Origin of the sequence: Pseudoruegeria aquimaris, from assembly GCF_900172235.1 — a bacterium.
Classification (GTDB): Bacteria; Pseudomonadota; Alphaproteobacteria; order Rhodobacterales; family Rhodobacteraceae; genus Pseudoruegeria; species Pseudoruegeria aquimaris.
Window position 1 is genome coordinate 1 of record NZ_FWFQ01000026.1, and the last position, 46,042, is coordinate 46,042.

Annotated in this window: 52 protein-coding genes and 2 pseudogenes; 38 read left to right on the forward strand and 16 right to left on the reverse strand. The window is 60.9% G+C overall.

Going from position 1 to position 46,042, the window contains the following annotated elements; genetic code table 11:
• Window positions 1-268: 268 nt before the first annotated feature.
• Both PSA7680_RS15275 and PSA7680_RS15280 read right to left on the reverse strand, forming a co-directional pair.
• On the reverse strand, window positions 269-781 hold the full coding sequence (locus PSA7680_RS15275) for an RES family NAD+ phosphorylase (RefSeq protein WP_043754138.1): 513 nt from the start codon (window positions 779-781) through the stop codon (window positions 269-271).
• Window positions 781-1,131 carry an MbcA/ParS/Xre antitoxin family protein gene (locus tag PSA7680_RS15280; RefSeq protein ID WP_027264271.1) on the reverse strand — a complete coding sequence of 117 codons (351 nt, stop codon included), beginning with the start codon at window positions 1,129-1,131 and terminating at the stop codon, window positions 781-783. Before PSA7680_RS15280 ends, PSA7680_RS15275 begins: the two co-directional genes overlap by 1 nt.
• A 444-nt stretch (window positions 1,132-1,575) precedes the next feature.
• Between PSA7680_RS15280 and PSA7680_RS15285 the strand changes: the two genes are divergently transcribed.
• The 16 genes from PSA7680_RS15285 to PSA7680_RS15355 all read left to right on the forward strand — a co-directional run bounded on the left by PSA7680_RS15285 (window position 1,576) and on the right by PSA7680_RS15355 (window position 15,170).
• Entirely contained in the window at window positions 1,576-2,061 is a 486-nt protein-coding gene (locus tag PSA7680_RS15285) for a hypothetical protein (RefSeq protein WP_043754136.1), read from the forward strand.
• Window positions 2,062-2,101: 40 nt separating this feature from the next.
• Window positions 2,102-3,040, forward strand: coding sequence for an ArdC family protein (locus PSA7680_RS15290; RefSeq protein ID WP_043754134.1), 939 nt, complete (start codon window positions 2,102-2,104; stop codon window positions 3,038-3,040).
• A 23-nt stretch (window positions 3,041-3,063) separates the two neighbouring features.
• Window positions 3,064-3,273: a DUF6330 family protein gene (locus PSA7680_RS15295; RefSeq protein ID WP_043754132.1), complete on the forward strand. Its 210-nt coding sequence runs from the start codon at window positions 3,064-3,066 to the stop codon at window positions 3,271-3,273.
• Window positions 3,274-3,361: 88 nt separating this feature from the next.
• Window positions 3,362-3,751: a DUF3768 domain-containing protein gene (locus tag PSA7680_RS15300; RefSeq protein WP_043754131.1), complete on the forward strand. Its 390-nt coding sequence runs from the start codon at window positions 3,362-3,364 to the stop codon at window positions 3,749-3,751.
• A 154-nt stretch (window positions 3,752-3,905) separates the two neighbouring features.
• Complete coding sequence (locus PSA7680_RS15305; RefSeq protein WP_043754129.1) at window positions 3,906-5,888, forward strand: ParB/RepB/Spo0J family partition protein; 1,983 nt, start codon at window positions 3,906-3,908, stop codon at window positions 5,886-5,888.
• Window positions 5,889-5,964: 76 nt separating this feature from the next.
• Window positions 5,965-6,558 (forward strand): hypothetical protein, encoded by a 594-nt coding sequence (locus PSA7680_RS15310; protein ID WP_058243472.1) that lies wholly within the window; start codon window positions 5,965-5,967, stop codon window positions 6,556-6,558.
• Window positions 6,558-7,211, forward strand: a complete 654-nt coding sequence (locus PSA7680_RS15315) for a DUF6927 domain-containing protein (RefSeq protein ID WP_085869591.1) — start codon at window positions 6,558-6,560, stop codon at window positions 7,209-7,211. The genes PSA7680_RS15310 and PSA7680_RS15315 overlap by 1 nt, the downstream gene beginning before the upstream one ends.
• Window positions 7,212-7,335: 124 nt before the next feature.
• On the forward strand, window positions 7,336-7,662 hold the full coding sequence (locus tag PSA7680_RS15320) for a type II toxin-antitoxin system PrlF family antitoxin (RefSeq protein ID WP_005668772.1): 327 nt from the start codon (window positions 7,336-7,338) through the stop codon (window positions 7,660-7,662).
• Window positions 7,659-8,177, forward strand: coding sequence for a type II toxin-antitoxin system YhaV family toxin (locus tag PSA7680_RS15325; RefSeq protein WP_085869592.1), 519 nt, complete (start codon window positions 7,659-7,661; stop codon window positions 8,175-8,177). The genes PSA7680_RS15320 and PSA7680_RS15325 overlap by 4 nt, the downstream gene beginning before the upstream one ends.
• Window positions 8,178-8,271: 94 nt before the next feature.
• Window positions 8,272-8,436, forward strand: coding sequence for a hypothetical protein (locus PSA7680_RS18760; protein ID WP_176244158.1), 165 nt, complete (start codon window positions 8,272-8,274; stop codon window positions 8,434-8,436).
• Complete coding sequence (locus PSA7680_RS15330) at window positions 8,426-8,578, forward strand: antitoxin PaaA2 family protein (protein WP_009820264.1); 153 nt, start codon at window positions 8,426-8,428, stop codon at window positions 8,576-8,578. The genes PSA7680_RS18760 and PSA7680_RS15330 overlap by 11 nt, the downstream gene beginning before the upstream one ends.
• 102 nt (window positions 8,579-8,680) lie before the next feature.
• Window positions 8,681-12,943: a strawberry notch-like NTP hydrolase domain-containing protein gene (locus tag PSA7680_RS15335; RefSeq protein WP_085869593.1), complete on the forward strand. Its 4,263-nt coding sequence runs from the start codon at window positions 8,681-8,683 to the stop codon at window positions 12,941-12,943.
• A 121-nt stretch (window positions 12,944-13,064) separates the two neighbouring features.
• Complete coding sequence (locus PSA7680_RS15340; RefSeq protein WP_028288608.1) at window positions 13,065-13,451, forward strand: DUF6878 family protein; 387 nt, start codon at window positions 13,065-13,067, stop codon at window positions 13,449-13,451.
• A 1-nt stretch (window position 13,452) separates the two neighbouring features.
• Window positions 13,453-13,914: a DUF6915 family protein gene (locus tag PSA7680_RS15345; RefSeq protein ID WP_028288607.1), complete on the forward strand. Its 462-nt coding sequence runs from the start codon at window positions 13,453-13,455 to the stop codon at window positions 13,912-13,914.
• 100 nt (window positions 13,915-14,014) lie between these two features.
• The gene (locus tag PSA7680_RS15350; RefSeq protein WP_028288606.1) at window positions 14,015-14,317 is read left to right on the forward strand and encodes a hypothetical protein; all 303 of its coding nucleotides are present in this window, start codon (window positions 14,015-14,017) and stop codon (window positions 14,315-14,317) included.
• 124 nt (window positions 14,318-14,441) lie between these two features.
• Window positions 14,442-15,170, forward strand: a complete 729-nt coding sequence (locus PSA7680_RS15355) for a DUF736 family protein (RefSeq protein WP_043754112.1) — start codon at window positions 14,442-14,444, stop codon at window positions 15,168-15,170.
• Window positions 15,171-15,375: 205 nt separating this feature from the next.
• Here PSA7680_RS15355 and PSA7680_RS15360 read toward each other — a convergent pair whose 3' ends face one another.
• The 5 genes and pseudogenes from PSA7680_RS15360 to PSA7680_RS15380 form a co-directional block, all read right to left on the reverse strand.
• The gene (locus PSA7680_RS15360) at window positions 15,376-16,056 is read right to left on the reverse strand and encodes an argonaute/piwi family protein (protein WP_217808353.1); all 681 of its coding nucleotides are present in this window, start codon (window positions 16,054-16,056) and stop codon (window positions 15,376-15,378) included.
• A gap of 31 nt (window positions 16,057-16,087) precedes the next feature.
• Window positions 16,088-16,591, reverse strand: a pseudogene (locus tag PSA7680_RS15365) (cation diffusion facilitator family transporter); the annotation flags it as partial.
• Entirely contained in the window at window positions 16,581-17,144 is a 564-nt protein-coding gene (locus PSA7680_RS15370; RefSeq protein ID WP_007803479.1) for a transglutaminase-like domain-containing protein, read from the reverse strand. The pseudogene PSA7680_RS15365 and the gene PSA7680_RS15370, both read right to left, overlap by 11 nt.
• A gap of 69 nt (window positions 17,145-17,213) precedes the next feature.
• Window positions 17,214-17,834 carry a cation efflux transmembrane domain-containing protein gene (locus tag PSA7680_RS15375; RefSeq protein ID WP_008327361.1) on the reverse strand — a complete coding sequence of 207 codons (621 nt, stop codon included), beginning with the start codon at window positions 17,832-17,834 and terminating at the stop codon, window positions 17,214-17,216.
• Window positions 17,835-17,916: 82 nt separating this feature from the next.
• Window positions 17,917-18,345 carry a MerR family transcriptional regulator gene (locus PSA7680_RS15380; protein WP_007803476.1) on the reverse strand — a complete coding sequence of 143 codons (429 nt, stop codon included), beginning with the start codon at window positions 18,343-18,345 and terminating at the stop codon, window positions 17,917-17,919.
• Window positions 18,346-18,558: 213 nt separating this feature from the next.
• Between PSA7680_RS15380 and PSA7680_RS15385 the strand changes: the two genes are divergently transcribed.
• The 13 genes from PSA7680_RS15385 to PSA7680_RS15440 are packed head-to-tail and all read left to right on the forward strand — an operon-like array spanning window position 18,559 to window position 29,114.
• Window positions 18,559-19,125: an SCO family protein gene (locus PSA7680_RS15385; RefSeq protein WP_007803475.1), complete on the forward strand. Its 567-nt coding sequence runs from the start codon at window positions 18,559-18,561 to the stop codon at window positions 19,123-19,125.
• A gap of 5 nt (window positions 19,126-19,130) precedes the next feature.
• Complete coding sequence (locus PSA7680_RS15390; protein ID WP_007803474.1) at window positions 19,131-19,553, forward strand: disulfide bond formation protein B; 423 nt, start codon at window positions 19,131-19,133, stop codon at window positions 19,551-19,553.
• Window positions 19,550-20,209, forward strand: a complete 660-nt coding sequence (locus tag PSA7680_RS15395; RefSeq protein WP_085869594.1) for a DsbA family protein — start codon at window positions 19,550-19,552, stop codon at window positions 20,207-20,209. The genes PSA7680_RS15390 and PSA7680_RS15395 overlap by 4 nt, the downstream gene beginning before the upstream one ends.
• A gap of 28 nt (window positions 20,210-20,237) precedes the next feature.
• On the forward strand, window positions 20,238-20,705 hold the full coding sequence (locus tag PSA7680_RS15400) for a copper chaperone PCu(A)C (protein ID WP_085869595.1): 468 nt from the start codon (window positions 20,238-20,240) through the stop codon (window positions 20,703-20,705).
• Window positions 20,705-21,331, forward strand: a complete 627-nt coding sequence (locus tag PSA7680_RS15405) for an SCO family protein (protein WP_085869596.1) — start codon at window positions 20,705-20,707, stop codon at window positions 21,329-21,331. Before PSA7680_RS15400 ends, PSA7680_RS15405 begins: the two co-directional genes overlap by 1 nt.
• A complete protein-coding gene (locus PSA7680_RS15410; protein WP_085869597.1) occupies window positions 21,328-22,701 on the forward strand; it encodes a M23 family metallopeptidase in 1,374 nt (457 codons plus the stop codon). The genes PSA7680_RS15405 and PSA7680_RS15410 overlap by 4 nt, the downstream gene beginning before the upstream one ends.
• Window positions 22,702-22,704: 3 nt before the next feature.
• Complete coding sequence (locus PSA7680_RS15415) at window positions 22,705-23,163, forward strand: DUF411 domain-containing protein (protein ID WP_009820119.1); 459 nt, start codon at window positions 22,705-22,707, stop codon at window positions 23,161-23,163.
• Between the two features lie 22 nt (window positions 23,164-23,185).
• Window positions 23,186-23,968 carry a ZIP family metal transporter gene (locus PSA7680_RS15420; RefSeq protein WP_085869598.1) on the forward strand — a complete coding sequence of 261 codons (783 nt, stop codon included), beginning with the start codon at window positions 23,186-23,188 and terminating at the stop codon, window positions 23,966-23,968.
• A gap of 4 nt (window positions 23,969-23,972) precedes the next feature.
• The gene (lspA, locus tag PSA7680_RS15425; protein WP_085869599.1) at window positions 23,973-24,446 is read left to right on the forward strand and encodes a signal peptidase II; all 474 of its coding nucleotides are present in this window, start codon (window positions 23,973-23,975) and stop codon (window positions 24,444-24,446) included.
• A complete protein-coding gene (lnt, locus tag PSA7680_RS15430; protein WP_085869600.1) occupies window positions 24,443-26,014 on the forward strand; it encodes an apolipoprotein N-acyltransferase in 1,572 nt (523 codons plus the stop codon). Before lspA ends, lnt begins: the two co-directional genes overlap by 4 nt.
• Complete coding sequence (locus tag PSA7680_RS18765) at window positions 26,014-26,181, forward strand: hypothetical protein (protein WP_043872279.1); 168 nt, start codon at window positions 26,014-26,016, stop codon at window positions 26,179-26,181. The genes lnt and PSA7680_RS18765 overlap by 1 nt, the downstream gene beginning before the upstream one ends.
• A 24-nt stretch (window positions 26,182-26,205) precedes the next feature.
• The gene (locus PSA7680_RS15435; protein WP_043872280.1) at window positions 26,206-28,125 is read left to right on the forward strand and encodes a penicillin acylase family protein; all 1,920 of its coding nucleotides are present in this window, start codon (window positions 26,206-26,208) and stop codon (window positions 28,123-28,125) included.
• A complete protein-coding gene (locus tag PSA7680_RS15440; protein WP_040652273.1) occupies window positions 28,122-29,114 on the forward strand; it encodes a cytochrome c oxidase assembly protein in 993 nt (330 codons plus the stop codon). The genes PSA7680_RS15435 and PSA7680_RS15440 overlap by 4 nt, the downstream gene beginning before the upstream one ends.
• A 243-nt stretch (window positions 29,115-29,357) precedes the next feature.
• Here PSA7680_RS15440 and mntR read toward each other — a convergent pair whose 3' ends face one another.
• Window positions 29,358-29,828, reverse strand: a complete 471-nt coding sequence (gene mntR, locus PSA7680_RS15445; protein WP_009820125.1) for a manganese-binding transcriptional regulator MntR — start codon at window positions 29,826-29,828, stop codon at window positions 29,358-29,360.
• Window positions 29,829-29,922: 94 nt separating this feature from the next.
• Here mntR and PSA7680_RS15450 point away from each other — a divergent pair, with 94 nt between their 5' ends.
• Genes PSA7680_RS15450 through phnE form a run of 4 tightly spaced genes read left to right on the forward strand, consistent with a single transcriptional unit; the run spans window position 29,923 to window position 34,215 of the window.
• The gene (locus PSA7680_RS15450) at window positions 29,923-31,803 is read left to right on the forward strand and encodes a cytochrome c peroxidase (RefSeq protein WP_085869601.1); all 1,881 of its coding nucleotides are present in this window, start codon (window positions 29,923-29,925) and stop codon (window positions 31,801-31,803) included.
• The gene (locus tag PSA7680_RS15455) at window positions 31,803-32,678 is read left to right on the forward strand and encodes a phosphate/phosphite/phosphonate ABC transporter substrate-binding protein (protein WP_043872281.1); all 876 of its coding nucleotides are present in this window, start codon (window positions 31,803-31,805) and stop codon (window positions 32,676-32,678) included. The genes PSA7680_RS15450 and PSA7680_RS15455 overlap by 1 nt, the downstream gene beginning before the upstream one ends.
• The gene (locus tag PSA7680_RS15460; RefSeq protein WP_052453653.1) at window positions 32,675-33,457 is read left to right on the forward strand and encodes a phosphonate ABC transporter ATP-binding protein; all 783 of its coding nucleotides are present in this window, start codon (window positions 32,675-32,677) and stop codon (window positions 33,455-33,457) included. Before PSA7680_RS15455 ends, PSA7680_RS15460 begins: the two co-directional genes overlap by 4 nt.
• Entirely contained in the window at window positions 33,457-34,215 is a 759-nt protein-coding gene (phnE, locus tag PSA7680_RS15465) for a phosphonate ABC transporter, permease protein PhnE (RefSeq protein WP_009820129.1), read from the forward strand. The genes PSA7680_RS15460 and phnE overlap by 1 nt, the downstream gene beginning before the upstream one ends.
• A gap of 3 nt (window positions 34,216-34,218) precedes the next feature.
• On the opposite strand, the gene PSA7680_RS15470 is transcribed toward phnE, so the two are convergent.
• Together PSA7680_RS15470 and PSA7680_RS15475 are read right to left on the reverse strand one after the other, a co-directional pair.
• Entirely contained in the window at window positions 34,219-34,695 is a 477-nt protein-coding gene (locus PSA7680_RS15470; protein WP_043872282.1) for a L,D-transpeptidase family protein, read from the reverse strand.
• Window positions 34,696-34,794: 99 nt separating this feature from the next.
• Window positions 34,795-37,191, reverse strand: coding sequence for a heavy metal translocating P-type ATPase (locus tag PSA7680_RS15475; protein WP_234994810.1), 2,397 nt, complete (start codon window positions 37,189-37,191; stop codon window positions 34,795-34,797).
• A gap of 194 nt (window positions 37,192-37,385) precedes the next feature.
• Between PSA7680_RS15475 and PSA7680_RS18995 the strand changes: the two genes are divergently transcribed.
• A complete protein-coding gene (locus PSA7680_RS18995; RefSeq protein ID WP_085869602.1) occupies window positions 37,386-37,631 on the forward strand; it encodes a hypothetical protein in 246 nt (81 codons plus the stop codon).
• Window positions 37,632-37,670: 39 nt separating this feature from the next.
• Here the strand turns inward: PSA7680_RS18995 and PSA7680_RS15490 are convergent, their stop codons facing one another.
• Together PSA7680_RS15490 and PSA7680_RS15495 are read right to left on the reverse strand one after the other, a co-directional pair.
• A complete protein-coding gene (locus PSA7680_RS15490; protein ID WP_043872284.1) occupies window positions 37,671-38,336 on the reverse strand; it encodes a L,D-transpeptidase in 666 nt (221 codons plus the stop codon).
• Window positions 38,337-38,538: 202 nt separating this feature from the next.
• Entirely contained in the window at window positions 38,539-39,606 is a 1,068-nt protein-coding gene (locus tag PSA7680_RS15495; protein ID WP_050686115.1) for a hypothetical protein, read from the reverse strand.
• A 226-nt stretch (window positions 39,607-39,832) separates the two neighbouring features.
• On the opposite strand from PSA7680_RS15495, the gene PSA7680_RS15500 reads away from it, so the two are divergent.
• The gene (locus PSA7680_RS15500; RefSeq protein ID WP_054540541.1) at window positions 39,833-40,729 is read left to right on the forward strand and encodes a recombinase family protein; all 897 of its coding nucleotides are present in this window, start codon (window positions 39,833-39,835) and stop codon (window positions 40,727-40,729) included.
• Here PSA7680_RS15500 and PSA7680_RS15505 read toward each other — a convergent pair.
• Both PSA7680_RS15505 and PSA7680_RS15510 read right to left on the reverse strand, forming a co-directional pair.
• On the reverse strand, window positions 40,713-41,108 hold the full coding sequence (locus tag PSA7680_RS15505; protein WP_012187367.1) for a PIN domain-containing protein: 396 nt from the start codon (window positions 41,106-41,108) through the stop codon (window positions 40,713-40,715). The genes PSA7680_RS15500 and PSA7680_RS15505 overlap by 17 nt on opposite strands.
• On the reverse strand, window positions 41,098-41,325 hold the full coding sequence (locus PSA7680_RS15510) for an AbrB/MazE/SpoVT family DNA-binding domain-containing protein (RefSeq protein WP_054540540.1): 228 nt from the start codon (window positions 41,323-41,325) through the stop codon (window positions 41,098-41,100). The genes PSA7680_RS15505 and PSA7680_RS15510 overlap by 11 nt, the downstream gene beginning before the upstream one ends.
• A 313-nt stretch (window positions 41,326-41,638) precedes the next feature.
• On the opposite strand from PSA7680_RS15510, the gene repA reads away from it, so the two are divergent.
• The 3 genes from repA (at window position 41,639) to repC (ending at window position 45,252) form a co-directional block, all read left to right on the forward strand.
• Window positions 41,639-42,826, forward strand: a complete 1,188-nt coding sequence (gene repA / locus PSA7680_RS15515; protein ID WP_027263652.1) for a plasmid partitioning protein RepA — start codon at window positions 41,639-41,641, stop codon at window positions 42,824-42,826.
• On the forward strand, window positions 42,823-43,839 hold the full coding sequence (gene repB / locus PSA7680_RS15520; protein ID WP_085869603.1) for a plasmid partitioning protein RepB: 1,017 nt from the start codon (window positions 42,823-42,825) through the stop codon (window positions 43,837-43,839). Before repA ends, repB begins: the two co-directional genes overlap by 4 nt.
• A gap of 177 nt (window positions 43,840-44,016) precedes the next feature.
• Window positions 44,017-45,252, forward strand: a complete 1,236-nt coding sequence (gene repC / locus PSA7680_RS15525; RefSeq protein ID WP_012187363.1) for a plasmid replication protein RepC — start codon at window positions 44,017-44,019, stop codon at window positions 45,250-45,252.
• A 131-nt stretch (window positions 45,253-45,383) separates the two neighbouring features.
• On the opposite strand, the pseudogene PSA7680_RS15530 reads toward repC, so the two are convergent.
• Together PSA7680_RS15530 and PSA7680_RS15535 are read right to left on the reverse strand one after the other, a co-directional pair.
• Window positions 45,384-45,854: pseudogene (locus PSA7680_RS15530) on the reverse strand (Fic family protein); the annotation flags it as partial.
• Window positions 45,851-46,042, reverse strand: a 192-nt coding sequence (locus PSA7680_RS15535) for a transposase (RefSeq protein ID WP_217808310.1), incomplete at its 5' end; no start/stop codon positions are given. The pseudogene PSA7680_RS15530 and the gene PSA7680_RS15535, both read right to left, overlap by 4 nt.

Below are 46,042 nucleotides of genomic sequence, written 5' to 3' on the forward strand. Positions count from 1 at the left end.
ACAGCGGCGAGATCACCGCCCATTCCGCATCGCTCACATCGTGTCTGCCCGTCATGCTCACCTCCGTTTCCGAAAGTGAATCATCACACCGCCAAAAACGGAATCCCGTTTATGAGTTCACGACCTAGTCCAATGACGCGCGGTCTCGCCACATGCATCAAAGCGACAGAGCCAAATTCCACTAGGGCGATACTACACAGTCAATCCATGTACCTCCGACCCGCCGATGTCCACCGCGGTGGACAGATCCGGCACCAAGTCTCACAACTCACATGCGCGACAGCCGCTTTTCGTCATCCACCACTTCCAAAGAACCCTTGTTGGCAGTCCAGGCCCACAGGACGATGTTGAAGTCCGTTGATGACGCACCCTTCGCAAAGCTTTGGATCAGAAGCCCCGCAAACCGATCTGCTATAAGGGCGCGTGCTAGCTCCTGTGTCGGTACCAATTGGCCATCGAGCATCTTCATGCGCCATGCAGAGTCGGCAAGCATCGCCTCGGTCACACCATACCGTTCGAGCTTGTCCTGATCGCGGGTATCGAAAATAGGCCCAAGGTCGGCTTTGTAGGACACCAGGATCGTGGGTTGCAGGCTGCCTACCTGGTTGGCTTCTCTAAGAGCGGTCGCGGGATCCAGCGAGGTGTAGAGGGCAGGGGTGCCCTTGGCGTTAAAGCGCCCTCCATAGAGTTCAGCGCCTCGTCCGGACAGAGGTTCACGCGCATAGACCGGGTTCAGGGCGCGATAGAGTGGCCCTGTGTAGCGTCCATCTTTCAGCGGCATCAGGCAAAGACGCCCGCATCGACCGCATCGATGTATTCCAGAACTTGCTGAGCTTTGCCTTCCTGCACCAGCTGCATGGCTGTCCGGCCATCAAAGCCGGGCAGGGGCTCTGACCGGTACCATGCATAGGCCATCAGTTCCGAGCCGAAGCGGGGCTCAACTTTGTTCAGCACCTCTACCAATTCGCGCAGGCGGCGCTGCGTCTTGTCCGAACCGATGCGGGCTCGCCTCTGCAACGCGTCTTTGCCCAAGCCGACGGTCAATGCGATCTCTTCTGCTGATGTGCGTAGCACCGCGGCGATCTTGCGCGGTTCGAATTGCCCAGCTTCAGCAAAGTTCGTGATGTGCATGATCTATGCTCCTACGGTGATACTGACGGTATATAGCGGCAACATCGCTGAAATTCAAGCTGACAGGAGGCGCTGCGCCTTCGTTTCCCGTGCTTATCCGTAACGCTGCAGTGCTCTGAACGAAGCAAATCCTGATCTTTGGGCCTGAGAGGTCACCGTTGGAGCGCTTTTGCCGATCGAGAACGTCAGATAAGCTATTGATAATATGAGAAAGACTGCAGCAGTCGGGCCGGAGTTGCCGATATGGCTTGCCGATCTTGGATCGAAACCGCCACTTACTGCATGCCGTCACTGGGGTCCGCGGTGGTGTCGGACCCTCGGCCGTTACCCCGGACCAGTTGGCTGCTGAAAAGTAAAAGTGTCCTTCGGGTTTTGTGACTGACGGATGAGGGCCTTTGGGGTCCCTCGGATGGGTCCGGACCGGATTCCGGTCTGTCTTTCCTAATGAAGGGCATTCTAATGGAAACAGGTGTCTTGCGCGTGCTCCGCACAACCGCCGCCTCCTGGTGGCGGCATAGAGAGCTGCGCAGAACTGGCCAGACGGCGCTATCGCGGCAACTCGAGCGCGAGACCGTCCTGCGCGATCTTGGCTACCTCAGGCAGGCGGCATTATTGCCAAACGCGCATGTGATCTGCGGGGAGGGTGGGACGTTCCTTCATCTCGGCTGGACCACAGTGTCGACTTTCGCGCCGATCGAACGCTTTCCCTTGGCCGCTCTTGCGGTCGCACGAGGGACCCCGTTCATCGATATCCGACCCGTCACCGATGTTATCGCATTCGCGAACTTGCCGCGGGTGGCGCGGGACAGATCTGTCGATCCTGACCTTTCAGGTGCCGGCAGGTGCGTCTCGCTGACCACCTACATCGACACGGTCGAGCGGCTCGGCGCGAGGATCGTCAACGATCCGCGGCCCCGTCAGTCAATCTGATCACCACTCCCTCTCACAAACATTCGAAAGGAGGCCAGCCATGGCCCGATCCCCCACGCCCAAATTCGATGCCTCCGAGGTCATCACAAACGAAATCATCCGCATCATCGAGCGCGGCGTCCTGCCGTGGCGCAAGCCCTGGACCGCAGGCGGCAGCTCACGCCCCCTGCGCGTGGGCGGCGAACCCTACCAGGGGGTGAACAACTTCCTGCTGACGATGCGGACCGTGATGGCGGGCCACAGCTCTCCCTTCTGGATGACTCTGCCTCAGGCCAATGCGTTGGACGCAAAGGTCCGCAAGGGCGAGAAATCCTCTGTCGTCGTCTATTACGGCCAAAGCCGGAAAGACGCGGGCGGCGAGGACGACCGCAGCGATGGCGATGATCGCTCCGAGGAAGCCCGCATCTTCCGCTTCCAGAAATCCTACCGCGTGTTCAATGCCTGCCAGATCGATGGCCTGCCCGACAGCTTCTTCCCAGACCCGGAGCCCGCGCCCGAGCATCCGCCGTCCGAGCCCATCCCGCACATGCAGGCGTTTTTCGATGCCATCGACATCACGACCGTCTTCACGGGCACGGAGGCGTACTATTTGCCCCCCGTGGACAAGGTCTACATGCCATCCATCACGCGGTTCCAGGACCCGCGCAATTTCTACGGGGTCTGGGCGCATGAGCTGGCCCATGCCACGAAGGCCCGGCATCGACTGAACCGTGATTTCGGGTTCTCGAAGTTTGGCAACACCTCTTACGCGCGCGAGGAGATCGTCGCGGAATTGACCTCGGTGTTCCTGGGTCAGACGCTCGGCTTTACGGCGCATACGCTCGAGATGAATGCTGCCTACCTCCATAACTGGTTGCGCGTTCTTCGGTCGGACAAGGGTGCGATCTTCAAGCACGCCGCGGATGCGCAGCGCGCCTGTGATTACCTGATCGCCAGATCGGAGGCGGGCAGGGCAGGGGGCCGAGCCAAGGCCGCCTGACCACAGGGAGAACGGAGACGCCCATGTCACGTAAGGAACCCAAGACGCTGCGGGTGGCCTGCTTCAACGACGGCCGCCGCAAGATCATCACCTTCAAGCACGGCGCCTATTGGTGGAGCCCGTCCGAGGGCGCTTATCCGCTCTCGGCGGCACTTGAGACCATCAAGCACCAAGGCGGCTGGATCGAAACCATCCCCAACCCGAATTACAGACCCAAGCGATTGTTCGGGTAGGGCCCCTTCTGCTTCTGTCCTGCCGCCAGGGGGAAAAAGAAAAAGCTGGCTTTTGGAAGGGTGTTTCAACTTCTCAAAGGAGCACCCCATGTCCATGACAGGACAACCCCAGACAGACCGCCCTGATCCGAGTGTGATCGCAGCGCAGAACGACGCGTTTCGCAAGCTCGCGTGCCTCGGTGTGCCAACCGCCCAGTCTATTCAGGGCCGCATGCATGTCACCCGCTCAATTATGAATGCCGGTGACGGCTTCATGGCCGAGGCGGTGAAGGCCACGGGCATGTTCGAGACCTTCGAGCCCGAGAACGATCCCGAAGGATGGCATGATTTCGGGGCGGTCGAGGTCCGCGGCGAGACCGTGTTCTGGAAACTGGATTTGTACGAAGCGGATTCCGACTTCCGCTATGGCGCCGAGGCCCCGGACAATCCCGCCACCACCATGCGCGTGCTGACCATCATGCTGGCGCGCGACTGGTAGGGGAGGGGACACCCCTCCTGACAGCCCAGGCGATGAAGGCCCGCTGACCCCTCAAAGGGAGAGTGGGCCTTTTGTTGTGGTGATCCCTGAAGACGGGGATTGGCCGCGCATCTGAATGCGCGGGCCGCTCCAAACCCACCGAAAAGGAAACGCCATGACCACAAGCTTCAAACCCGTCTCCGTCGCCATCGGCGATCTGGTCTCACATCCCGCCAATGTGCGCAGCAACTCGCCGGAAACCTATGATCCTGAGAACATCGCCCATCTGAAGGCAAGCATCGCCGTTCTGGGTCTCCTGCAGCCGCTCATGGTCCAGAAGCTCGACGGCAAATATGCTGTCCTCGCCGGTGGCCGTCGGCATGCCGCGCTGAAGGAGCTGGTCGCGGACAGGGCCGCGAAAGGCTTCACGGCGAAGGCCAAGATCGACTGCCGTCTTGTGCCAGAGGATTGCGATGTCACCACGGCCCTGTCGCTCGCTGAGAACATCACCCAGGCGCCGATGAATGCCATCGACGAGTTCGAGGCTTTCGCGCGGATGATGGAGGTCGACGACCAGACGCCCGAGACGATCGCAAAGACCTTCGGCACCACGGTGGCGGCCGTGAAAGGCCGGTTGCGCTATGGCCTAATCCACCCCGACATCCGCGCCGCGGCCCGGGCCAAGACGATCACGCTCGACACGATGAAGGCCTTTGCGGAGCATCCGAGCCAGGAGGTGCAGCGCGAAGTCTTCGAGGCGCTCACCAAGGAAGATAGCTACCTGCAGGCCTATACGGTCCGCCAGGCGCTCAAATCCCGCGGCGTGCAGGTCAGTGACGATATCGGGGCCTTCGTGCGCGCGGACTACGAGGCGCGGGGCGGCGCTGTCGCCGCTGACCTTCTGGAAGAGCATTCCGTGCTCGAAGACGCCGCGCTGGTCGAGACCATCCTGCTCGAGAAGCTCGGTGCCGCCGCCGAAGAGGCCCGCATAAAGCTGGGCTTTGCCTGGGCCGATGCCATGGTCCGCTATGATTACGCGACCATGGCCGACTACGGCCGCGTTTATCCCGGCCCGATCGAGCCTGATGAGGCTGCGCAAAAGCGCATCGATGAGATCACCGCCGAGCTTGAGAAACTGCAGCTCGAGATGGAGGATGAGGGGCTCGAGGACGGTGCCTACAACGCGCTTTACGAGCGCGTGGACGCCTTGGAAGAGGAAGCCCGCGACCTGCAGGAGGCCTACAGCGCCGAGGACCTCGCGCGGTCTGGGGTAATCGCGTCCTGGTCGGGCGGGCAGGTGACCCTCCATGTTGGCCTCGTCCGCCCGGAAGACACCGTCAAAAAGGAGGGCGCGCGCGGCTCCTCGGCTAGCCCGACCGGGGAGGAGGCCCCAGACGCCGGCGAAATCACCTATCCGGCCTCACTGGCTGAGGACCTCAAGACCGAGCGAGCCATGGCGCTTGGGGCCGCGATGGCGCTGCATCCGGAAGCTACGCTCGATCTGACGCTCTTCAAGCTGGTGAGCGACGTTCTGGCCAGCGGCATGAGTGTCACGCAGGCGATCAAGATCGATGCCCGCAAGGAATACCGCAGCCATGCCAAGATGGACGAGATCGACGCAACCTCGCTCGAGCAGGTGGCGGCGGCGCATGAGGCGCTGGACCTCTCCTGGCTCGATGACACCCGCGCGCCCGCCGATCAGTTCGCGGCGTTTCGCGCGCTGGAGGCAGGCGAAAAGGCCAAGCTCGTGGCCTATGCCACGGCCAGCACCACGCAGTCCTGCTTCGCGCGGGACCGCCAGCGCGACAGCCTGATGCATGCGTTCGAGATCGAGATCATGCCCGACATCCGCTCCCACTGGACGCCGAATGCGGCGCTCTTCAACCGCTTCAAGAAGGCTTGGCTCCTGAAGATCCTCGGCGAGGATCTGGGTCTCGCCCAGGAGGCGGTGACGCTGGCCTCGTCGAGCAAGAAGGAGATCGTCGCCTTTTGTGACAAGCTCTTCGCCGAGCCCTTCGCCACGCTCACGGACGCGCAGCGCGCTGCCGTGGCCGCCTGGTGCCCGCCCATGATGCAGACAGCCGGTGTCGCCTGTGATGAGGCGGAGCCCGCGGCGGAAACCCCGGAGCCTGACGGCGACATCGCGCAAGCGGCCTGAGTCCTCACGCGACCCGCGCGTGGACCATGCCGCCCGCGCGGGTCGACCCTTCCAAACCGAACAGAAAGACATCCCCATGGCTATTCTCAAGTTCTCTGCGTCCGCTGTTGCGGCGCAAATCGCGCATGCGCGCGCCTGCAAAACCTTCCTGCCCAACTGGAACGGGCCCGTGGACAGGCCGGCCCTGATCCTCATCGTCGGCAATGGTGTGCATCTGCGCTCGAACGGCATCGATGGCACGACCACCCGTATCGTCACCACCGAGCAGGCCGATCCCTCCTTTGCCTTCGCCGACGGCATGAACCCGTTCCGGGACACCGACTGGATGGCGCAGCGCCGCATGTCGTTCCGCGATCTGACCGGTCAGTTCTACACGGACATTCTCGACGATGTGCAGGTGCTCATCGACCGGGGGCAGGGGGCGATCCGGCTTGCCACGGATGGCCACAGCATCCGCGTCTTCGTGCGCCGGGCCTCGGATTATCTCATCGGCGGAACCTACGAAGTGCCCTCGGGCCTCGGCGGCACCTTCCGGGTCATCCTAAAGGATGCCTGCGACACCTTCGCGATCGTGCAGAACTGCGGCAATTGTGAGGATTTCGACGCGATGCAGCCCTACCGCGTGCCGCTTGATGCGCTTATGGAAATCGATGACCGGAGGGTGGCGTAATGGGTTGGCTCTTCTATACCGATCGCCGCGTTCAGACCTATGCGGATGAGAAAGCGGAGATTGCCCGGCTCTGCACCTCTCATGGCGAAAGGCGCAAGACGGAACTGGTCAAAGCCTGCAAGGTGGGTTCGACTTGGTACGCGGCGGCAAAGGTCACAAATATCGACGGCACCCCTGTCGAAGACACGACCTATGTCACCGATGCGGATGGCTCCATCACTTTCGCCGCCGTATTCCTTACCCGATATGATGACGGCTGCTGGGGCTACAAGGACATGGAGGAAAGCGCGGGACCGGTCGAATCCCGCGCGCCACTGAGCCTATTGGCCCTGCTGTCCGAGCTGAAAGACCCAGACAGCTATGCTCATGCCTGGCGCCAGCGCTGCCAGGACTGGGCTGCGATCCCGGACTACGAGGAAGGCGACAAGATCAAGCTCGCAGCACCTGTGACGCTCACCGATGGCAGTACCTGCCAGATTGTCACCGCGACCCACTACAGGCGCGGGCGGCAAAAGCGCCGCTGCTACCGCATCGAGGAAACTGGTGGGCTCGTACGCCTGTCGAAGGCCTCGCTTGCGGGCTCGGAGCTGCTCAGCTCCGCGAAAGGTGCGGCTAGCCCGGTGCTGGCGGAGTTCCTGGCGGGGCGAAATTAGGTCCTGCGCCGGACGGTTCATCGACCTGCCCGGCGACAGCAGATGCTGCGGCTTGTCTTGACAAGGCAATGCAAATGCATTACCTATCGCGGGCAGCAAAGAACCTTTTCTTCAGGAGACTGCCATGACAGCCCTCGCACAAGATGTCTCGAAACTCACGGATCGGTATCAGACGACCGTGCCGGCGGGTGTGCGCAAACAGCTCAAGCTGGGCAAGGGCGACCAGATTCGTTACTGCACCGAGCCGAGTGGCAGGGTCTATATCGAGCCCGTGCGCAGCGACGAGGAAGATCCCGTGCTCGGAGCCTTTCTCGATTTTGTCGAGGCCGATATCAAGGCGCATCCGGACCGCATTCGGGCTTTCGATGGGGCTTTGCATGACCGTCTTGCAGCACTGGTCGGAGACGTTGATGTCGATCTCGATGCGCCGCTATCGCTCGAGGATGAATGAGCGGCGATAGCGTGCCCGCCCAAGCGCCCCTTGTCGTGAATGGATGGTCGATTTATGCGCACCCACTCTTTCTGGACCAGCTCGAAGGGCTGGTCGAGGAGGTAGAGGCGCGTAAGGCTCGCGATCCCAAGACCTGGCACAAGAAAAACCCGACGAAACGGCTGGCCGCCATCTTCAAGCTGGTCACCGAGGCCATACCTGCAGATCCGGGTGCCGCCGCCTTCCGGCAAGGCGGCACACTCGGCGATCACCGCAAGCACTGGTTCCGGGCGAAATTCTTCCAGCAGTATCGGCTGTTCTATCGGTTCAACAGCGATGCGAAGGTCATCGTGGTGGCTTGGGTGAACGATGACAAGACCCTGCGCGCCTACGGCAGCAAGACGGATGCCTATGCGACGTTCAAAGGGATGTTGGAAGATGGCAATCCACCTGACAATTTCGACGCGCTCTTGAACGAAGCTGCAGCGGCGGGCAAGCGGTTCGAAACTTCCCTTGAAGCGGTGCCCGATCGGTAAGTGGGCCAGCTTGCTGTGACCCTTTGGCATTATCGTTTACGACGCCCCGCTGGAAGATGTAGCATCGGCTGATAATACGGTCGGAGATAGAACAATGATTGAGGCGGAAATGGATGGGCGGCACCCCGGACAAGAGGAGCAATTCGCGCCTAATCTGGCGCGGCACCGTTTCCCAATTCCGGTGCGCGTTGTAGACATGCCCGATGACCTCGGCAAGCTGCTGGATTTCAGGCTCGAGGAGCATTTCCGTGGCGGCTGATGTCAATTCGTATGACGCGTGGTTTCGCGCGAAGGTGCAGGCCGCGCTGGAGGAGGAATGCACGGGAACATCTCAGGTTCAGGTGATGCAGGCCGCACAGGCATTGATTGATGCGAAACGGGAGGTCGAACCCAAGTCCTGACCAAGCCTTGGAGGTCAGCGCGGTCTGACCCCCGTCACCCTGAAAAGCAAAAGCGGGCTTTTTGTCCTTTGGAACTCAGACCCTGATCCAAAGGAATTCCCCATGTCCAAGCCTCTCTCAACGCTCCCCAATCCTGTTGAATCCGACGCTAACCTCGCCTCTGCCCTCGCGCAGATCGGCGCGGAGGTCGACAACCAGCCCCTGCGCAGTTCAGCGCTCGCGCGCATCATGCGCGAGACGTTCCGTGGCAGCGATGCCGGCGGTGCCTGGGACTGGCGCATGGCATATGACCTGATGCAGGCCGCGGCTGTTCAGGTGCTGCTGCGTGGGGACGGCGCGGCAGATGACATCGCCGCTGCAAAGCTGCTTGCCTCGCGGCTGCTGACGGAAACCCGCCGCTCCGAGCAGCAGATCCGGCTGCAGCAGTTTTCCACGCCGTTGCCATTCGCGGCGCTGGTGGTGCGGGCCGCAGCGATCCGCAAGGGCGAGGCTGTGCTGGAGCCTTCGGCTGGCACCGGTGCCCTGGCTGCTTTCGCCGCCCGGGCCGGTGCCACGCTTTTGCTCAATGAAATCGACCCCTCTCGCCAGCGCCTCCTGCGCGCGGTTTTCGGCGGAGTGGTCACAGGCCATGACGGCGAGCATATCGATGATCTGCTGCAGACGCCGGTTCTACCCGACGTCGTGGTGATGAATCCGCCCTTCGGCTCCTCGGTCGATCGGTCGCGGGACAAGCACATCGCCGCCAAACATCTCATCGCGGCTTCAAAGCGTCTCGCGCCCGGTGGGCGGCTGGTGGCGATCATGCCGCCGGGGTTCACGCCCGAACGCGATGCCGCGCATTGGTCCCGCGCCTGCGGTCTCCTGACGCCGCGATTGGCGCTGACGATGCCGGGGCAGGTCTACCGCAAGCTCGGCACCTCTGTAGAAACCCAGCTGATGGTTTTCGACAAGGTGCAGGAGGGCGGCGAGATGATCCGCGCCATTTTGTGCGATCTGGACGAAGCCCTTCCTTTTGTCGACGCCGTGGCCGCGACCCGGCCCGATATGCGGCCCATACAACAGGCGGCGGCGATCCCTCATAGGCAACCGGTCGTTCCATCATCTGCCCCGCGCAAGACCGCCGCTGCGCCTGTCGCCGCCTCCAAACCCCGGGCCAATGCCGTTGTCCCGCTCAGCTTCACAAGCTTTGAGGTCCCCCGTGATAACACGCCGGTCTCGGATATCTATGCGCGCTACCGTCCGCAGCGGATCGAGATCGCGGGTGCGCAAGAACATCCCACGCCGCTCGTCGAGAGCATCGCCATGGCCTCGGTTGCCCCGCCCAGGCCCTCAAACACGGGCAGTGATGACTTGCGGCTGCCCGCACGGTTGATCGAGGAGGGACATCTCTCCGAGGCGCAGCTGGAAACCATCATCATGGCGCATGATGCCCATGGGCGCGATCTGCCCGGTCGGTTTACCATCGATGACGACCAAACCAAGCTGACGCGCGCCGATGATGATCCAGACGCATGGGCCTATCGCCTCGGCTATTTCCTCGGCGACGGCACCGGGTGCGGCAAGGGGCGCGAATGCGCGGGGCTCATTCTCGTGAACTGGCTTGCCGGGCGCAGAAAGGCGATCTGGGTCTCCAAATCCGCCACGCTCATCGAGGACGCGATCCGCGACTGGACCGATCTCGGCGGCTCGCCCGCCGACATCCAACCGCTTTCCAAATGGAAACCGGACCAGCCTGTCCCGATGGGCGACGGTATCCTCTTCGTCACCTACGCCACGCTGCGGTCCGCGGGCAAATGCGGCACCACGCGGCTGAGCCAGATCTTTGGGTGGATGGGCGAAGACTTCGAAGGCGTCCTCGCTTTTGATGAAGCCCATGCCATGCAGAACGCGGCCGGGTCCGAGCAGGGCAGGGGGGTCAAACCCTCCCAGCAGGGCCTTGCGGGCCTGCGGCTGCAACTGGCAGCACCCCGCGCTCGCGTCTTCTACATCTCGGCCACGGGTGCCACGAGCGTGCACAACCTCGCCTATGCCGCGCGGCTGGGGCTCTGGGGGCAGGGCCCCGAATACCCCTTCCCGAGCCGCGAGAGCTTTGTGTCGGCGATGGAAGCCGGCGGCGTTGCCGCCATGGAGGTGGTCGCCCGCGATCTCAAGACGCTCGGGCTCTACACGGCCCGCGCCCTCAGCTTCGACGGCGTGGAGTATGACGTGCTCGAACACGCGCTCACGCCGGCGCAGATCGAGATCTACGACGCCTACGCGGCTTCGTTTCGGACGATCCACCACAATCTCGAGGCCGCGCTGACAGCGACCGGCGTCAACGACGCCTCGGGAGAGACTAATGCATCGGCCGCACGCGCCTCGGCCAAGTCCCGCTTCGAGAGCACGAAACAGCGCTTCTTCAACCATCTCCTGATGGGCATGAAAGCTCCAAGCATCATCCGCGCCATCGAGGACGATCTGGCGGCGGGCAAGGCTTGCGTCATCCAGGTGGTCTCGACGGGCGAGAGTCTGCTCAAACGTCGGCTTGAGACGATGGACCCGGAGGACGAGCTGGTCGAGGGCGCGCTAACGCCGCGCGACTACGTCCTGGGATACCTCGAACAGGCCTTCCCGATTCATGCGCAAAAGCTCGTGGAGATCGACGGCAATATGGTGGCGGAACCCTTGCGGGATGAGACCGGGGCGCTCGTTGTCTCGCGCGAGGCGCTCGCCCTGCGCGATGCGGCCATGATGGAGTTGATGACGCTCGCCCCGATCCCCTCGGCGCTCGATCAGATCCTCTGGGCTTTTGGCGACGAGGCCGTCGCAGAGGTCACGGGTCGGTCCATCCGCCCTTTGAAGGCCGAGGATGGTCATCTCTTCATCGAAAAGCGCGCCGCCAGCAGCAATTCATCCGAAACCCAAGCCTTCATGGACGGTGAGAAGGATATCCTTATCTTCTCCGATGCGGGCGGTACGGGCCGGTCCTATCATGCGGCGCAAACGGCGAAGAACCAGAAACGGAGGCGGCACTACCTGCTGGAGCCCGGCTGGCGCGCCGATGCGGCCATTCAAGGACTTGGCCGCACGCATCGCTCTGCCCAGGTCAGCGCGCCTTTCTTCCGGGTCTGCACCTCGGATGTGCATGGCGAAAAGCGTTTCACCTCGACTATAGCCAAGCGCCTCGACCAGCTGGGGGCCTTGACCAAGGGTCAGCGCGAGACCGGCTCGCAGGGCATGTTCCGCGAGGAGGACAATCTCGAAAGCCCGATCGCACGGGCCGCGCTGCGTGGGTATTTCGCCGATCTTGCCGCCGGGCGCGCCGAGGCGATGAGCTACGAGAGCTTCACCGACTGGACGGCCCTGCGGCTGATCGACAAGGACGGGGTGCTCCTTGAGGAGCTTCCCCCGATCCAGCGGTTTCTGAATCGGGTGCTTGCCCTTCCCATCCACATTCAGAACGGGCTTTTTGCGGAGTTCATGAACCGGATTGCCGATCAGACCGAGCGGGCACGGGCCGCAGGCACGCTCGATCTCGGCGTGGAAACCCTGCGCGGCGAAAAGATCGAACAGGTCTCCACAGAGGATCTCTGGACCTGCCCGAAATCCGGCGCCGTGACGCGGATTATCGGGCTGGAGGTCACCGACCCAGTGTATGTGCTGGACGCCGAAGAGGCCATGTCGCGCAATCCCGACAAGTTACCGATGGTCAATCGCGCCTCCGGTCGCGCGGCGCTCATCTCGGCGCGCCCCATGCAGATGTATGACGAGGATATTGTCACACTGATGCGCAAGGCGGTGCGGCCAAACGGGTCTAGCTATCTCGAAGAGGCTCGGTTCACGTCTTCGGCCTGGGAAGACATCGACAGGCCCGAGTTTGCAAAGCTTTGGGATGCCGAGGCAGCGTCCCTGCCAAAAACCACCACAACCAAGCTCTACCTGCTGACCGGGCTGCTGTTGCCGATCTGGAAGGACATCCCGACCACGAATGAACGCATCTACCGCGTCACGCCGGACGGGGCGACCGCCATGATCGGGCGCACGCTGAGCGAGGAAGGGGCGGCCGCGCTGCGCGCCAGCTTCCTCGTTTCTAACCCGCAAACGCCACAGGAGATGCTGACTGCGGCTCTTGGCACCACCACGCCGGTCGATCTGGGCCGGGGTCTGACGCTGACCCGTCGCCGGGTCGCAGGCGAGATGCGCCTTGAGCTGGGCGGTGCGGACAAGGGCATGATCGAAGGCCTCAAGGCCATGGGGTGTTTCACCGAGATCATTGCCTTCCAGCTGCGGGTGTTCCTGCCGCATGGGGACGGGATCGACACGGTCAGCATTCTGGCCCGGATTGTGGGGCAGGGAACCAGCAACGCGGCAGACCAAGCCGCCTGAAAAGCCAAAGCGGGCTTTGGGTCGGGCGTCGCGGATCGGGATTTGGCCGGTCTGCGCTTTCCGGGCGCGCGCTGACCAATGCGACGCCTGGCCCCCCAACTTCTGATAAGAGGACAGACCCATGACCAATCCCCAGATCGACTATGCCGCAATGGCGGCTCAGTGGCGCGCCGAGCACGAAACCACCCTGAAAGCAACCCGAGCGGAACTGATCGTGCAATTGCGCGCGCTTGGCATCAACGAGGTCACCGCCGAATACGAAGGCTATGGCGACTCCGGCAATGTCGAGGACGTGAATGTGCAGCCTGCGGAGGTCCAACTGCCGGAAGCGCTTGTCACCGCCGTGGGCGATTTCGCCTGGTCACTCGCCTATCACCATCATCCGGGGTTCGAGAACAACGAGGGCGGCTACGGCACGCTGACCTGGGACATTGCAGCAGACAGCATCACCCTCGATCACGCCGACCGCTACGTTGAATGCTCGCACAGCTATGACGACGGGCTTTGAGATGGCCCATCCGCTTCATCATGCTGAAAGCTCTGCCCGGAAATTCGGTGGGGTGCCATCTGACTATCAGGACATCCACGACTGGTTCGACGCCTCGAAAGAACACCTCGCCCTCTTCACGCACCGCGCCTTGCGTCATCATGCTCAAGGCCTGTTCGAGGCCGAACGTGTCTTCGGTCTGACCCTGACCAATAGCGCGGGTCGGGACATCCCCGTGCGCTGGATCGGCGAGCAGCATGTCCGCGAAGACTGCCAGGGCCGCATTCCGAGCATGGCGGACTGGCTGCGACGGATACAGCCTGAGCCATGGATGGCCAATGGCCATATCGAGCAGCACCTCAGCGGGGAGCCCTGCGGCGATCCAAGGGTTGCTTGGGCATTCGAGGTGGCCGCCGGAAGAACGGTTCTCGGCCTGAAAGATTGGATGGCGGCGCGCGCGACGCAAGCCACGCAAAGCGCCTGACAGCTCTCGGTCGTTTGCCAAACGAATGCTGCATAGAAGCCCGGTCGGAAGATCAGGCTTCTTGCGTCGTTTCCCCAGCAATCTTTTTGAGGAGGATCACATGACATTCGAAGACATCAAGGCGGCCGTCGATGCCGGTCAGACCGTGCACTGGGCCAATACCGGCTACGTTGTCCACAAGGACCGGCTCGGTCAGTACCTCATCACCTTTGTGCCGAACGGTAGCTGCATCGGCCTGACCGACCGGAGCGGGCACCGGTTGAACGGAAAAGAGGCGGAGTTCTTCATCGCGCAATCGAAGGACAGCGCGGAAAATCCGGGTAGCCAATCAAGACCAGACGGGCAGGGGAGGGGCGCAGCACCCGAACGCGCGGGGGCATGCCCACTCGGACGGCAGCTCTGACCCGTGGGCGGGGCTGAAAGGAAAGCAAGCTTTCTGGTTTGTGATCCCAGGAGGGGTCGAGAAAGCAATCCCGGATGCGCTGGCAAGAACGTCAGGCACCGGCCAATCCAAAAGGAACCATCCCATGTTCGCAGGAACCCTCACCCGCAATGTCGAGACCGCCGCCGCCGAATACACCGGCATGATCCACTCGACGCGATTTGACATCGCCATCCAGCTTGAGGCACGGGCCAAGATGTCCGCGCGCAGCCCGGATTATGACGTGACGGCGATCAACAAGTCGGGCCGCAAGGTGCGCATCGGCACGGCCTGGAACGAAACCGGCAATACCAGCGGCAACCCCTACATCTCGATGCAGATCGATGTCGGCCTCGGCCCTTTCCGGGTCAACGCGGTACAGACGAAAGAAGCGCGCGCGACCCAAAGCGGCGCATTCGAGATCATCGCGCTGGTCTCTAACGGCCTGATGAAATCCGGCTCGATCTCGGGCGAGCTCACCGCCATGGACGCCGACAACGCCTTCGCCGGCTACATCGCCAACATGATGTTCGATCTGGAGTTCATCCTGATCGAGAACAGCTACAAAACCGAGGAGACCCACCCCGATTACCGGATCGAGGTCAGCTCGCCCCGGGGCACACCGATCCGCGTCGGCTCGGCGTGGATGGCCAAAAGCAGCCGCACGGGCAATGACTACCTGACGCTGCTGATCAACACGCCTTACGGTGACCTGCGCGTCAACGCCGTGCAGAACGAAGAGCAGCGCGGCGGGCAGACCTTCTCGATCATCCCGTTCATCGACAGCGGTGAGCAGCCACAGGACGCAGGCGCAGGGCTGTCGCTGGTCGCGTGACCAACGCGCGAGATTAGACGATCCGCACCGAAAGGGGAGCCGTGGGATCACGGTTCCCCTCTTACAATGTCCATTTGCATGAAAGTAAGGTCAGTTAGTGATTTGCCAGGCGCGTTCAGGTTGCGAACGGCCCCAAAACATAAGATGGCGGCAGCCCTTAGAACGGCCTGCCCCGCGTCCGAACACACACCCGAAAACAGCCCGGTCAAATATAGTACTTGAATGGCTGCGGTCCGCCCTCCCGCGCCGAACCCATCACAAGGATGTCTCCGACCATCTTTGCGAAGCGGACTGTTACCGGCAACCCATCGTTGAAGTTGCACGAGTTGTAGTTGATCTTTGTCAGTCCCATGATGTCAGCAAGTACCGTCCGCATCTCTGGCTTATGACGCTTTGAGCGCAGGATCGTCACCATAAGCGGGTTGGGTGTTTCAGGCCCGATATACGTATCCAGCTGCGGGACGTAGCCGCTCGTCCAAAGATAGGCGTTCTTCTCGTCTAAACTTAGAGCCGTTCCTCTGATCACGGGGTAGTCGCCTGCACGGAAGAGCTTTGCGTCACCACCCGTAGGTCTGATCCGTACACCGACGACGTTCGTCCCCTTCGGAGCCGCCTGACAGAAGGCCTGCCACTCCTCGTCGTTGAATGACGCCTGCCCATGGATGAAGAGTTCCTTGGGCGGCTCGGAGTGCAGATCCCGGTACGCTTCTATCACAGTCTCTAGAAGTTCTTTCGCGGCGTCAGCGTTTAGATGGTATTCGTACTTGCCGGTCTTCCAAGGGCCATTCGCGCCGCGGAACACCACGCCATCGCCTTCACTCAAAAACATCTGCGCCGCGCAGCAGACGTGATTATCGCGGTTGTTTGGGAGGTTCTTGTAGACCATCCCGATGTAGCATACTCCTTCGCGCACGTTCGACAGCCGCCACGGAGGCCAAAGCGTCCGATAGGTTGTGCAGGAAGAGCGCACGGATGTTCACGCTGCCTTTCTGCATCGAATAGGTGAGCAGCGCCGTCAACGTGTCGACGACCAGTGCCACACCGCCCAGGATCACCACCGTCCAGCCCTGTACCTCTGGTGGGTCGATCATGCGCATGCCACCCTCGTAGATCAGGTAGAAGCCGATCAGGATAAGTGTCGTGTAGTTGATGAGCGCTGCGACGATTTCTACCCGCCCATAGCCGAAGGTCATGCGCTTGTCCGCCGGGCGGCGAGCGATCTTACGCGCGAAGAAGGCGATCACCAGCGACGCCATGTCCGAGAAATTGTGGAGGGCATCCGCGATCAGCGCGAGGCTGCCGGAAAGGATCCCGCCGACGATCTGCGCGACCGTCAGGAGGCCGTTGGCCCAGATGGCGATGGAGACGCGACGATCACCGGATTGAGGATCGATGTGGGCGTGGCCGTGATCATGCGGCACGGTTCGTCTCCTCATGGCGGTGGTTCGGCCGATCGAATCCGGGGACCGGCGGCAAGATTCCGCGGCGGATGCGGCGAACCCTGGCATTCATCCAGTGACGGATGACGTGGCGATAGAGCAAGTCGCGCACAAATCCGAAGTTCTGGCGGTGATTGACCCATCCGTCGCCCAAGTCCACCTCTACCCAGGAGTGGAGGATTTCGGACGGCGCGAGGGGATAGACGAGTTCCGGAACGACGCCTCTCTGAAGCGCCTTGTGGATTGTGAACCCGTGCAGTCGGCAGCGAACTCCCACGCCACGCAGCAGGGCCATGAGGAGCGTGCCCTTGGTGTTGCACTGCCCGTGGCCATCTGCGAGGACCTCGGACGCCGGAATGTCGTCGGCGCGGTTGTAGCCGAAGGTAATCTCGTTCCTGACGAAATCGTAGATGGCCCCAATTCGGTCGTCGCTGGGAAGGTCTGCCCAGCCGCGCTCCTCGATCAGTTTTGCAATTGAGGTCGCGTCAAAATCCAGCAGCCGGGTTTTGGCCAAGTGAGGGTCGGCGGGGTTCACGGGATACCTCCTCGAATCGTTCACGAGAATATGTAGTTGCTACAGTCACTGTAGCTTCAAGCCCCGATTTCAGGCCGAGTCCTTGGTTACCTGATCGTCATTGTGCACCGCCTTGTGGTGTTCACCATGCGCGTCTCTCAGGATTCCGACGCCACCCCAGGCCGCGATGCCGGCGACAATCACGCCCACGACAAGGTCCGGCCAATTCGTTCCGAGCCAGGCTACGAGCCCGCCTGCGACGACGATTCCGAGATTGGCCGCGAAGTCGTTCCAGCTGAACGTATTCGCCGCTCGGATGTTTACGTCTGGATCGCGAAGCCGTGCCAGCAGCCAGACGCAAAGTGCGTTGATGGCCGCCGCTACCAGCGCCATGACAATCATGATCGTGCCAAGAGGATCCGATCCGCCGACGTAGCGGCGCCACGCGTCATACAGGATTCCAAGGGCGAAGAGGATCAGCAGGCCGCCCGAAACGTTCGCCGCTCCGCGCTTCCACTTGGCGGAGCGGGACAGCGCGAAGAGGCTGATCGCGTAGACGAAACTGTCCGACAGATTGTCGAGGCCATTGGCGATAAGCGCGCTTGACTCGCCGAATGCGCCCGAGGCGAAGAAAGCGACTGCCAGCCCGATGTTGAGACCCAGCACGATCCAGAGTGTGCGTCTTTCCGTTGCGTTTCTCTGCTCCGCCATGCCGGGTATCCAAATTAGTGAATTGCCAATGAGTAACTAACACCGGGCTTTTTGCGTTCCGATCAAAGGTCGTCGAAATTGCTCAGGCGCCGATCTCTTCATGGTCGGTCAGGCATTCGGAATGGTCGCGCAGTACCTCGAGCACACGGCAATCAGAAGTCTGTCCGCCGCTGCACTCATGCACCATCCGCTTCAATTCCGTCCGCAGCGCCTCGAGCCGCGCCAATCGTTGCTCGACCTGTTTGAGTTGCCGACGGGCTATTGCATCCGCCTCAGCGCAGGACTTTCCCGGATGATCGCTGAGATCGAGGAGCTCACGGATCGCGTCCAACGAGAACCCCAGTTGCCGTGCGTGCCGGACGAATGACAAGCGGTCGAGTTCGGCGTCGCCATAGCGTCGTTGGCCCCCCTCGGTCCTGCCGGGCTCAGGCATAAGTCCGATCTGCTCGTAATACCGGATGGTCTGCACCTTTGTTCCGGTCTTCTTCGCCAGCGTCCCAATCGTCAGCATTTCCGCTCCCCACATTACCTACAGTGGGTGTAGCTTTATGCGGTGCGCATCACAAGCTTCACCCGAGTTTCACAGATCGGTGATTGTTGGCCGATCGATGACAATCACGCTTGAACCTACAGTAGCTAGAGGATGTAAACGCACACAAAATATAGAATCAGGTTCGGGCGGAGCGGCGTGAGGCTTTCAGGTCTTCAGAAGGTATTGTGGGTGTTGGCGGGCGCGGCGGCGTTCGTTTTCATCTGGCTGTTGCTATGGTCCGACTACCGTGCCGATCTTGCCCGCACCGAGAGTGAACCACCGTTTCTTGCTGATTTCGAACTGACCGATCATCGCGGCATGGTCCAAACGGACGAAGATTTCGCAGGGCGCTGGATGCTGGTCTTCTTTGGCTTCACCAATTGCCCCGACGTCTGTCCGACAACACTGTCCGAAGTCGCGGCCGTGATGGAGGGCCTGGGCGATGAGGCAGCAATGGTTCAGCCGATTTTCATAACGATTGATCCGGAGCGGGATACGCCGACTGCACTTGCCGAGTATGTGCCCCTGTTCGACGCAGGGATCATCGGGCTGACCGGTACACCGGAGCAGATCGCCGCGACATCCGAAACCTTTCCGATATTCTTTGAGCGGATCGAGCAGGCGACTGCGCCGGGCGGATACACGATGGGTCACACGTCGCATCTTTTCCTTTTCGACACGCAAGCAGGCTTCGCGGACTCCTGGCCCTACGGCACGCCCGCCGAAGAGATCCTCGCCGATCTGAGACAGAGGATCTGATCGTCATGACCCGACTTTCCGGAGAGACGGCCCTTGGCCTGGCCTGGATCATCGCGCTCACCGCGTCGCTTGCCGTGCTCTTCATCGGCGAGGTTCTGGGGCAGACACCTTGCGTGCTCTGCTGGTTCCAGCGTGCCTTCATGTTCCCCTTGGCCATCATCCTCGGGCTTGGGCTGTGGTGGCAGGATCGGCGCGTGGGTCGCTACGGGATCGCGCTGGCTTTGGGCGGTGCCGCCGTCGCGCTTTGGCACTTGGGCCTCTATGTCGGCGTTATCCCCGAGCGTATCCAGCCCTGCACGGCGACCGGCCCATCCTGTACCGACGACAATCAACTGGTCTTCGGCATTCCGATTCCTTTGATGGCGCTCGTCGCCTTCGCGATGATCGGTCTGCTGTCGGCTCTCTCACTGAAGGAAACACAAAAATGAAACGACGCGGCCTCATCCTGTCCGTTCTCGCGCTCGGGGTCGCCGGTTTCGGCGGTGCCGCCTGGTATGCCACCCGCCCCGACCCGATTGCCGCGTCCGATCCCATCGACCCTGAAATGGCCGACGCGCTGATCCGACCCTATTCCCCGATCCTCGGGCCCGAGGATGCGCCCGTAACCATCGTTGAATTCTTCGACCCGGCCTGCGAGGCATGCCGCGCTTTCTATCCGGTCGTCGAGGATATCATGGCGGAGCACGGAGACGCGGTGCGCGTTGTAATCCGCTATACGCCTTTTCACGGCGAGGCGTCGGTAGAAGCGATCCGTGTGCTCGAGGCGGCGCGCATGCAGGACGTGTTTGAACCTGTGCTCGAGGCAGTCTTGCGAGAGCAGCCCAGATGGGCGTCTCACGGGACCCCGGCACCCGGATTGATCCTTGAGATTGCAGCAAGCGGAGGTCTGGATGTCGAAGCTGCCCGGACACAGATGCTGGCCCCCGGTGTTGTGGCGGTGCTCAATCAGGACCGCGCTGATGTCGAAGCGGTAGGCGTGCGACAAACGCCCACGTTCTTCGTCAACGCCAAGCCATTAGACCCGTTCGGTGAGGCCGAACTGCGGCGACTGGTGGCTGCGGAAGTTGCGGCCAGCCAAAGTTGATGCTCGGCCAGATACAGGAGAATTCTTCATGACAAAACGATCTTACATCAATGGTTTGCCCCTTGTCTTGCTACTCTCGGGCATGTCGACTCCGGCATTTGCCGGTTCGGAGGATGTGGTCGTCGAAAACGCGTGGTCCCGTGCTTCAATCGGGGTCAATCGCCCTGGTGCGGCCTATATGACTGTGCGCAACACGGGTGAAGACGCCGTTACGCTGACCGGACTTGCGACACCGCTGGCAATGATGCCCGAGATCCATGAGTCGAAAACCAACTCCGATGGCGTCAGTTCCATGGCGCCTGCAGGCGAGATCACGATTGAGCCCGGCCAAAGCGTGGCATTGGAGCCGGGCGGGTTGCACGCCATGCTCATGAAGCTGCAAGAGCCGATGACCGAAGGCGAGAATTTCCCGCTGACACTGACCTTCTCGGATGGCGGCAAGGTGACGGTCGAGGTCCCAATCCTCGGAATCGCCGCGCGTGGACCGGAGGGCTGATGCAACGTCGGCAGCTCCTTCTATACGGCGCAGCCGGTGCCGGCGTTCTTGGCCTGACGCTCTTCGTGGGCTGGTGGCGGGTGGACGGGCCCGGTGCGCCTGAACCAAAAGGGCAGCGGCCCCTGCCCCTATCGGCGATGGAGTTCCGGCTGACCGACCACGAGGAAAATGAGGTAGGGCCTGGCAACCTGATCGGTCGTCCCACAATGGTGTTTTTCGGGTTCACCTACTGCCCGGACGTCTGCCCGACGACCCTATCGGATATTTCCGGCTGGCTTGAGGAACTGGGCGACGAAGCATCAGAGATGAACGTGGTCTTCATCACGGTCGACCCGGAGCGGGACACGGTCGAGGCCATGGCCGAATATGTCGGCTATTTTCATCCGGTCATTCGTGGCTGGACGGGGCCGGAAGACCAAATTGCCCGCGCTGCAGAAGGATTTCGTGCCTCGTATGAGCGCGTCCCGACCGAAGGCGGCGACTATACAATGAACCATACGGCAAGCGTATTCCTGTTCGATGCCAAGGGTGAACTCGTCACCATGATTGACTATCACGAGCCAAGAGAATTCGCAGTGCCGAAGATCCGGCGTGCACTGACAGAAGACGTAGAGGGGGCAACATGAAGATTAGAATTGTTTTGGCGAGCGCTGTGGTCGCAGGCGCTTTTTCGCTGACCGCCATCGCCATTTCTGGCGTTCTTTCTAAAGAGCCAGTGCCTCCTGCGATTGCTGAAGCGACCCTCTGGACTCCCGATCCGCTCTCGATGCCTCAGATCGCCGACTACGATGTGACACCGCCCGCTGCATTTCACGCCGACAATGCTAGCCCAATGCGACCTCTGCCGCTCTTGCAATCTGTCTTCGCAGAAACCGCCTTGCCCGAGATTGAACCGCCTTTGATCACTTGGTCGCGTGAGATCGCGTCGGGCGAGACGCTGGATGCGGTCCTGGCGAACGCGGGTATCGCTGCGCCTGCGCGTGCCGAAATCGCGCTCGCGCTTGGTGCAGAATATGACCTGCGCCGATTGCGCCCGGGCCATGAGATCACTGTGATCTCAAAGGTGGACGGAAATCCGAGCCGCGTGGAACTGGCAGTTGACGATGGGGTGCGGATCGAAACGGTCTTTGGTCAAGAACTTGTCACACGCGTGTTGGAGCCAGACCCTGAAATGGTGACGTTCGCGGGCGAGGCAGTGATCGAAAGCTCTGTCTTCGCGGCGTTGGACAAAGCAGGCATCCCTGCTCGTTTTGCGGTCGACATGGCGCAGATGCTGGGCGGCACAGTAGATTTTCGACGCGAACTTTCCGGTGGCGAGACGATGCGTATTCTTTGGCGCGAAGCCCGCGACGGAAACGAGAGGATCGGTCAGCCCGAACTTGCCTTTGCCACACTGGACCTTGGTGAAACGGTCTACGAGATCGTCTGGCCGGATGACGGCAGCGGTGAAGCAACGATCTATGTCGATGGAGAGGTCCTGCGTGTTTTTGCCCAACCGGTGGAAGGAGCGCGGCTGAGTTCCGTCTTTGGCCGTCGCACACACCCGGTCTATGGGAATGTGCGCATGCACACCGGGGTCGACTTTGCTGCGGCCCGCGGTACGCCGGTGAAAGCGACAGCACCCGGACGCGTGAGCTTCATCGGACGTCGTGGTGGATATGGCCGGGTGGTGGAGATAGCGCATGGATCCGACACCCTGACACGATACGCACATCTCAGCGAGGTGCCGGACACACTCGAACAAGGGCAGCGCGTTTTGGCCGGAGACATGATCGGTCGCGTCGGTGCGACCGGCACCGCGACAGGCCCCAACCTACATTACGAAGTGCTGGTGGACGGTCGCCCAACCGACCCTCTCTCTGACGACCGATTGGCAGAGGCGGCCGAGCGTGAAGCGGACGACACGGCCGCACTTGAGCGATTGGCTGAGGCACGCTCGCTACTGGCCGAGAGGCTCACCAGCGAATTTGTGCAAACAACAACCGAAAGGCTTTAATCCATGAAACGACTGGCTCCCGCCCTTGCAGTCACGCTGGCCTTGTTTCCCGCAGCGCAAGCGGTCGCCGATGCGATCCAGATTGATGTCCGGAAGACAAACGGCTGCGGCTGTTGTCTGTCCTGGATGAAGCACCTCGAGGAAAGCGGATTCGCGCCGACAGGCGAGGACATGTTCGGGGGATCTCTTGTGCGCTTCAAACTCGACAATGGCGTGCCTCAGCGCATGGTCTCCTGCCATACGGCTTTGGTCGACGGCTACGTGATCGAAGGACATGTACCGGCATCAGACATTCAGCGTTTGTTGGATGAGCGTCCAGATGCAGTGGGGTTGGCGGTGCCCGGAATGCCCTATGGATCGCCGGGCATGGGACCGGAAGACGATCGAGAGGCTTATGAGGTCTTCCTGATCCGCGGCGATGGATCGACCGAGATCTTTAGCAGTTATTCGGCCGCTGACTGACGTATCGACGAGACCTCAACGCTTGGAACCCCTCTCCCCAATTACCCTTGGCTTTCTAGGAAGTCTGGCCGCCGGATCGCTGACAGCGGTCGGGGCGATCCCCGTTCTTTTCGGGCGCATCCCATCCCGGGCTACACGCGATCTGCTACTTGGCTTTGCAGCGGGTGTCATGCTCGCTGCATCGTTTTTCTCGCTGATCATCCCGGCTCTCGATGCAGCCGAAGGACAGTTCGACAACGGTGCTCTCCCGGCGGCCATCGTTTGTGTTGCTATCTTGCTTGGCATGGGCGCGGTCGCTCTGATGAACGAACGGCTGCCGCATGAGCATTTCAAGTCGGGGCGGGAAGGCCCTGACTCTGCATCGCTGCGGCGCGTCTGGCTTTTCATCATCGCGATCACTATCCACAATTTTCCCGAAGGGCTTGCCGTCGGCGTCGGGTTCGGGGCTGACGGTTTGTCGGGCGGGTTGCCACTTGCGATCGGTATTGGATTACAGAATGCCCCCGAAGGTCTGGCGGTGGCGGTTTCGTTGCTCGGCGAGGGCTATTCCAGGCTTCGCGCCTGGGGCATCGCCGCTCTGACCGGTCTCGTCGAGCCCGTCGGTGGACTTCTCGGCGCAGGGATTATCAGTCTTTCGCAACCGCTGCTGCCCTGGGGTCTCGCCTTCGCAGCAGGTGCGATGCTCTACGTCATCAGCCACGAGATCATTCCGGAAACCCACCGATCCGGCCATCAGAACAGGGCGACGCTCGGCCTCGCCGTTGGTCTTGTGATCATGTTGTTCCTCGACGTCTGGCTGGGATAAGCTGATGAGAACTTGCCTCTTCGTCGGTCTGCTTGCTGCGCTGATCGCCTTTCTTGTCGATCAGGCAACGAAGGCAATCGTTGTGTCCAATGCGACTGTTCTTAGTTCCGGCGTATCGGTCTTTCCCGGCTTCAATCTCATCTACCTGCGCAATGACGGAGTGACCTTCGGGCTTCTCGGCGGCGCGCCGTGGTGGAACCTTGTCTTACTGGCGCTTGGCATCTGCGTCTGGCTGGCGTTCATGCTGGTCCGTACCAGCAGCCGGGTCGAGGCCATTGCCTATGGTGCGATCATCGGCGGTGCACTCGGCAATATTCTGGACCGCCTGCGCTATCGTGCGGTGACGGATTTCCTCGATTTCTACATCGGGACGGCGCACTGGCCTGCCTTCAACATGGCCGATGTTTTTGTGGTTGGCGGCGTGATGCTGCTGCTCATTGCGCCGTGGGTTGGCGCTCGACTTCAGACCGATTCATGAAGCCGGGATTGCCGCAGTTCGTTAGTGAGGACCTGAACCTGTTCCAGCGCATGGGTCTTGCCCTTGCTGCCGGCGGATTGACGGTTTTGACTCTTCCGCCGTTTTCTTGGCTCATCGCGGTCCCTGTCGCCTTCTCCGTGCTCTTTATCGTTCTCCGGAACATCTCAACCTCGCGCGCTTTCCTTGTCGGTTGGGCTTTCGGACTGGGCCAATTCGGGATTGGAATTTCCTGGATCGCCGAGAGCTTTTACGTCGATGCCGAACGTTTCGGCGCACTGGCGATTCCGGCGGTCGCGGGTCTGTCCGCCGGACTTGCCATCTTCCCGGGCATGGCGGCGATGCTTTTTGCCGCCATCATGCAGCGCCGAGCTGTCGGCGGCATTGCGGCGGGCCTGCTGTTTGCAACCTGCTGGGTGGCCACGGAATGGCTGCGGGGTCATGTCCTGACAGGGTTTCCCTGGAACCTTGCCGCTTATGCCCTTGTCGACTATGCCGCCCTGCGCCAACCCGCCGCCTGGGTCGGAAGCTACGGTTTGGGCTTTCTCACGGTCTTCATCGGCATATTGCCAGGTGTGTTGACTGTGGCGGCGCCAAAGAGACGCGCGCCTGTTCTCGTGCTCTTCGCCGTTGCTGTGGCGGGTTTCTGGGTTGGCGGTGCGCTTCGGTCAGGGCAGGACGTGCCGCCGACAGACGTTGCTTTGCGCATCGTCCAAGGCAATGTGCCACAAGTCGAGAAGTGGGTACCGGGCAGCCGCCAGCGAACCTTGGAAAAATACCTGGGCTTGTCCGCGCAACCCGGACGTTTCGATTTGCTGCTTTGGCCGGAAACGGCCTTCCCCGGCTTTCTGGACGAAGATGCTGCGGCACGCGCGCGGATATCTGCAGCTTTGCCAGACGGCAGGATCCTACTGACAGGTGCGCCTGACCGAGTGGAGGGCGATGGGGGAACCAGATATTTCAACACGGTTCAGGCCTATGACGGCAGCGGCGAGGTTCTGACGGGGTATGCAAAACATCATCTTGTTCCGTTCGGGGAATATGTGCCCCTGAAAGGCTGGCTGCCCATCGAGCGGCTGACCGAAGGGTTGGGCGATTTCACGCCGGGACCAGGGCCGCGCACGCTGGCGATCCCTGGCGCGCCTCTGGTCGCGGTGGCGATCTGTTACGAGATCATCTTTCCGGGCCACGTGGTCGATGACCTTTTCCGCCCCGACTGGATTTTCAACGCCACAAATGATGCCTGGTTCGGAACCAGCATCGGACCCGAGCAGCACCTCGCCTCCGCGCGGATGCGCGCGGTCGAGGAGGGACTTCCCGTGGTCCGGGCGGCCAACACTGGGATATCCGCGATCATCGACGCCAAGGGAGAGATCATCGCGCGCCTCGAGACCGGACAAACTGGAGTCATAGATGCCACCCTGCCGACAGCGCTTGCGCCTACACCTTACGCACGTTTCGGTGATTGGACATCGCTGGCGCTCATCTGTGCGGTCTGGGCCTTAGCCTTTACCGTCGGATCGGCCAGACGACGTTTCAATTCAGAAAAATCAAAATCGGAGGAATCGTGATGCTGGTGCTCGCAGGCTTTGTCGGAGGGGCGCTCTGGGGTGGCTATCTGGCGCAACGGCAGAAAGGGAACCGCCTGGATATACTTCAATACGCGACAGGCTTCGGTATTGCTTTCGGCCTACTCGCTTTTTTCGCCTCGGTGATCCTCTTGCGCATCACGTCTTGAGATTGCTTTGGCACCGGCAACGAATTGAAACGACTGTTCAACATATTACTGTACTTGCTCCTGGCGATTTTTGCATCAGGACTGGCCGTATCCGGTGTCGTCTACTTTCTTTTGCGCGCCTCCGTCCCCGACTATGACGAGGATTTCAGTGTTGCGGGAATCGAAGGTCCAGTCGATATTCTGCGAGATGCTGCGGCCATACCGCACATTTCTGCAGACTCCGCTGCGGACGCCTATTTCGCGCTTGGTTTCGTTCACGCTCAGGACAGGCTTGGCCAGTTATTGAGGGCAAGGCGGGCAGCGCAAGCCTTGTTGCCACTTGACCAGACGATCGAAGTCGAGCCTTCGACAGCCCAAGCGCTCGACGCATATGCCGCTGGTGTCAACGCGTGGCTTGGTCTGGTATCCGAAGGCGGGCGCGGCAGAGGCTCACCCGATCTGTTGATCGCGGATGAGAGAATGATCGCTGCCTGGAGACCCGTCGATAGTCTCAGACTTGCCCAAGCGTTTCTGAACGATCTTCAACCCGAGAGACGCCAGAGTGACCTGTCCGGCTTGTCAGATCGACCTCTTTTGCCCGAGCTGTTTGTGACCTCGCCCAAGGTCAGCCTCGATGCTTGGGCGTTGCCTGGAGACAGAACAGCTTCGGGAGCACCAATTCTCGCCGCCGATATACGTGGCCCCTTATCGCTGCCTTCTGAATGGTACCTGGCGGATATTCAACTCCCGACCGGAGCCGCGATTGGGGCTACAATGCCGGGTGTGCCCTTCATTGTCGTCGGTCGCAGCGAACGCGTCGCTTGGGCGTTCCGATCTCTGTCACTGACTGCCCTTAAAGAGCCAGTGAGTCCCACCGCTGCCAAGGCCGGCAATTTTCTGATGATGCTTGACCGTCTGGCGCGGTCCGCCGATGTGAACGATGCTATGGACGCAAGCATGAACCTGGCACCAGCCGGATTGGAGATTCTTGCCATCGGCCGAGAAATCCTTGCTCGCTGGCCTGACAGGGAGGTCGAAACGCCTTTCTCGTTTCGAGACGCCCGTCTGGCAGCTCTTGATGTGCGGCAACCGATATTCTCGGTCGAGGGCGCGATTGCGGCGCAGCGCGACACGGTCAGCACTGCCGCGCGGGCGCTTCTTCCTATAATGGCAAAAGAGCTCTGGTTCGTGGGTTCCGCAGGCGCTCTCGAAGAGAACCGCGCAGATGAGTTTCGCGGCGATATTCTGGGTCAACTTGCCCAATGGAATGGCGACATGGATCGCTTTTCACCGGAACCGCTCGTGTTCTGGGCCTGGGCGCGCGCGTTGCAAAAACGGATACTTCAGGATGAATTTCCATCCGCGACAACGGTCTGGGCCAGGCCAAATGCCGATATCCTATTTGCGGTGCTTTCAGATCGCGGAGGGAGCGCAATCTGGTGCGACATCCGCCCGTCCACCCGCATCGAGACCTGCCAGGATCAGGTTCGTGCGGCCCTGGATGATGCCATCGGCTGGCTTGTCGACCGCTACGGACCCGATCCGTCAGATTGGGTCTGGGGCGAAGCACACGCTTTGAATATGGGGTGGGCGCCAATCCGATCGAGTGGGATCATCAGCGATCTGCTGTCTCTCGAAGCCCCATCTTCGGGCGATCCATACACACTGATTGCAACGCTGTTATCTTCTGACAATGACCGCCCCTTCGCGGCCAGCGCGGGCACCAATTTTCAGGCGGTCATGTCGTTTTCGGAAGAAGCCGGATCCTATTTCATCGCGCCAGCCGGTCAGTCCGGCCACCCGCTCTCACGTTTCTATGAAAACCTTTTTCTCATGTGGATGCAGGGCAAATATCTCACGATGTCCACTGATCTGTCCTTGGCCCGGGGTGGCGCTGTGGGAACATCCCGACTTTCACCGGTATCCGTCGATACGCCGACAATACAAAATGACAGGAGCCGATGATCACTTACTTCCTCCTTTTCGACCCGTTTGGGTATGCGATTTCGCCAGTGTCCCTTGTTTCCGTCAGCTTGGCCGCATGGGTCTACATGCGCGGCCTCGTGCGATCCGCTCGCATTCGCGGGACGGTGTCTATGTGGCGGCAAGCCCTGTTCCTCGCTGGCTTGACCTGCATTCTCGCGGCCACAAATGCGCCTCTGGCTTCGTTGGGGCATAGCCTCTTTTCGGTGCACCAAGTGGAGCACCTTCTCCTCCGCCTTGCAGGACCACTACTCTTCGCGGTCTCTCAGCCGTGGCGATTATTGCAAGCCGGTTTGAACAGACGGTGGCGTCGATACCTCGACGCTCTTGGAAAATCTTTTGCATTTCGGTTCTTGGCACATCCGGTAACCGCCACTGCCGCGCTCATCACGTCGCTCTTTATCTGGCAGATTCCAGTGCTTTACGGACTTGCTCAGCGCATCGCGGCGATCGAGGTGTTCGCCCATTTTGCGATGGTGCTGGCAGGGATCTGGTATTTCGGCATGCTCTTCGACCCGAGAGATCCCCCTGAGGGCGCGAGGCGCGGCGCAAGGCTGATCTCCGGTTTCGCGGTGATCGTTTCAAACATTTTTCTGGGTTCCTTGACGACACTCAAAGAGGTGAGCCTCTATGCTTCCTACCAAACGGCGGGAACCGGGTTTCTCGATCCCCTGTCCGACGAAACCATGGGTGGCTACACGATCTGGGTCCCGTCCTCGATGCTGATGATCGCCGCGATCATTCTGGTCATGAACGGGTGGAACGCGGCCGAGGTGCGTCGCTGGAATTCACGATACGAGTTGGTGCGAGGGTCAAACTCCGCGGCGCTCGAGTTTCCGGAAACGGCCGAAGAATTGCGTCTGAAAGTAGCAGAGCCAAACCGCGACATGGGCCGGACGCTCGCCATAGGTGCCTTGGTCATGTTCTTCATCGTCATGACGACGGTGGTGACAATTGTCTATGCGCTTTGAACAGAGGAGCAAATCAAAGGTTGTATCCACGTCTTTTCCCGCGATCGACATTCTCGCTGCACCGTCGTCGCAGTCAGAGATTTTGGGCACACTATCTCGGGCTGGCCAAGCTCAGAGGACACGAACGATTTTCTGCACTAAGGTTGACCATCAGAACAAATGCCAACCCACCAGCCTTTGACTGCTGACGCCGCCGCCTCCTGAGTCTTGCTTTTCTGAATTTCGCGAGAACTTGATGCTGCGCTACTTGCCGCTTTGAGATTGCAGGAGGGCGTGTTCGAAGGCCTCCAGCGTGGTCGTGCTGACGTGATGCTCGATCCCTTCCGCATCGCGTTCCGCAGTCTCTTCGTCGATTCCCAGGCTGAGGAGAAACGCGACGACGATCCTGTGTCGTCGGCGGCAGGCCTCGGCCAACTCCCGACCGGCATCCGTGAGGAATATGGCGCGGTAAGGTTCCCGCCGCACCAGGCCAGCAGCTTTGAGCCGCGAGATGTTCTTGGTCACGGTCGGCGGCTTCACTCCAAAACGTTCGGCGATTTCCACCGGCCTTGCCTCTCCGCGCGACTCGATCAGTTCGGCGATCAGTTCAACGTAATCTTCCGCCATTTCGCTCTCATGTGCCTGACGCACGGTCGCGAACCCCTCAGCCTGTGCTTCGGGAGCCCTGTCGACAGTTTCGAACGGTTCATGTTCCTGTGATTGCAGCTTTGTCATAGTTGGGACTTTGCAGGGAAACTGCAGGATTGACAACTTGTTTGCTTAGGGTAGATAAATTAGCCGTGTCTAACTTTTGAATTCGGAGACTGCGGTGATTCAGAAATTCCTTGGAGCGTTCATTGTCGCACTCGCAAGTGCGCTCGTCCTGTCCGGACCTGTCGCTGCGACGCCTGCCAAGGAGGCTCCATGGCTTCCCGAGGCGGCGGCCTACCGGCTGACTCTCTTCCTCGGAAATCTCGAACCGCTGCCTTGGGATGACGTCGGGACCGCCTGGGCCGAACCCTACCGGGGTTCGGAATTCTCTGTTGGTGCATTGGCATGGCTGGACGGCAACAGCGACATCGGACCCGCCCCCCTTCTGGACGCCATCACTCGCGAAGACCGCCAGGCGGTCTTTGCCGAGGCGACGCGGCTGATCGCGCGCCGGATCGACGAGGAACTGGACCGAGCAGTCATGGCCGACGACCCTGCACGTGCGCAGCAGGCCGTGCGGACAGCCCGAGAACTCTATCGCTCGTTCGCGGACGGTATCGCGGCTGCTGATCCCGACGCTTCGAGACGCATCGGCCTCGCCTGGCTGGAACTCAACAGCAGCACAGGTTCCGCCGGTGTTCTTGGTGCTGGTGCCACACCCGCGAGTCGCAAAACCATGGAAGCCGCGCGCGAAGTCATCTCCCTCTATCTCGCCGAGAATTACCTCGTTGACGATTTCGCGCCGCGCCGGACGCTGAGCGCGCTGCCGGAAACTGTTGTCCTGAGTGGCCGCACCATCGAGGTGCCGCCTAGCCTGCCGCCGGGGTTTGACATCTTCGATCAGGATCCGCTGCCGCGCCTCGTCCTCAATTTCGAGGAGCAGGGCATCGACGAGACCGACCTGCCATTGGTGGCCTATGGCGACATGCTATTCGACAGCGCGCAAATCTTTGGCAATCCGGCGCAGGGTCTCGGGGTCGCTTGTTCGACCTGTCACAACCGATCGGACGTTAACCAGAGGCTTTTCATTCCGGGTGCGAGCCATCAACCAGGCGCGATCGATGTCGATGGCGCCTTCTTCAACCCGATCTTCAATGACCGGCGTGATGATCCGATTGACATCCCCAGCCTCCGTGGCCTGCGCTTCACCGGGCCCTACGGCCGCGATGGCCGCTTCGCCTCCTTGCGCGATTTCACCCGCAACGTCATCGTCAACGAGTTCGGCGGCGATGAACCGACGCCCTTCATGCTGGATGCTCTGCTCGCCTACATGCTCGAATTCGACTTCCTGCCCAACTCCATGCTGACACCGGATGGTCAGCTGACCGAAGCCGCTCCCGAGGCAGCGCGGCGCGGCGAAGCGATCTTCAATACACCCTTCGCGGCGCTCGGCGACCGTTCCTGCTCCAGCTGCCACGTCCCGGACACGAACTTCCTGGACCGGCAGGCCCATGATATCGGCTCGGTTGCGTTGGCCTACGATGGCGCCCGCACCGGTGCGATGGATACACCCACGCTGCTCGGCACCGTCTACACCGCGCCCTATTTCCACGACGGGTCGCTGCCGACCCTGGCCGCTGTCGTGGACTGGTTCGACGAATCGAAGTCGCTCGGCCTGACCGGAGCGGAACGGGCCGACCTGACGGCCTATCTGGAGACCGTGGGCGCAGCGGACGAGCCCTATGAGGCATTCGACGCCGAGAACACCGCCTTCCGGCTGGCATTCTCCGAACTGACGACCTTCGCCTCGACGCTTGATACGCTGCTGCCGCAGCGGGATGCAAAACATATCCTGCTGCTGACCGACACCGTGGCCGCGGACCTTTCGGCGGACGCCAGCACAATGTCGAACCTGGCTGCGCGGCCTGAAGTCTACGCGTTGGCCCAACGTCTGGCCGAGGTTGGTGACGCCGTTCGTACTGATGACTGGGTGGCTGCCGAAACAAGCTGGACCGCGTTCAAGTCCGAAGCCGACGCAATCGAAGAGAGGGCATTCTGATGGCGATCCATATGAACCGCAGAACGATGTTGGCGCTGGCCGCTGCGGGCGCAGTATCGCTCGCAACCCCGCTGGCCGCGCAGGACACTGCGTTGCGGCTGGCTTTCATCCCGCAGGAGAACCCCGAGAAGCTCCTGGGCGACATAGAGGCCATCAGCGGCTGGCTGGCCAGTGAGATCGGCGTCCCCGTCGAAGGGTTCGTCACCATCGACCATGCGGCGGCGGTCGAGGCGCTGAGAAACGGCGACGCCGACATCTCCTTCATGGGCGCCCTGCCCTTCGTTCTGGCCGAGGCCGAGATCGGCGCGGTGCCGCTTCTCTCCGAGGTCTACCGCGACGCGCCGAGTTATACGGGACGCATTTTCGTGCGTCGCGACAGTGGCATCGGCGCGCTTGCAGACCTGCGCGGACGCGACATCGCATTCGCCGATCCGATCTCGGAATCGGGCTATCTCTACCCGCTCGCCGAATTCGTCGAGGCTCGGCTGATCGACGGCCCAGGCGCGGCGGAGGCATTCTTCGGCCGCGTCTTCTTCGCAGGCGGCTATCAGCAGGCCATGCAGGCGATGGCCGAAGGTCTGGTCGACGCTGCGGGTGCCAGCCAGTATGCCGACCTGCTCCTGACGCCGCAGCAGCAAGCACAGGTGACATGGATCGCGGAAAGCCCGCCAATCCCCAGCCATGTCGTGATCGCGCGACCCGGGTTGGATGCCGAGGTGCAAGACCGCTTCACCAACGCGATGCTGCGGCTCAACGAGCCCGAGAACCGCGACAAGCTGCGCTATCTCTACGGGCCGGACGGCTATGTCAGGGCCGACCCTGCCGCCTATGACGGCGTGCGCGACATGGCACGGCGATATGGGCTCCTGGAATGACCACCGCCATCCGGATCGACGACCTGAACTTTGCCCATCCGGGCGGGAGTGTTCCGGCGCTGGAGCGAGTCTCGCTTACGATTTCGACCGGCGAAAGCGTCGCTTTGCTCGGCCCGTCCGGGGCAGGAAAAACAACGCTGCTGGCATTGCTCGATGGCAGGCTCCACGGCTGGCGCGGGCGCGTTTCAGTCTTGGGTGCGCCGCTCGATCCAGACCAACCGCCGCCGCGCGCAAGCCGACCTGATACCGGTTTCGTATTTCAGGAATTCGCCTTGGTCGAACGCTCCACGGTTCTGCGCAACGTGCTCAACGGCCGCCTAGGCCGGATGGCGCCCCTGCGCGCCCTGCTGGGGTCGCCAAGGCCACATGATCTCGACATTGCGCGCACAGCCCTCACTGATTGCGGCATTGCCGATCTCGCCGAACGCCGGGTCGACAGTCTCAGCGGCGGCCAGCGGCAGCGCGTGGCCATTGCGCGGTGTCTCGCGCAGGAGCCACGGCTGATCCTCGCCGACGAGCCGGTGAGCAACCTCGACCCCACCCGCGCTGGGGAGGTCTTGGCGCTGCTGACCGGGGCGGCGCAAGCGCGCGGCGCAACGGCGCTGTTTTCCTCGCACCAGCCCGACCTGGCGCGGCGTTTCGCGCAGCGCATCATCGGCATGCGGAACGGGCGGATCGTGTTCGATGTGCCGACATCCGAGTTGCAGGACGAGGCGACGGCGGCTCTCTACCGGGAGGCAGAGCCGATGCCCGGTTCCGGCCTCCGGGCGGTATCCTGATGGGCCACCGCAGGTTCGGCGGCTTCGCGACCAGCACCCTGATCGCAGGCGCAATCCTCTGGTCCTTCGCCACGACCGATGTCGAGTTGTCGCGTCTCGTTTCGGCCGGTCCGCGGATCGCTGACTTTCTCGGGCGGATGTTCCCGCCCGATCCGACAGTGATGGCCGAGATCAGGAAGGGCAGCGCGGAAACGCTGAGAATAGCGATCCTCGGTTCCCTCGGCGCTGTGATCCTGTCGATCCCTCTGGCCATCCTCGCCTCCGAGACCATGGTCTCGCGCATGGTGTTCGGCCCTGTGCGCGCGCTGCTGGCCTTTATCCGGGCCGTGCCGCTGATCCTCGTGGCCATGCTTATGGTGGGCGCTGTCGGGCTCGGGCCGCTGCCCGGCATCATCGCGGTCGCCTTTCATGCAACGGGGATGCTCGCCAAGTTCTATGCCGAGGCGATCGACGGCGTGTCCCGCGCGCCGATCGCAGCACTGGAAAGCGCCGGCGCCGGACCGCTCGTGCGGCTCAGGCATGCGATCTGGCCGCAGATGGCCCCAGTCATTGCCCGCGACACGATTTTCCGGTTCGAACTGAACCTGCGCGAGTCGCTGATCCTCGGCATCGTCGGCGCGGGTGGGATCGGCTTCTACATCCAGACCTACGTGAGATCCTTCCAGTATGATAAGGCCGCCAGCGTCACGATTGCGGTCGTCGTCATGGTCATGGCCATTGAGGCGATCAACGTCGCACTGCGGCGCCGCTTCACCTGATCCTTAGGCGTAAATGTCGATCGGTGTCCCGTCCCTGACCATGGCATAGATTTCCTCGATCTGGCGGTCAGTGACGGCGATGCAGCCTGCCGTCCAGTCGCGGACATTCATTGGGTCGATCCCCTTGCGCGGTCCTCCGTGGATGAAAATGTCGCCACCGGGCGACTTTCCTTGAGCCTGCGCAAAAGCGATGTCTGCCGCGTTGGGATATGAGATGCCAATCGACAGGTGAAAGAGGCTCTCCGGGTTGCGCCGATCAATCACGTAGGAGCCCTCCGGCGTACGGCCGTCCCCCTCGAACTGCTTGTGACCTTCGGGCGCGAAGCCTAATCCGATGGGATAGGTCCGCAAGACGTCATCCACCCCGTCCAGAACCAGAAACCGCTGTGCCTTATACATGCGTAGCCGGGTCACTTCGGGTCCGTTGTAAGACCGGAACTTGCTGGCACAACCTGACAGGAAGGAGGCCAATCCGCCCATCAAAAAGGCGCGCCGTGGAAATCTGGTGTTTGTCACTGCTCGACGCCCCTTTTTGCGAGGTCTGTTGGTGCCAGAGGTTACTCTACCGAAGACGTCGGATCAATGACCGTGCGCCAGTGCTCCCTTCGCCATCTGCTCGCCCACCGGTTCACCGCCCGAAGGCCCGTCCTTGATCCGATGGCCGTTCAAAAGCCGCAGCGCATTGGCGACCACCAACAGGGAAACGCCTACATCCGCAGCGATGGCGCCCCACATCGAGGCCATCCCGAACGCGGTCAGCCCGACGAACAGCGCCTTTGTTGCCAGCGATATACCGATATTCTGGTGGATAATCGTCATTGTCCGCCGAGAGTGAGTAATCAGCCACGGCACTCGAGCCAGATCGTCGGTCATCAGTGCAATATCTGCCGTTTCGATCGCCGCATCCGATCCGACAGCCCCCATGGCAATGGCATAATGCGCGCGCGCCATTGCGGGCGCGTCGTTCACGCCGTCGCCGATCATCGCCACCATATCGTGGCATTCCACCAGTTCCTCGATGGCCTTCACCTTGTCTTCTGGCAAGAGTTCGGCGCGCACCTCGTCAATGCCGACCTCGGCCGCCACCGCACGTGCGGTGCGTTCGTTGTCGCCCGTCAACATCACGATTGTCTTCACACCCTGCGCGTGCAGACGCGCAACGATACCCTTTGCATCGGGGCGAATGCGGTCACGAAGCTCCAGCACGCCGGTCACGCCGGTCTCGTCACCCACGGCAACCAGGGTGCTGCCTGCCCCTTCGATCCGGTCCCGAAGATCCGCCGGAATGGCATTGCTGAAACCTTTCTCTTGGGCAAACCGATCTGATCCGAGCCAGATCGCGCGCCGGTCGGCGCGTCCTTCGAGCCCGCGCCCAGGCACGGTCCGCGTGTCCTCTGCGGCAGACACGGAAACACCATCGCTTTCTGCGCGCGCGAGGATGGCGCGTGCCAGCGGGTGCGAGGACCGCGCCTCCAGACTGGCTGCCAGCGTGATGATTTCGCGAGCGGAGGCTTCACCCAGCGGGTGAACCGCCGCCACCTCAGGCTCGCCCATGGTGATCGTTCCCGTCTTGTCCATCGCCAGCGCTGTGGTGCGCCCTGGCGCTTCGACATAAGCGCCGCCCTTGATGAGCACCCCTGCTCGCGCCGAAGCGGCCAGCGCTGCTACAATGGACACCGGCGTAGAAATGACCAGTGCGCAAGGACATGCGATGACAAGAAGGACCAGCGCATTGTAGAACCAATAGTCCCAGGCGCCGCCGAGCAAGAGTGGCGGCACCACCGCGATGGTGATCGCCACCGCCATCACGATGGGTGTATAAATGCGCGCGAATTTCGCCACCCATTGCTCGACCGGCGCGCGGCGGGCATGGGCATCACCGACCAGACGGATGATCTTGGCCAACACTGTGTCGGAAGCTGCCTTGGTCGCTCGTACCGTCAGTGTGCCTTCGCCGTTGATCGTGCCGGCATAGACCTCATCGCCCGGCTCCTTTGGCACGAGCGCGCTTTCTCCGGTAATGGGAGCCTGATCGACGGCTCCCGCCCCCTCCACCACTTCACCGTCGAGGGGGATGCGGTCGCCGCCGCGCACAATGAAGCGATCGTTCACGGCGACCTCTGCCGCAGGCACATCGGTTTCGCTGCCATCTGATCGGATCACCCGAGCTGTCGGCGGCGCCAGATCCAGCAAGGCCGATACCGCGTTGCGGGCCCGCCCCACACTCCAGCTCTCAAGGTAAAGCGAAAGTGAGAAGAAAAACGCAACCGTCGCGGCCTCGAAGAATTCGCCCAGCCCGATGGCACCCGCCACTGCGACCACCATCAACAAGTTCATGTCAGGGGAAAACCGTCGCGCGGAAGACCAAGCCTTGGGCGCGACCAGCCAGACCCCGAAGAGAATTGCCACCGCGAATAACCCTGCTTCCGCGAGTGGCATCGGCATTTCTCCGTGCCCTGCGAATAGCCCGAGCGCACCACCCATGCCGGTTTCGACGATGTGGTAGAGAAAACCTGCCACCCAGAAGCCGCCGCTGAGCGCGGTAAACCGCTTTTGACGTGCCAGATGCGCGGCCTGATTCTCTGCTGCGTTGTCGGCGTCCCACGGTTTTGCGCTCATGCCGGTACTCGCGACCAGTTGCGAAATCTCGTTGTCCGAAATCCCGACTGCGGTATCCAGAATTGTCATCCGCCCATTGATGACATCGAACGCCAGATGCTCAGTCCCGCCGACTTTTGGACCGACCACCCTATTCAGGATTGCCACCTCTTCGGCACAATCCAGACCGGAAACTTGAAAACTTCGCCCATTCGACGGGATGGATTCTGCCGGTCCCGTGTTGGCTCCAGCACCGCAGCACGCAGCACCATCTCCATGAGAGTAGCGAGCTACGCTCGCATGTTTGTGATCATCAACATGATCGTGACTGCAGTCAGAGCTGTGCTTGTGGTCGTGGCGGTGGCCATTGGAAGACATGGGATTGACCTCGGGATTCGTTCATTCCACATTGAGATAGCCCCTACAGTAACTAGAGCTTCAAGAGCTAAAACAGAAACTTGGTCAAGTAAGGACACCGATCTGCGGAACCTTGAAACGCGTTGCCAAGTCTGTGGACGCGGCTGACCTGCCAAAAAGTGAGATAGATATGCTTTAAAAAATATGCGGTGATCATGGTTGCAACATTGGCCCTGGCTGGCTGTGCGGTACCTCCGAAGGAAGACAACGATCCATTCAGGGTCGGGAATATTCCAGAATCTGTCGCAGCCCTCGCTGCACCCGACCAGGATCTCAACACGGCACGGCTACGTCCCGAAGATAATTGCTATTGGTATGCGCATAGTGGGCCTGTGGAAACGACCTTGGTCCCGTTGCGATCGGCAGGCGGCAATCCCATCTGCGTCGCGCGCCAATCCTGATTGACGCGTCCAAGCGTCGGATTGACGGCGCGGCTTGGGTCAACTCTGCGGAGTCACGCTGTCCTCGGCCGAATATAGGAACGCCATCGAGCCAATCTCCACATTCGGATACAGATCGTTTATGTGCGCCATGACCATCCGGACGCAACCGGAACTTGCTCGGCCGCCGATGCTTCGCGGCTGTGGTGTACCATGGATGCGCAGATAGGTGTCTCGGTCCCCGACAAAGAGATAAAGCGCCCGTGACCCGAGCGCGTTCTCAGGTCCGGGTTCCATACCGTCAGCGATATCGGCGTAGAGCTCCGGGTCGCGGTCAATCATGTTCTGTGTTGGCTGCCAATGCGGCCACCTGACCTTGCGCTTAATCGTGTAGACACCCGGCTCATAAAGTTTGCCACGAGCAATCGCTACGCCATAGCGCATCGCCGTTCCGCCTTCCTCGATATGGTAAAGATAGCGCGCAACAGCATCGACATGGATGTCACCGGCCACAAGACCATCTTTAGCTACAACCCGCTGCGGCAGAAAGCGCGGATGCAGGCCCCACGGGTTTGATGTGGCTGGATTATAGCCCGGCGGTGTAACCTGTGCATCCCAAGCAGCCTTTTCCGCTTCAGTGGGCCAGGTGTCAGCGAGGAGCGGACTCGAGATAGACGCCGAGAACAATGCGGTAGTCGTCTGGATGAAGTGTCGTCTTGTCAGCATGTATCGTGCTCCGCGCAGTTTCTATTTCGGTGTCGGATCTGTCAGATCGATTTGCTCCACGCTAAAACGTCTAGCAACTAGAGGTTCAAGGGTTAAATTTTCACTTAACCGCGAGAAGCAGAGGGTTGAATAGCGATTTCAATGCTAGACGTTCACGCGCCAACTGGGTCAGCAAAGGGCTAAATCCAAAAAGGCTTCTCTACTATATCGTTGCACGCCACATCCGATAGCGCCCCTGCCCGGTCACCTCACGGATCAGACCCCGCGCTTCCAACCAGCCAAGGTTGCGCTGGACGGCGGCGCGGCTGGCGCCAGTCAAGATTTCGGTCATCGGTGCAGAGACGAGTGGCCACTCGGTCAGTAAGGCGCGGAGAGCAGGTGGCGTCTTGCCCGAGAGCGGTGCCATTTCGGCGTCTGCGCGCATAGCCCATGCCTCTATGTCGTCTAGGTGCCGCATCGCGCTCAAGGATGCTGTCATCATCCCATCGAGCCAACGCGCCAGACGGTCAGCGGGTGGGCCGCCAGCGCGCAGCCCCCCTGATCCGCCCATGGCCAGAGGTGCAAAGACTGCCCCCCTTCCCTCACCGGCCGCAATCCTTGCGGCTGTGACTGCCGCCTCCATCCCGTCTCCGTGCTGTCCAAGACCAGCGAGGTTCCAGAGGTGGAAACCCATGCAGGCGCGGCTGATCGGATGCAGATCGACAGCTCGCGCCATCAGATCCAGCCAGCCGCTCGCACGATTCATGAAAGGTTCGGCATCATCACCAAGGTTCTCGGGGTCGCGGCGGTCGAGAAAGGCGGAAAGGTCCACCTCGGGCCCCGGCCCGCCGCTCAAACGGCGAACTGCCCATCCGACACGCGCGAGTGCTGCGGTGTCCTCCTGAACGCCTGACAGGCGCATGGATATCCAAAGAGCAAGGCGATCCGGGACGATACGATCACCCACAAACCAGCTGAGGTCAGCTGCCTCGATCAGGGCAAGCCTGTGTCGCCATCCTTCGGGGCCGCGCTTCAGGCGGTCGTCCAGCGCGCCGACGCGACCAGCTACACTGGCAAGACGCGCGGCGAGACCCGCCTCTGCTTTCCGCCATTCATCAAGGACTTCGGTTTCGCGCGGTTCGGCCCGTGGTCCGGGCGGCAGATAATCCGGCTCCTCTTCCATGGGACCGGGCAAGAACCAAAGATCGTCCTCGGACGACTGTTCCACCCCCTCAGCATCGAGAAAGAGAGCGTCCGATTCATCATGAAAGGCAGGCGCTTGAGGCTTCATATGTGCAAAATACTGGATTTTTGCATTTTACCCAAGGGTTTTGTCAGAGTGGACCCACGCTTCTTAGATAGCACGCGCGGGCGATGGTCGGCGAGGGCTCTCTGATCGCGCTCAGCGCAAGGAAACCAAGGGTTTTTGGACGAGCACGACGAGCGAGCACTTACTTGCTTTCGTTTACAAACGGTCGTTTATTGGTGATACATAAAATTGCAAACGGCCCGTTTTCATGTCCCTGATAGGCTATGCCCGCGTTTCCACAGAGGATCAGACCCCCCTGCCCCAGTCCGAGACGCTGCAATCGGCGGGCTGTGCCGAGATCTTTGAAGAGCACGCCTCAGGCGGCAATCGCGCGCGTCCTGTGCTCGCGCGGGTGCTCGAACGGGTCCAGAGCGGCGATACGCTGGTCGTCGTGCGGATCGACCGGCTTGCGCGGTCTCTGTCGCACTTACTGGAGGTGATCGAGCGTCTGGAGGCCAAGGGAGCTTTCTTCCGCTCGCTGCAGGACCCCATCGACACCGCCTCCCCTCAAGGAAAATTCACATTGCAGGTTCTGGGCGCCGCGGCGGAGTTCGAGCGCGCGCTGATACGTGAGCGCACGAAGGCCGGGCTTGTCTCTGCACGCGCCAAGGGCCGCGTTGGTGGCAATCCTGGGCTTCGCACCAAAGACCCCGCCGCGCTGCGCAAGGTGCGGCTGGCACGACAGGACGGCTACATGGAGCGCCTGAACGAAACCGCGCAGGATTGGGTGCCCCATGTGCGCCGCCTACGGCCGGATATGGCCTGGGAAGACGTGCTGCGGATTATCAATGCCCCCCTGCCCCAAGACCGCCGTTGGACGCAAAGCCGCCTGCTCCGTGCCGTGAAGGCATATGTGCGGGATGGGTTCCTGCCCGCTGAAGTGCTTGGACGCGCTGGACGCCGCAAAACCGACGATCGCCTGCCTGCGATTGTTGCGGCCATCAAAGGTTCGGACCCGGATATCACGCTACAGGCGATCTGCGACCGGTTGGAAGCCATGCGTGAGCGGACTCCACGGGGACGCACAAGCTGGCAACCGTCATCCGTCAGGATGCTGTTGGAACGGGCGGAGCGACTTGGGTTGCTGGTCAGGCAAATGGATTGACGATGCGCAGCCGATCCTCGACCAGCAATCCGTCGTGCATGTCCTCAGTCCACAAAGTCGTGCACCCAGCGATCAGCGCGGCAGACACGATCATCGCGTCATAGACCGATAACTGGTACTTCTCTGCCAACGCGCGACCGACTTGATGGGTTTGAACCGTTAGGCCCTCGACAGGGCATACGGACGTAATACCCTCAAGAAACGCTCCGGTATCTTCCCAACTGAGCCCAGCTTTCCGTCGGCAATTGACCATCGCTTCGTTCAGGACCTGAACGCTGATCCGGGGTCCCTGCCCCAGAATTTCCTCCGCCCTCTCAGCCTTTGGACCATCGTCGAGCAGGTAGAGCACAACATTCGTGTCTGCGAATTCAGCGCTCATGCGCGGCGTCGCGGCTTAGACGCGCATCCTTGGGCAGTTTTCTGCGAAACCGCCTCAGCCCTTGTAGAACTTCATCGGCGCGAGTTTGGCGTCTCACAAGAATGGTTCCATCGTCCTTTACCAGGTCGACCTGATCGCCTTCCTTTAAGCCGAGTTCCCTCACAAGATCCGCGGGTAGCCGGACGGCAAGGGAGTTTCCCCATTTGGCAACTTGCATCTTGTCCTCTCAGGCATGGATAAACATCCAGTAATGTATATCCAGAACTGCCAAAAGGCAAGCTCTGGTGCGCTCAAAGCCATGCTGGAGCCCTCCGACAAGAGTTCTCCCCTGTCCCTTTTCGTGAGATGCGGTGCGTTACACCATGCAGCAGGAAGCCTAACAGCCTTGTGTTCGGTGACGACTCGCCCACTAGATGTGGAAAAACCTTGCGCGAATCCGACTCTTGCGCCAATAGTCACGGAAACGAGGCAAAAAACGTCAATTTCCGTGAACACGCCAAAGACGCGATGTCTCGGAAGCGAGAGGGCAGATGGATAATACCTTTGTGCATGAGGATCTCAACGCGGTGATCCGCCAGCATTCGGAATGGCTGGCGAACCAGTTGCATTCGCAACGTGAGAGCCTGTTTCCACCCGATGCCGAGAAGACCATGCGCAAATTCACCTCTGGTGAGGCTGCGGCGCTGCTCGGCGTAAACGATTCCTATCTTCGCAAACTCAACTTGGATGGCAAAGGGCCTTCTCCCGAGCTTACCGCCGGCAACCGTCGTCTTTACTCGGCGCAGGATATCCAGGCGCTGCGTGTACTCCTTGAAAAAACCGCTCGCAAGCCGGGCGATTACGTTCCCGGACGACGAGAAGGTGATCATCTTCAGGTCATCGGCGTGATGAATTTCAAGGGCGGGTCCGGAAAAACAACAACCTCTGCCCATCTCGCCCAACGGCTTGCCCTGCGCGGATATCGTGTGCTGGGCATTGATCTTGACCCACAAGCTTCCTTCACCGCGCTGCACGGCGTTCAGCCGGAATTGGACCTCGAAGATGGCGGCACTCTCTACGATGCGATCCGCTATGAGGACCCGGAGCCGATCCGGTCGGTCATCCGCAAGACCTATATCCCCAATTTGGACTTGATCCCCGGCAACCTCGAACTGATGGAGTTCGAGCACGACACCCCGCGCGCGCTGGCGCAGGGCAATGCCGGACTTTTCTTCTTCCGCGTGAAGGAGGCGCTGGCCCAGGTCGATGAGGACTACGACGTGGTCGTCATAGATTGCCCTCCGCAGCTTGGCTTTCTGACCATGTCCGCCCTGTCCGCGGCCACGGGCGTTCTGGTGACCATCCATCCAGAGATGCTCGATGTGATGTCCATGTCGCAATTCCTCCGCATGACAGCCGACCTCATGGACGTGATCGCCGAGAGCGGCGCTGACATGTCTCATGACTGGATGCGCTATGTTTTGACCCGCTACGAGCCGCAGGATGCGCCGCAGAACCGCATCGTGGCTTTCCTGCGAACAATGTACGGCGAAGCCGTGCTGAATTCGCCCATGTTGAAGTCCACAGCCATCTCAGATGCGGGCCTGACCAAGCAGACACTTTATGAAGTGGAACGCAGCGCGTTCACGCGTTCCACCTATGATCGCGCGATTGAGAGCCTGAATACGCTGAATGACGAGATCGCCGACCTAATCCAGAAAACCTGGGGGCGCACATGACCAGTGGCAAGAAGAAGCGCATGTCAATGCTGGACAGTCTCGCGGCAGCTGGGGCCCCCTCCCCTGCCCCTCAGACAGGTGCTGTGACACCGATGATGACCTCGAATCGCGCCCTTCGGTCCGCCCGCGACGCGGTCGATTCCCATCATGTTTGGGAACTGGACCCGGCGAGCATCGAAGACGGGCGTATGGCGGACCGGCTTGACCCGGCCGATGTACTGGATTTGCGCGATGCGATTGAGGCGAACGGTCAGACTGTTCCGATCCTCGTGCGACGTGCGCCGGGTGAAGATGATCGCTACCTTTTGGTCTATGGGCGACGCAGGCTGGAGGCGATCCGTCAGTCCGATAAGGTTACCAAGGTTCGCGCGTTAGTCACCAACCTGGATGACGACAGCGCTCTGCGTGCTCAGATTTCGGAGAACATGGGGCGGCGCGATTTGTCTTTTATTGAAAGGGCCCTGTTCGCAAAGGACCTTGTGTCGTCCGGCTTCGGAAATCAATCTCAGGTTGCAGAAATTCTTACCGTCACGAAGTCGTCCATATCTATGGCGATCGCGATCGCGGACATGGTCGGGCCGGATCTGGTACGCGCCATTGGCGCCGCCCATGGCATTGGCCGACCCCGATGGGAATCCCTTGGTCGGGCCATCGACGAAAATGGTCTGGACTGCGAGGACCTTATCGGGATCGCGAAAGAGGCACGTGAAAATGCCGAGACCTCCATGGTGGTGGATGACGTTGCCTCTACCAATGACCCGTCCATCCAAGCGTTCCTGGCCGTAGAAAAGGCTGTGACCAAGGCGATTAAACCGGCCAAGTCGCCCTCCCCTGCCCCACCTTCCAGCGTCCCGCTGAAGATCGGCGGCAAACGCGGCGGCACGGTCAAACGCACTGCCAAGGGCCTATCGATCGAGTTGGCGGGTGGAGACTTCGCCGATTGGGTCGAGACGCAAGTGCATGACATGATTGAAGACCTTCACGAACGCTGGAAGCAGCGGTCGGAAGACTGAGGAAGAGCAGAAATCAAAGAAGGAGGCACGAAAAGGCAAAAGAAAAGGTCCCGCAAAGCGACCACTCCACGAGACCCTAACTTGTTTCTAGCACCTTCAAGGTAGTGTCCGGAGCTATTTTCCGCAAGTCCAAAGTGATTCGCGGACCGGGATATTTTTGTCTTCGTGAATGACAAAATGGACTACACGCCCGTAACGCCGTTCCGGCGAACGATAGATGCTGCCATCCTGAAACATCAGGCAGCGACCCAAGAAGACCTGCCCCCAGCCGGCGCCAACAAGTGGGAGGTCCTGAGGGAGCTCGCTGCCGCTCGAGTCGCGTTCGGCTTGTCCGATCGGGATTTGACGGTGCTTCAGGCGCTGGTCAGCTTTCACCAAGCGACAATTCTCGGAGGCAATGACAGCGAATTGATTGTACATCCGTCCAACAAGGCGATTTGCGAGCGCCTGAACGGCATGCCCTGCTCGACGATGCGGCGCCACCTCTCCAACCTTGTGCAGACTGGCTTTGTTGTCCGGCGCGATAGCCCCAATGGGAAGCGCTATGCCCGCCGCTACGGCGACGAAAAGGTTGCGTTTGGGTTCGACCTCTCTCCGCTCGTTCGACGCTTCCAGGAGGTTTGTGAGGCCGCTGAGACCGTCCGGGCCGCAGAAGAGCGGTACAAGCGCTTACGTGCCACTGTGAGCCTCATGCGGCGTGACCTCGCAGGGCTGGCCGAGTACGGGCGCTCACTTCGTCCGGATCAGGGCGTCTGGGACCAATTCTCTGATCTTGCGGCCCTAATGGCCCGAGATCTTCGCAGAAAACTCGAAATGGAAGACCTTAGGCGCATCGAAGACGCTTTGGGGTCAGCTTTAGATCACGCCCGAAGCCTTCTGGATGGCTGTGAAACAGAAAATATGAGCACCAATGATGCTGTTTCTGAGCAGCACTATCAGAATTCAAATAAAGACTCTTATGATCTTGAACCTCGCTTAGAAAAAGCGCGGGGCGGAGGCGCTGTGCGCGAAACTCCAGAAGTTGCCAATAGTCATCTGTGTTCTGAAGATGAGGGCAACTCAACGGCAACTATTGACGATCAACTGATGCCGAACATACCGCTTGGTCTCGTCCTCGCTTCCTGTCAGGAATTCAAAGCGTATTCCGAGCAGCCCGTGCGCCACTGGCACGATCTGGTCCGGGTGGCTGATGTGGTCAGGCCCATGATGGGTATTTCCCCGTCCGCGTGGGACGAGGCGAAACGCTATATGGGTCCCGAAGAAGCGTCTGTTGTGATCGTTGCAATGCTTGAACGGTTTGCGGATATCCGATCACCTGGAGGCTACTTGAGAACCCTATCTTCAAAGGCAGCAATTGGGGAGTTCTCCTGCGGTCCGATGATCATGGCCTTGATGCGGCGGGATGCTGCATGATGAGTTCACAGCTGTGAACTCGGCTGACAAGTAGGATAGCTCGGGATAGTTCACAGCTGTGAACTTCTTTCCAACACGGTCAGAGGCTGCGCTCGCGGACTTGGCCAGAAACAGGGTGCTTCGGTTGCCAGTCACACGGGCATGTCACCGTCTCCAAAGAGGTTTGGAAAGAGCCGCTCTCGATAATCCAACGGAAACGCCAACCGAACTGGCGTCTTCGGAGATGCGGAGGTCAGGTATCCGGCGGCAGTCAGTTTACTCAGTGTGTTGCGAGCAGTACGCTCGGACGTCTTGAGCACAATCTGCGCATCGCCTCGTTCCAGTGCGCCATGCCGAAGTACCGCCGAGATGAGTTCCGGCGCACGCTTGTCATCGATGGTATCTGCAACAAGACGACGATACCGTTGGTCCAACCCGCCGAGATCGAACAATCTTGCTGAGAAGATGATCTGATCGAGCGTCACCTTTAGGAACCATTCACTGAACGTCCTCAGTGCCGCTTCTGACAGGTTCCCCCGTCCGTCGCGGTCTCCGCGGCGTGGACTGTCGGCCAGATCCATCATCCGGTTATACTCGCCCCGACCGGTTAGCCCGCGCGCTAGGTCGTGGACTCATAATGTCTGATCCAGAGCCTTGAGCAAGCGAGGTGAAGTGCGGCGAGGAAGTTTGCTGCGGTTTTGAAGTATCGCGTTGCGATGCCGCGGAAGTGTTTGAGACGATTGAAGAACCGTTCGACCTTGTTGCGTTCGCGGTAGAGGTCTCGGTCGACGGTCCTGACCACGCGGACGTT

Coding starts and splice junctions, on each gene's coding strand:
- PSA7680_RS15490 (WP_043872284.1), bottom strand. CDS start 38,336: ATGCTGACAAGACGACACTTCATCCAGACGACTACCGCATTGTTCTCG.
- PSA7680_RS15350 (WP_028288606.1), top strand. CDS start 14,015: ATGACATTCGAAGACATCAAGGCGGCCGTCGATGCCGGTCAGACCGTG.
- PSA7680_RS15375 (WP_008327361.1), bottom strand. CDS start 17,834: ATGGCGGAGCAGAGAAACGCAACGGAAAGACGCACACTCTGGATCGTG.
- PSA7680_RS15290 (WP_043754134.1), top strand. CDS start 2,102: ATGGCCCGATCCCCCACGCCCAAATTCGATGCCTCCGAGGTCATCACA.
- PSA7680_RS15325 (WP_085869592.1), top strand. CDS start 7,659: ATGAGCGGCGATAGCGTGCCCGCCCAAGCGCCCCTTGTCGTGAATGGA.
- lnt (WP_085869600.1), top strand. CDS start 24,443: ATGAAGCCGGGATTGCCGCAGTTCGTTAGTGAGGACCTGAACCTGTTC.
- PSA7680_RS15440 (WP_040652273.1), top strand. CDS start 28,122: ATGATCACTTACTTCCTCCTTTTCGACCCGTTTGGGTATGCGATTTCG.
- PSA7680_RS15300 (WP_043754131.1), top strand. CDS start 3,362: ATGTCCATGACAGGACAACCCCAGACAGACCGCCCTGATCCGAGTGTG.
- repB (WP_085869603.1), top strand. CDS start 42,823: ATGACCAGTGGCAAGAAGAAGCGCATGTCAATGCTGGACAGTCTCGCG.
- PSA7680_RS15470 (WP_043872282.1), bottom strand. CDS start 34,695: ATGGGCGGATTGGCCTCCTTCCTGTCAGGTTGTGCCAGCAAGTTCCGG.
- PSA7680_RS15405 (WP_085869596.1), top strand. CDS start 20,705: ATGCAACGTCGGCAGCTCCTTCTATACGGCGCAGCCGGTGCCGGCGTT.
- PSA7680_RS15460 (WP_052453653.1), top strand. CDS start 32,675: ATGACCACCGCCATCCGGATCGACGACCTGAACTTTGCCCATCCGGGC.
- PSA7680_RS15380 (WP_007803476.1), bottom strand. CDS start 18,345: ATGCTGACGATTGGGACGCTGGCGAAGAAGACCGGAACAAAGGTGCAG.
- PSA7680_RS15500 (WP_054540541.1), top strand. CDS start 39,833: ATGTCCCTGATAGGCTATGCCCGCGTTTCCACAGAGGATCAGACCCCC.
- phnE (WP_009820129.1), top strand. CDS start 33,457: ATGGGCCACCGCAGGTTCGGCGGCTTCGCGACCAGCACCCTGATCGCA.
- PSA7680_RS15335 (WP_085869593.1), top strand. CDS start 8,681: ATGTCCAAGCCTCTCTCAACGCTCCCCAATCCTGTTGAATCCGACGCT.
- PSA7680_RS15390 (WP_007803474.1), top strand. CDS start 19,131: ATGACCCGACTTTCCGGAGAGACGGCCCTTGGCCTGGCCTGGATCATC.
- PSA7680_RS18765 (WP_043872279.1), top strand. CDS start 26,014: ATGCTGGTGCTCGCAGGCTTTGTCGGAGGGGCGCTCTGGGGTGGCTAT.
- mntR (WP_009820125.1), bottom strand. CDS start 29,828: ATGACAAAGCTGCAATCACAGGAACATGAACCGTTCGAAACTGTCGAC.
- PSA7680_RS18995 (WP_085869602.1), top strand. CDS start 37,386: ATGGTTGCAACATTGGCCCTGGCTGGCTGTGCGGTACCTCCGAAGGAA.
- PSA7680_RS15355 (WP_043754112.1), top strand. CDS start 14,442: ATGTTCGCAGGAACCCTCACCCGCAATGTCGAGACCGCCGCCGCCGAA.
- PSA7680_RS15310 (WP_058243472.1), top strand. CDS start 5,965: ATGGCTATTCTCAAGTTCTCTGCGTCCGCTGTTGCGGCGCAAATCGCG.
- PSA7680_RS15360 (WP_217808353.1), bottom strand. CDS start 16,056: ATGGTCTACAAGAACCTCCCAAACAACCGCGATAATCACGTCTGCTGC.
- PSA7680_RS15455 (WP_043872281.1), top strand. CDS start 31,803: ATGGCGATCCATATGAACCGCAGAACGATGTTGGCGCTGGCCGCTGCG.
- lspA (WP_085869599.1), top strand. CDS start 23,973: ATGAGAACTTGCCTCTTCGTCGGTCTGCTTGCTGCGCTGATCGCCTTT.
- PSA7680_RS15415 (WP_009820119.1), top strand. CDS start 22,705: ATGAAACGACTGGCTCCCGCCCTTGCAGTCACGCTGGCCTTGTTTCCC.
- PSA7680_RS15340 (WP_028288608.1), top strand. CDS start 13,065: ATGACCAATCCCCAGATCGACTATGCCGCAATGGCGGCTCAGTGGCGC.
- PSA7680_RS15280 (WP_027264271.1), bottom strand. CDS start 1,131: ATGCACATCACGAACTTTGCTGAAGCTGGGCAATTCGAACCGCGCAAG.
- PSA7680_RS15320 (WP_005668772.1), top strand. CDS start 7,336: ATGACAGCCCTCGCACAAGATGTCTCGAAACTCACGGATCGGTATCAG.
- repC (WP_012187363.1), top strand. CDS start 44,017: ATGGACTACACGCCCGTAACGCCGTTCCGGCGAACGATAGATGCTGCC.
- PSA7680_RS15505 (WP_012187367.1), bottom strand. CDS start 41,108: ATGAGCGCTGAATTCGCAGACACGAATGTTGTGCTCTACCTGCTCGAC.
- PSA7680_RS15495 (WP_050686115.1), bottom strand. CDS start 39,606: ATGAAGCCTCAAGCGCCTGCCTTTCATGATGAATCGGACGCTCTCTTT.
- PSA7680_RS15400 (WP_085869595.1), top strand. CDS start 20,238: ATGACAAAACGATCTTACATCAATGGTTTGCCCCTTGTCTTGCTACTC.
- PSA7680_RS15345 (WP_028288607.1), top strand. CDS start 13,453: ATGGCCCATCCGCTTCATCATGCTGAAAGCTCTGCCCGGAAATTCGGT.
- PSA7680_RS18760 (WP_176244158.1), top strand. CDS start 8,272: ATGATTGAGGCGGAAATGGATGGGCGGCACCCCGGACAAGAGGAGCAA.
- PSA7680_RS15475 (WP_234994810.1), bottom strand. CDS start 37,191: ATGTCTTCCAATGGCCACCGCCACGACCACAAGCACAGCTCTGACTGC.
- PSA7680_RS15315 (WP_085869591.1), top strand. CDS start 6,558: ATGGGTTGGCTCTTCTATACCGATCGCCGCGTTCAGACCTATGCGGAT.
- PSA7680_RS15275 (WP_043754138.1), bottom strand. CDS start 781: ATGCCGCTGAAAGATGGACGCTACACAGGGCCACTCTATCGCGCCCTG.
- PSA7680_RS15395 (WP_085869594.1), top strand. CDS start 19,550: ATGAAACGACGCGGCCTCATCCTGTCCGTTCTCGCGCTCGGGGTCGCC.
- repA (WP_027263652.1), top strand. CDS start 41,639: ATGGATAATACCTTTGTGCATGAGGATCTCAACGCGGTGATCCGCCAG.
- PSA7680_RS15295 (WP_043754132.1), top strand. CDS start 3,064: ATGTCACGTAAGGAACCCAAGACGCTGCGGGTGGCCTGCTTCAACGAC.
- PSA7680_RS15305 (WP_043754129.1), top strand. CDS start 3,906: ATGACCACAAGCTTCAAACCCGTCTCCGTCGCCATCGGCGATCTGGTC.
- PSA7680_RS15285 (WP_043754136.1), top strand. CDS start 1,576: ATGAAGGGCATTCTAATGGAAACAGGTGTCTTGCGCGTGCTCCGCACA.
- PSA7680_RS15410 (WP_085869597.1), top strand. CDS start 21,328: ATGAAGATTAGAATTGTTTTGGCGAGCGCTGTGGTCGCAGGCGCTTTT.
- PSA7680_RS15510 (WP_054540540.1), bottom strand. CDS start 41,325: ATGCAAGTTGCCAAATGGGGAAACTCCCTTGCCGTCCGGCTACCCGCG.